The organism is Prochlorococcus marinus str. MIT 0917 (assembly GCF_027359575.1).
Classification (GTDB): domain Bacteria; phylum Cyanobacteriota; class Cyanobacteriia; order PCC-6307; family Cyanobiaceae; genus Prochlorococcus_B; species Prochlorococcus_B marinus_D.
Genome location: NZ_CP114784.1, coordinates 1,180,637 through 1,238,307, shown reverse-complemented (window position 1 = coordinate 1,238,307; position 57,671 = coordinate 1,180,637). Strand labels below are relative to the sequence as shown.

At 34.3% G+C, this 57,671-nt stretch carries 46 protein-coding genes and 1 tRNA gene (2 of these 47 running past the window's edge); 21 read left to right on the top strand and 26 right to left on the bottom strand.

What is annotated here, in order from left to right:
* The 6 genes from O5637_RS07100 to rpmI all read right to left on the bottom strand — a co-directional run.
* Positions 1-596 carry the beginning of an NAD-dependent epimerase/dehydratase family protein gene (locus O5637_RS07100; RefSeq protein ID WP_269603739.1) on the bottom strand. The gene continues 598 nt to the left of window position 1, outside the view, so 596 of the gene's 1,194 nt are visible here — the first part of the coding sequence; its start codon is at positions 594-596; its stop codon lies off the left edge, out of view.
* Between the two features lie 55 nt (positions 597-651).
* Positions 652-819, bottom strand: a complete 168-nt coding sequence (locus O5637_RS07095; protein ID WP_269603738.1) for a high light inducible protein — start codon at positions 817-819, stop codon at positions 652-654.
* Positions 820-868: 49 nt separating this feature from the next.
* Entirely contained in the window at positions 869-1,675 is an 807-nt protein-coding gene (locus O5637_RS07090; RefSeq protein WP_269603736.1) for a thiazole synthase, read from the bottom strand.
* Between the two features lie 28 nt (positions 1,676-1,703).
* Positions 1,704-2,261 carry a tetratricopeptide repeat protein gene (locus O5637_RS07085; protein ID WP_269603734.1) on the bottom strand — a complete coding sequence of 186 codons (558 nt, stop codon included), beginning with the start codon at positions 2,259-2,261 and terminating at the stop codon, positions 1,704-1,706.
* 149 nt (positions 2,262-2,410) lie between these two features.
* The gene (gene rplT, locus O5637_RS07080) at positions 2,411-2,758 is read right to left on the bottom strand and encodes a 50S ribosomal protein L20 (protein ID WP_269603732.1); all 348 of its coding nucleotides are present in this window, start codon (positions 2,756-2,758) and stop codon (positions 2,411-2,413) included.
* 52 nt (positions 2,759-2,810) lie between these two features.
* Entirely contained in the window at positions 2,811-3,008 is a 198-nt protein-coding gene (rpmI, locus tag O5637_RS07075; RefSeq protein WP_038654742.1) for a 50S ribosomal protein L35, read from the bottom strand.
* 93 nt (positions 3,009-3,101) lie between these two features.
* Between rpmI and O5637_RS07070 the strand changes: the two genes are divergently transcribed.
* The gene (locus O5637_RS07070; protein ID WP_269603729.1) at positions 3,102-4,655 is read left to right on the top strand and encodes a SpoIID/LytB domain-containing protein; all 1,554 of its coding nucleotides are present in this window, start codon (positions 3,102-3,104) and stop codon (positions 4,653-4,655) included.
* Between the two features lie 45 nt (positions 4,656-4,700).
* Positions 4,701-6,017, top strand: a complete 1,317-nt coding sequence (locus O5637_RS07065) for a glycosyltransferase (protein WP_269603727.1) — start codon at positions 4,701-4,703, stop codon at positions 6,015-6,017.
* Between the two features lie 14 nt (positions 6,018-6,031).
* Here O5637_RS07065 and O5637_RS07060 read toward each other — a convergent pair whose 3' ends face one another.
* From O5637_RS07060 to tig, 4 genes are all read right to left on the bottom strand, one after another.
* Positions 6,032-7,729, bottom strand: a complete 1,698-nt coding sequence (locus O5637_RS07060; protein WP_269603725.1) for a DNA polymerase III subunit gamma/tau — start codon at positions 7,727-7,729, stop codon at positions 6,032-6,034.
* Positions 7,730-7,882: 153 nt separating this feature from the next.
* Complete coding sequence (clpX, locus tag O5637_RS07055) at positions 7,883-9,238, bottom strand: ATP-dependent protease ATP-binding subunit ClpX (RefSeq protein WP_269603723.1); 1,356 nt, start codon at positions 9,236-9,238, stop codon at positions 7,883-7,885.
* A 105-nt stretch (positions 9,239-9,343) separates the two neighbouring features.
* Entirely contained in the window at positions 9,344-10,000 is a 657-nt protein-coding gene (clpP, locus tag O5637_RS07050) for an ATP-dependent Clp endopeptidase proteolytic subunit ClpP (protein ID WP_269603721.1), read from the bottom strand.
* Positions 10,001-10,043: 43 nt separating this feature from the next.
* The gene (gene tig / locus O5637_RS07045; protein ID WP_269603719.1) at positions 10,044-11,462 is read right to left on the bottom strand and encodes a trigger factor; all 1,419 of its coding nucleotides are present in this window, start codon (positions 11,460-11,462) and stop codon (positions 10,044-10,046) included.
* A 153-nt stretch (positions 11,463-11,615) separates the two neighbouring features.
* On the opposite strand from tig, the gene O5637_RS07040 reads away from it, so the two are divergent.
* The 3 genes from O5637_RS07040 (at position 11,616) to O5637_RS07030 (ending at position 15,580) form a co-directional block, all read left to right on the top strand.
* On the top strand, positions 11,616-12,650 hold the full coding sequence (locus O5637_RS07040) for an aspartate-semialdehyde dehydrogenase (protein WP_269603718.1): 1,035 nt from the start codon (positions 11,616-11,618) through the stop codon (positions 12,648-12,650).
* Positions 12,647-13,555, top strand: coding sequence for a 4-hydroxy-tetrahydrodipicolinate synthase (gene dapA / locus O5637_RS07035; RefSeq protein ID WP_269603716.1), 909 nt, complete (start codon positions 12,647-12,649; stop codon positions 13,553-13,555). The genes O5637_RS07040 and dapA overlap by 4 nt, the downstream gene beginning before the upstream one ends.
* Positions 13,556-13,627: 72 nt before the next feature.
* Positions 13,628-15,580, top strand: coding sequence for a ribonuclease J (locus O5637_RS07030; RefSeq protein WP_269603715.1), 1,953 nt, complete (start codon positions 13,628-13,630; stop codon positions 15,578-15,580).
* A gap of 20 nt (positions 15,581-15,600) precedes the next feature.
* On the opposite strand, the gene tilS is transcribed toward O5637_RS07030, so the two are convergent.
* Positions 15,601-16,602, bottom strand: coding sequence for a tRNA lysidine(34) synthetase TilS (gene tilS / locus O5637_RS07025; RefSeq protein ID WP_269606946.1), 1,002 nt, complete (start codon positions 16,600-16,602; stop codon positions 15,601-15,603).
* 109 nt (positions 16,603-16,711) lie between these two features.
* On the opposite strand from tilS, the gene O5637_RS07020 reads away from it, so the two are divergent.
* Together O5637_RS07020 and uvrB are read left to right on the top strand one after the other, a co-directional pair.
* Entirely contained in the window at positions 16,712-17,491 is a 780-nt protein-coding gene (locus O5637_RS07020; protein ID WP_269603714.1) for a DUF561 domain-containing protein, read from the top strand.
* An 89-nt stretch (positions 17,492-17,580) separates the two neighbouring features.
* Complete coding sequence (gene uvrB, locus O5637_RS07015) at positions 17,581-19,617, top strand: excinuclease ABC subunit UvrB (RefSeq protein ID WP_269603712.1); 2,037 nt, start codon at positions 17,581-17,583, stop codon at positions 19,615-19,617.
* Between the two features lie 7 nt (positions 19,618-19,624).
* Here the strand turns inward: uvrB and O5637_RS07010 are convergent, their stop codons facing one another.
* Together O5637_RS07010 and holA are read right to left on the bottom strand one after the other, a co-directional pair.
* Positions 19,625-21,391, bottom strand: a complete 1,767-nt coding sequence (locus tag O5637_RS07010) for an aspartate kinase (RefSeq protein WP_269603710.1) — start codon at positions 21,389-21,391, stop codon at positions 19,625-19,627.
* A gap of 27 nt (positions 21,392-21,418) precedes the next feature.
* The gene (gene holA / locus O5637_RS07005) at positions 21,419-22,447 is read right to left on the bottom strand and encodes a DNA polymerase III subunit delta (RefSeq protein ID WP_269603708.1); all 1,029 of its coding nucleotides are present in this window, start codon (positions 22,445-22,447) and stop codon (positions 21,419-21,421) included.
* A gap of 59 nt (positions 22,448-22,506) precedes the next feature.
* Between holA and O5637_RS07000 the strand changes: the two genes are divergently transcribed.
* On the top strand, positions 22,507-23,139 hold the full coding sequence (locus O5637_RS07000; protein WP_269603707.1) for a precorrin-8X methylmutase: 633 nt from the start codon (positions 22,507-22,509) through the stop codon (positions 23,137-23,139).
* Positions 23,140-23,155: 16 nt separating this feature from the next.
* On the opposite strand, the gene mutS is transcribed toward O5637_RS07000, so the two are convergent.
* Positions 23,156-25,939, bottom strand: a complete 2,784-nt coding sequence (mutS, locus tag O5637_RS06995) for a DNA mismatch repair protein MutS (protein ID WP_269603706.1) — start codon at positions 25,937-25,939, stop codon at positions 23,156-23,158.
* A 115-nt stretch (positions 25,940-26,054) separates the two neighbouring features.
* Here mutS and psbZ point away from each other — a divergent pair, with 115 nt between their 5' ends.
* The 3 genes from psbZ (at position 26,055) to O5637_RS06980 (ending at position 27,037) form a co-directional block, all read left to right on the top strand.
* The gene (gene psbZ / locus O5637_RS06990) at positions 26,055-26,303 is read left to right on the top strand and encodes a photosystem II reaction center protein PsbZ (RefSeq protein ID WP_269603704.1); all 249 of its coding nucleotides are present in this window, start codon (positions 26,055-26,057) and stop codon (positions 26,301-26,303) included.
* Positions 26,304-26,406: 103 nt separating this feature from the next.
* The gene (gene ribH / locus O5637_RS06985; RefSeq protein ID WP_269603702.1) at positions 26,407-26,883 is read left to right on the top strand and encodes a 6,7-dimethyl-8-ribityllumazine synthase; all 477 of its coding nucleotides are present in this window, start codon (positions 26,407-26,409) and stop codon (positions 26,881-26,883) included.
* 82 nt (positions 26,884-26,965) lie between these two features.
* A tRNA-Gly gene (locus O5637_RS06980) sits at positions 26,966-27,037 on the top strand.
* A 67-nt stretch (positions 27,038-27,104) separates the two neighbouring features.
* Here the strand turns inward: O5637_RS06980 and O5637_RS06975 are convergent.
* Positions 27,105-27,560 carry a GNAT family N-acetyltransferase gene (locus O5637_RS06975; protein WP_269603700.1) on the bottom strand — a complete coding sequence of 152 codons (456 nt, stop codon included), beginning with the start codon at positions 27,558-27,560 and terminating at the stop codon, positions 27,105-27,107.
* A gap of 163 nt (positions 27,561-27,723) precedes the next feature.
* Here O5637_RS06975 and O5637_RS06970 point away from each other — a divergent pair, with 163 nt between their 5' ends.
* Together O5637_RS06970 and O5637_RS06965 are read left to right on the top strand one after the other, a co-directional pair.
* Positions 27,724-28,890 (top strand): class I SAM-dependent methyltransferase, encoded by a 1,167-nt coding sequence (locus O5637_RS06970; RefSeq protein ID WP_269603698.1) that lies wholly within the window; start codon positions 27,724-27,726, stop codon positions 28,888-28,890.
* On the top strand, positions 28,887-32,513 hold the full coding sequence (locus O5637_RS06965; protein WP_269603696.1) for a glycosyltransferase: 3,627 nt from the start codon (positions 28,887-28,889) through the stop codon (positions 32,511-32,513). The genes O5637_RS06970 and O5637_RS06965 overlap by 4 nt, the downstream gene beginning before the upstream one ends.
* On the opposite strand, the gene O5637_RS06960 is transcribed toward O5637_RS06965, so the two are convergent.
* A complete protein-coding gene (locus tag O5637_RS06960; RefSeq protein ID WP_269603694.1) occupies positions 32,503-33,459 on the bottom strand; it encodes a GDP-mannose 4,6-dehydratase in 957 nt (318 codons plus the stop codon). The genes O5637_RS06965 and O5637_RS06960 overlap by 11 nt on opposite strands.
* A 588-nt stretch (positions 33,460-34,047) precedes the next feature.
* Between O5637_RS06960 and O5637_RS06955 the strand changes: the two genes are divergently transcribed.
* On the top strand, positions 34,048-38,148 hold the full coding sequence (locus O5637_RS06955; protein ID WP_269603693.1) for a DUF4214 domain-containing protein: 4,101 nt from the start codon (positions 34,048-34,050) through the stop codon (positions 38,146-38,148).
* Between the two features lie 377 nt (positions 38,149-38,525).
* Here the strand turns inward: O5637_RS06955 and O5637_RS06950 are convergent, their stop codons facing one another.
* The 6 genes from O5637_RS06950 to gmd form a co-directional block, all read right to left on the bottom strand.
* Positions 38,526-39,674: an HlyD family secretion protein gene (locus tag O5637_RS06950; RefSeq protein ID WP_269603691.1), complete on the bottom strand. Its 1,149-nt coding sequence runs from the start codon at positions 39,672-39,674 to the stop codon at positions 38,526-38,528.
* Complete coding sequence (locus O5637_RS06945) at positions 39,667-42,618, bottom strand: peptidase domain-containing ABC transporter (protein WP_269603690.1); 2,952 nt, start codon at positions 42,616-42,618, stop codon at positions 39,667-39,669. Before O5637_RS06945 ends, O5637_RS06950 begins: the two co-directional genes overlap by 8 nt.
* Positions 42,615-43,358 (bottom strand): peptidylprolyl isomerase, encoded by a 744-nt coding sequence (locus O5637_RS06940; RefSeq protein ID WP_269603689.1) that lies wholly within the window; start codon positions 43,356-43,358, stop codon positions 42,615-42,617. The genes O5637_RS06945 and O5637_RS06940 overlap by 4 nt, the downstream gene beginning before the upstream one ends.
* A gap of 88 nt (positions 43,359-43,446) precedes the next feature.
* Complete coding sequence (locus O5637_RS06935; protein ID WP_269603687.1) at positions 43,447-43,632, bottom strand: DUF6447 family protein; 186 nt, start codon at positions 43,630-43,632, stop codon at positions 43,447-43,449.
* A 72-nt stretch (positions 43,633-43,704) separates the two neighbouring features.
* On the bottom strand, positions 43,705-44,883 hold the full coding sequence (locus tag O5637_RS06930) for a DUF4214 domain-containing protein (RefSeq protein ID WP_269603685.1): 1,179 nt from the start codon (positions 44,881-44,883) through the stop codon (positions 43,705-43,707).
* Positions 44,884-44,941: 58 nt separating this feature from the next.
* Positions 44,942-45,997 (bottom strand): GDP-mannose 4,6-dehydratase, encoded by a 1,056-nt coding sequence (gene gmd, locus O5637_RS06925; RefSeq protein ID WP_269603684.1) that lies wholly within the window; start codon positions 45,995-45,997, stop codon positions 44,942-44,944.
* Between the two features lie 222 nt (positions 45,998-46,219).
* Here gmd and secA point away from each other — a divergent pair, with 222 nt between their 5' ends.
* From secA to O5637_RS06910, 3 genes are read left to right on the top strand one after another with little or no spacing between them, the layout of a single operon-like run.
* Positions 46,220-49,054 (top strand): preprotein translocase subunit SecA, encoded by a 2,835-nt coding sequence (secA, locus tag O5637_RS06920; protein ID WP_269603683.1) that lies wholly within the window; start codon positions 46,220-46,222, stop codon positions 49,052-49,054.
* A 23-nt stretch (positions 49,055-49,077) separates the two neighbouring features.
* The gene (locus O5637_RS06915; protein WP_269603682.1) at positions 49,078-50,454 is read left to right on the top strand and encodes an ATP-binding cassette domain-containing protein; all 1,377 of its coding nucleotides are present in this window, start codon (positions 49,078-49,080) and stop codon (positions 50,452-50,454) included.
* Positions 50,423-51,220 (top strand): ABC transporter permease, encoded by a 798-nt coding sequence (locus O5637_RS06910; RefSeq protein WP_269603681.1) that lies wholly within the window; start codon positions 50,423-50,425, stop codon positions 51,218-51,220. The genes O5637_RS06915 and O5637_RS06910 overlap by 32 nt, the downstream gene beginning before the upstream one ends.
* A gap of 36 nt (positions 51,221-51,256) precedes the next feature.
* Here O5637_RS06910 and cysE read toward each other — a convergent pair whose 3' ends face one another.
* The 4 genes from cysE to miaA all read right to left on the bottom strand — a co-directional run bounded on the left by cysE (position 51,257) and on the right by miaA (position 54,669).
* The gene (gene cysE, locus O5637_RS06905) at positions 51,257-51,997 is read right to left on the bottom strand and encodes a serine O-acetyltransferase (protein ID WP_269603680.1); all 741 of its coding nucleotides are present in this window, start codon (positions 51,995-51,997) and stop codon (positions 51,257-51,259) included.
* A 22-nt stretch (positions 51,998-52,019) separates the two neighbouring features.
* The gene (locus O5637_RS06900; protein WP_269603679.1) at positions 52,020-53,009 is read right to left on the bottom strand and encodes a GntR family transcriptional regulator; all 990 of its coding nucleotides are present in this window, start codon (positions 53,007-53,009) and stop codon (positions 52,020-52,022) included.
* A gap of 92 nt (positions 53,010-53,101) precedes the next feature.
* Complete coding sequence (infC, locus tag O5637_RS06895) at positions 53,102-53,710, bottom strand: translation initiation factor IF-3 (protein ID WP_269603678.1); 609 nt, start codon at positions 53,708-53,710, stop codon at positions 53,102-53,104.
* A gap of 59 nt (positions 53,711-53,769) precedes the next feature.
* Complete coding sequence (gene miaA, locus O5637_RS06890; RefSeq protein ID WP_269603676.1) at positions 53,770-54,669, bottom strand: tRNA (adenosine(37)-N6)-dimethylallyltransferase MiaA; 900 nt, start codon at positions 54,667-54,669, stop codon at positions 53,770-53,772.
* Positions 54,670-54,841: 172 nt separating this feature from the next.
* On the opposite strand from miaA, the gene gyrB reads away from it, so the two are divergent.
* The 4 genes in view from gyrB to O5637_RS06870 are tightly spaced (at most 4 nt apart) and all read left to right on the top strand, a layout consistent with a single transcriptional unit that may run on beyond the window.
* Positions 54,842-56,809 (top strand): DNA topoisomerase (ATP-hydrolyzing) subunit B, encoded by a 1,968-nt coding sequence (gene gyrB / locus O5637_RS06885; RefSeq protein ID WP_269603674.1) that lies wholly within the window; start codon positions 54,842-54,844, stop codon positions 56,807-56,809.
* Positions 56,809-57,147, top strand: a complete 339-nt coding sequence (locus O5637_RS06880; protein WP_269603673.1) for a hypothetical protein — start codon at positions 56,809-56,811, stop codon at positions 57,145-57,147. The genes gyrB and O5637_RS06880 overlap by 1 nt, the downstream gene beginning before the upstream one ends.
* A 4-nt stretch (positions 57,148-57,151) precedes the next feature.
* Positions 57,152-57,523: a fluoride efflux transporter FluC gene (locus O5637_RS06875; RefSeq protein WP_269603672.1), complete on the top strand. Its 372-nt coding sequence runs from the start codon at positions 57,152-57,154 to the stop codon at positions 57,521-57,523.
* A gap of 3 nt (positions 57,524-57,526) precedes the next feature.
* Positions 57,527-57,671, top strand: the 5' portion of a protein-coding gene (locus O5637_RS06870; RefSeq protein WP_269603670.1) for a fluoride efflux transporter FluC. The gene runs 197 nt beyond the window's last position; 145 of the gene's 342 nt are visible here — the first part of the coding sequence; its start codon is at positions 57,527-57,529; the stop codon falls past the right edge of the window.

Below are 57,671 nucleotides of genomic sequence, written 5' to 3'. Positions count from 1 at the left end.
AATTGATCAAGCGTTTTTGTCATGTGATAAACGCTTCCAGGACTGGCTGGATGAAGGATTTCTTCTTCAAAGCGACTGCCATCTGGTTGGGGTACTTCGACTTTTAAGTAACCTTCAGGAATGGTTGCGCCTCTATGGGACCCATAGCCATAAACACCCATTGTCCCAAGGTGAACAATGTGAACATCTAATTGAGATTCAACAATTGCGGCTAGGAGATTATGGGTGCCATTGACATTGTTATCAACTGTATATCTCTTGGTTGCGCTACTTTTCATTGAGTATGGAGCAGCACGCTGTTCAGCAAAATGAATTATTGAATCAGGCTTTTCCTCTATCAAAAGATCTAAAAGCTTTTGATATTCAGAGGCAAGGTCCAAATGAATAAATTGAATAGGTTTTCCACCTATCTCAGACCAAGCTTTAATCCTTTCACCAATACTTGTAATTGGAGTTAAGGATTCAACTTCAAGGTCTATATCGATTTTTCGACGACTGAGATTATCCACGATGAAGACATCATGACCCTTGTCAGCAAGATTTACTGCACAAGGCCATCCGCAGAAGCCGTCACCACCAAGAACGAAAACTTTCATCTAAACTCCAAAAGACAGAGCAAATGCTCATTTTATTCAAGCTACTACAAGGGTTTCACTTGATTGTTAAAGAATATGAGATAAGCCCAATTACAAGGATAACTCCAGCAAGGGTAAAAAGCCAAGAACCTTTGTTGCCACTGCTTTCTTTTGTAAGTATTTCAATTCTTGGTTCGTCTGCAAAAACGTTAAGCCTGCCTTGACTTTCTTTAGTGACTGTCATGTTTTTTTGTTTATTAGCCTATTACGTTACTAATTTTTAACGAATTACTCTAATTATTTGAAATAACTCCATCTACTGGAGAGCTCGGATGGGCAAATGGGTTCTCTTGTAGTCTTCCGGATAAAAAAGCATCTCTACCAGCCTCAGTTGCCTTCGAGAAGGCTTGAGCCATCAAAATTGGGTTTTCAGCTAAAGCAATAGCACTATTTATTAGAACCCCATCAGCACCCATTTCTAATGCTTGAGCTGCTTCACTAGGAACTCCAATACCTGCATCAATAATTACTGGGATTTGAGATTCTTCTATAATTATGGCAATGTTTGCTTCATTTCTTATGCCTTGAGCAGATCCAATGGGGGAACCAAGAGGCATAACAGTTGCACATCCAATTTCTTCAAGTTGTTTCGCAATTAATGGATCAGAATTTATATATGGAAGAACAGTAAATCCTTCTTTAACGAGTTGCTCGGCTGCTTTTAAAGTTCCAATTGGGTCGGGTAATAAATATTTTTTGTCAGGAATAACCTCTAATTTGACAAAATTATTATTTTCTTGACCTGCTAACTTTGCCAATTCTCTTCCAAGTCTTGCGATTCGAATAGCTTCTTCAGCATTTGAGCATCCTGCAGTGTTCGGTAGCATCCATATATTTTTCCAGTCTATTGATTGCATTAATCCTTTATGTCCATGCTCAAGGCCTTGAATTCTTCTAACTGCCACAGTAACTATTTCACATTTTGTATTTACTAGGCTTTTTTGCATTACTTCTAGGGATGAGTATTTACCAGTTCCAACAAGAAGCCGACTTTTGAATTCTTTATTTCCAATTTTGAGAAATTGATTTGTTTTTTGCATAGGTAAAATATGATGAATTAAGAATGATTTAGAAGCCTTTTTTATTCAATAATTGATCTTTATCTTTTCCGATTATACGTTCAAGTCTTTTGATTTGCGAGATCGCAGTTTTGTTATTAGGATCTAGCTTTAAAACCTCTTGATAATTTTTGTAAGCTTCATCTTCTTTGAGTAAACGTTGATAAGCAAACCCAAGATTATTCAGTGCAACTGGATATTCAGATTTTGCTATTAATGCTTTTTTGTAATGAATCACTGCTGATTTAAAGTCATTTTGAGCAGCTAGTGCAAAGCCTAATGCATTTTCTATAAGTGCTTTAGCTTCTTCTGGTTCTCCATCAAGTTTCTTTAAGGCTTGTTTTAAAGTTGAGGTAGCTTGTGGATATAATCTTTTCTTTAATTGAACAGATGCTAATTCATACATTTTAGCTGAATCTTCTTTTGTATTTGAATCTTCTTTCTCTAATTTTATTAGCTTCATTTCATCTTTTCTTACTTTATATAGCTGTCTTCCTACTAAAATAGCAATAATTACTAAAAGCAAACACAGCCCTACTAAATAAGTTTGAGGAAGATTAACTATCATCGTCTAAAACTCAATTACTAATTTGTTGAGTGTATAGTAATTATTTATTATTAGCATATTCTTGATTTTTGGAATTTCTTCTGTATTCTTTTATCTTAATTAATCGTTCATTCATCTCTTTAAATAAGACAAACACTAATTATGCATAATTAATTTTTTGAATTAACTGCAATATTTGTGAATGTTTTAGGATCTGTAACTGCTAATTGAGCCAGCATTTTTCTGTTGATTCTTACGTCTGATTTTTTTAAGCTACCCATTAACTTGCTATAGCTTAATCCATTTAATCTTGCTGCTGCATTGATTCTTGCGATCCATAGTCTTCTGAAATCACGTTTTCTTCTTCTTCTGTCTCTGTAAGCGTTACACAGAGCTTTCATTACTCTTTGATTTGCAGTCCGGAAAAGAGTCCCATTGCCTCCTCTAAATCCTCTGGCTAGACGAAGGATTTTGTTTCTACGTTTTCTAGCAACATTACCTCTTTTAACACGTGCCATAATTAATAATCAGAAATCAATAAATTGAACCAATAAAAGTTCTTAAGGAGTCTTAAGCATAGGGAAGCATAAGGCTTACGTTTTCTGCATCACGTTCGTCTACGACTGCTTTTGTTTTAAGGTGCCTTTTTAATTTAGGGCTCTTATGGTCGAGTAAGTGATTGTGAAATGCACGACGTCTCATGAACTTGCCAGTGCCTGTTGCTTTGAACCGCTTTGCAGCAGCTTTGCGGGTCTTGAGCTTTGGCATTGAAAAAGCATAGTTAGACTATAAGAATACGTCCTGGAGTTCACTTAAGCCAACCTAAAATTATTAAATTCTTGCTGGAAGGAGATTTTTGTTGTGATTAAAAGTTATTTACAAGCTCAAAAGAGTTTTTTTGTTTGGGGTTTGCTGCTCTTGATTGGTGTGCATTATTCAAATGAAGAAAGTATTGCGAATCATCGCAAAGTTAAATTTTTTAAAACTCATCAAGAACCTCCTAAGACGCCTTTCATTAGTACGGAAAAAAATGTTCTGCTTGTTGGCATAAAGCCATACTTAGGAAAGGAAATCATTAATGATCAAAATTCGCCATCTTTGAAGCTTGTAAGTAACGGAAAAAACTTGATTCTGAAAGATGCTGAGGGAATCATTAGAAGGGCTAAAGAAATTAATATTGGTTGGCGAGCAAAACAATTATTAGATCCAAAAGTATTTGTTCGCCACAAAATTGGCCCTTTTGCAAGTTTCGAATCTGCTGAAAGATTGGCAGATGATTTAAAAGATCAAGGTATTGATTCAACTATTGCTCATCCGTTTGATTGGGAGGTTTGGGTGTCAGGCGCCAAAGATATTCCTCCATTCATCAAGTCGACTTATCAAAAAATAAAAGTTTCAAAGACTGTTTTACCTTATTTAGATGGAAATGATGGAAAGATTGCTCTCACAGGTCCTATCTCTTTACATGCCCCCGATGGCCTGCGCTGGGAGAAGGGAATATACTCGGGTCCATTTTCGATCCAGGCAGACGCATATGGCAGTTGGACTTTAGTTGAGCATGTTCCTATTGAAAGGTATTTAAACGGAGTAGTTCCTTACGAAATTGGCGCTAGTTCACCTGAAGCAGCACTTGCAGCTCAGGCCGTATTAGCTAGAACATGGGCTTTGGCTAATAGCCATAGATTCAAAGTTGATGGATACAATCTTTGCAGTGATACCCAATGTCAGGTTTATAAGGATCCATCTAATGCCAATCAAAAAATTAAAACTGCTATAAAAAAAACTGCTGGAAAAATTCTCACTTGGAATAAAAAGCCAATAAACACTGTTTATCACGCTACAAATGGTGGGGTAATGGCCTCGGTCGATGAAGCATGGTCAATCAATGAAGTTCCTTATTTAAAAATGCGTTTGGATGGCCCAAAACAGTGGTCCCGTCGGGTTGATTTACCTCTATCGAATGAAAAATATTTGAAATCTTTTTTATTTTCTAAGTCGGAGGCTTTTGGTTCTGATCATCCACTTTTTAGATGGGAAAGAACAATAGATTCCTCGCAGGTATCTAAACAGCTCAATCAGGCTAAAAAAGTTAGTAGTTCTTTCTATCCACATAAAATTCAGGTTGTAAGGAGAGGAAGTAGTGGGAGAGTCACTTTGTTGAAAATTGACGGAAAGACTGGCTCAGGAATTTTGCTTAAACTTGATGACATTCGACGTGTTCTTAGACAATTACCAAGCACATTATTTGTTGTTAAAGAAATTAAAGAAGGTAAATGGCTTTTTTCTGGTGGAGGTTTTGGCCATGGAGCAGGAATGTCTCAGTCTGGGGCTATAGAGTTAGCAAAAAATGGATGGACTACCAAACAAATTCTTTCTCATTATTATCCGAAAACTAAATATGGATTTTTGCCTTAGTGATGAAAGCCTCTTAGAGTCACTTGTTGATAAAAGGATTACTCCATGGCTTTAGCCAAAATCAGTGGAGAAAACCGACGCATTAAATCAATATTGTTTTTGATTTGTTGCGCTTTGGTAGGAATTTTTCCTCATTTAATTGACCCTAGCAAGAATTTATTACCTTCAATTACTTTGGCTGTCTTACTGGGTGGGTATGGTTTAAGAGTTGTTTTACAAGATCGTAGGGATAATTATCAATTACAAAAAGAGTATTTAATTAAGGATGCAAAATTTATTGAAACGCTTCCCAAAGTAGATGTATTGGTGGCAGCACTTGATGAAGAAAATGTAATAGAGAGACTGGTTTCAAGACTTTTATCAATTGAATACCCAGAGGAGAAGCTTTCTCTATGGATAATTGATGATGGAAGTCAAGATCGAACACCTGATTTATTACAAAAATTGAGTAGAAGTTTCTCAAGAATCAATGTTTTAAGTCGTCCATTGATGAGTGGTGGTGGTAAATCAGGAGCTCTGAATTCTGTATTGAATAAAACTGATGGAGAATGGTTATTTATTCTTGATGCGGACGCACAACTACAGAGCGATGTATTACTTAGAGCAATAGCTCTTGCTTTGCATGGGGGATGGTCTGCTGTGCAGTTAAGAAAATCAGTTGTTAATTGTGAGTTGAATCCAATTGCTTCATATCAAGCAATGGAGATGGCAATGGATGCTGTTATTCAAAGGGGCAGACTCGCTTGTGGTGGTGTTTCGGAGCTCAGAGGTAATGGTCAATTAATTAATAGAAAAGTACTTGAATCTTGTGGAGGCTTTAATGAACAAACTATCACTGACGATTTAGATTTAAGTTTTCGATTTTTATTAACCCGTTCGCCAATAGTAATAATGTGGGATCCACCTATTCAAGAGGAAGCAGTAGAATCATTGTCTGCTTTATTTCGACAAAGGAAAAGATGGGCTGAGGGTGGTTTGCAAAGGTTTTTCGATTACTGGCCCTTATTGATCTCGAAACGCTTATCCAACTTTAAGAAAATAGATTTATCTTGCTTTTTCTTGTTGCAATATGTTTTACCAGTTGTTGCATTTATAGATTTTATTGCATCACTTCTTTTATATGAGAGGCCACTATATTGGCCACTATCTATAGTTGCATTTGGTATTTCTAGTGTAGCTTTTTGGAAAGGATGTTCTCAAAATAGTGAAGGTCCAAGCTTACCATCGCCTAATTTTTTTAATATACTTGGAGCAACAATTTATCTTGCACATTGGTTTGTTGTTATTCCCTTTGTAGTCATCAAAATGTCATTATTTCGTAAGACTTTAATATGGGAAAAAACAGATCATATTGGTTCTTAATGCAGTAATCTTATTTATTCAAGATTTACAATTTTTCCATTAAAGAAGTCTGCGAATTGCTTAGCCTGTTGATCAATAGAATTTGCTTTTAAATTATTTTTTGATTCTATCTTATCCTCTTTAAAATTATTTTGATTTGGCTCTCTTCCAATTTTATATTTATTTTTTTCATCTATTTTCTGGGAAACTTTTTCATCTTTGCTAGAATCAGATAAGTTATCTTTTTGTTGTATTAAAAGAACTTTAGTTGATGATCCTCTCGCTTTATAAAAAGCATCTTCAATCAGATTTTTGCGACTTTGAATCATATTTATCCATTTTTCTGAAATGACTATTTCAGCAGAATCTGAGTTCAGATTTATTAATTTAGCTTGTTGTGAAAGCAGCATTTTTGTTGAAGGAAGCTCTAACATCGCTATGACTTTTTTCCAAATATCATCAAGATTTAAAGTTGGACTGGGTATTTGCTCATATTGAAAAGCTGTCTTTTTAATTAGTTCTTTATCTGTATGAGGGGCTATGCTTTTAGATATTTGATATTTATTGTTAGGCTCAGAATTATCTGTTGTTTTGGGTTTAACAAAGGATGCTTGTATTCTGTTATTTTCTTTTGAATCTTCATTTGAAAGCATTCCAAGCAAATGAATTTCCAACCATAGTTTTGGTTGATTGCTATTTCTGATATAGTTTTCTGACCCTTTTAATTTAGCCTGTAGGTAGAGTAGTTGATCAAGGTTGGTAGAAGTTGCTAATACTTTTAAGCTTTCACTATTCTCAGGAGAAATATTACATAAATCAGTCGGTTCACTTGTAACTTTTGTTACCACTAAGTCTCTTAATATAGATGCTATTCCTTGTAAAATTGCAATTGGTTCTTTCCCTTTATTTATCAGGCAATTGCAAATATTTAGAATAGAATTTGGATCTTTATTTATTAAAGACTTCGCTAATATAATTAATTCCTCTTCTGAGACAGCTCCTATCAAATTAATAATGTTTAATTTAGTTATTGGTGGAGGGAGTAAACTAACTTGATCAAGTAAACTTTCCGCATCTCTTAACCCTCCTTGGGAATGTTTTGCGATTAATTGTATTGCTTCTTTGTTGATTGATATTTCTTCGTTTTTAGCAATACTTAGTAAATGACTTTCTAAATCATGCAGAGCTATTCTTCTGAAATCAAAGCGCATGCATCTACTAAGAATTGTAGGTAAAACGCGTTGAGGATCTGTTGTAGCAAGAATAAATACGACTTGACGGGGGGGTTCTTCTAAGGTTTTTAGAAGTGCATTAAATGCTGCGGTTGAAAGCATATGGCATTCATCTATTACATAAACTTTCCAGCGAGCTTTTGCAGGAGCAAATCTAGATCTTTCTATTAATTCGCGAATATTTTCAACACCTGTATTCGAAGCTGCATCAATTTCAATTACATCCAATGCATTTCCAGAACTAATTCCCTTACAGAGTTCACATTCACCGCAGGGTACGGTTGTAGCTTTTTCACTTTTTGAGCAATTTAAAGATTTTGCGAAAATTCTTGCGCTTGATGTTTTACCTGTTCCTCGAGGTCCAGAAAATATATATGCAGGGGCAATTCGATCACTTATCAATGCCTGTTTTAATGTTGACTTAATTGGGTCTTGTCCAACAAGTTCGTCAAAGCTTGTTGGGCGATATTTATGATGTAATGGCTCATAAGTCGTTATCATTCGCAATTCAAAATATGAAACATTTATTCTTGATTTATTTGATCATATTCAAAATCTAAAATCATTCATCAAATATTTGACTAATTTAATTTTTGCAAATCTTTTATTTTTTTTAATTAACTTCAATAAATGCATCCAAACAGTTCATTTGCTCTAGGCAGATTCTTTCACGATTCTTTTTTCAGTTGATAAAAGAGGAACCACTTTCCCACCTGTGATTTCATCAACCATTTTTTTTGTTACATTGAAATTTTTAATCTTAGTTTGAGATGGAAGGCTATACATCAGATCTAGCATTATTTCTTCGACAATTCCTCGCAAAGCTCTAGCTCCAGTTTTTCTTTTATAAGCTTCTTGGGCAATTGCCTCAACAGCATCTTCGTCAAATGAGAGTTCTACATTATCCATACTTAATAAGGTTCTAAATTGTTTTACTAAGGCATCTCTTGGTTCCGTAAGGATAGACTCAAGTGCTTTGGCATTTAATGGCTCTAAGATTGCACTGACAGGCATTCTTCCAATAAATTCGGGAATTAGCCCATATTTCACGAGATCGTCAGGCTCAAGGTCATTAATTAAATCTGCGCCAATACGATCTCGACTGGATTTAGCTCTTGTCCTATTTTCATTTGGTATGAAACCAATTGAATTTTTCCCAAGTCTTTTTTGCACTACATTGTCTAAGCCAACAAATGCTCCGCCACATATAAAGAGAATTTGGCTTGTATCAATTTGAATAGAGTCACCATAAGGATGCTTTCTCCCTCCTTGTGGAGGCACGTTGGCAACAGTACCCTCGAGCATTTTTAGAAGTGCTTGCTGCACTCCTTCTCCAGAAACATCTCTAGTAATGGATGGGTTCTCACTTTTCCTAGCAATTTTGTCAATTTCATCTATATAAATAATTCCTCTTTGTGCTACATCCACATCCATATCTGCTTTCTGCAGCAGGCGTAAGAGAATATTTTCTACATCCTCCCCAACATATCCAGCTTCAGTAAGAGTTGTTGCATCAGCGACAGCAAATGGAACATCAAGCATTTCAGCTAGTGTTTGTGCAAGTAATGTCTTTCCGCATCCAGTTGGGCCAATTAATAAAATATTAGATTTTTGTAATTTTGTTGCTGTTAAATCAGTCTCTCCAGACCCATCACCCAGCCATGCAAGTCTCTTGTAGTGGTTATAGACAGCTACTGATAAGATTTTTTTTGCAGGTTCTTGCCCTACCACTTGATCATCTAAAAACTTTTTAATCTCAATGGGCTTGGGTATGGAAGCAAGTGTTGGAGCAGGTTTAGCTGTTGTTGTTGCAGCTTTAGTTTTATGGCTTTGCTCATTTCCACTTCTTTGATGAGTTGGATTATCAATAAGTTCTTCATCCAAAATTTCGTTGCATAAGTCGATACATTCATCGCATATGTAAACTCCTGGACCAGCAATGAGTTTCCTCACCTGATCTTGGGCCTTGCCACAAAAGGAGCATTTAAGATGGGCCTCAAATTTTGCCATCGAGCTCTAAAAAAATACAGGTTAGATAGACCGATAATTAATTTTATCCAGTCTCAATTAATAGGATCATTTAGGATTGATGTCTTGTCAGCTTTCCTTAATGATTCATATGGAGTTGAGATTGGAAACCACTTTGTCGATCAGGCCATATTCAACCGCTTCTTGAGGAGAAAGAAAGTGGTCTCGATCAGTGTCTTCTGAAATCTTTTCAATATTTTGTCCTGTGTGCTCTGCTAAAAGTGAATTAAGGGTCTCTTTTAAATAGAGAATTTCTTTGGCTTGGATTTCAATCTCCACTGCTTGACCTTGAGCTCCACCAAGAGGTTGATGAATCATTATTCTAGAATTGGGCAATGCAAGTCTTTTACCTTTTGCTCCTCCAGAGAGAAGAAAAGCTCCCATGCTGGCTGCAAGACCGTAGCAAATTGTTATGACATCCGGACTGACTTGCTGCATGGTGTCATAGATGGCTAGTCCTGAAGTGACTGATCCTCCTGGAGAGTTGATATACAACTGAATATCTTTTTCGGGATCATCAGCCTCTAAAAAAAGCATTTGAGCAACCAATGCATCAGCAACTTGATCATTTACATCAGTTCCTAGAAAAATGATTCTTTCACGAAGTAATCGAGAGTAAATATCAAATGCCCGATCCCCTTGACCTGATTGTTCAATTACCGTTGGTAGAACCGCCGGTCCTGAAAAGAGGAAGGAGTTATTCCACAAATTACTAATGGGGTGAGTTTGTCTTGCTTCAATCAACTTAAACTGTAGATAACTAGTACTTTTAATCTATGCGTAGAAACTAGGATTTGGGTGTTTTAGAACTTTTCTTTTCTTTATTTGTTTTTGTTGTTGTCTTTTTAGAACTTTTCTCTTTGCTTTGATCCTTGTTTTTTTCTGGGTCTTTTTCTAAAACAGTATTATTCTCTTCAAGCCAAACAAATAATTTTTCTTGCAACAAATCATCAGTAATAGCTTCTTTGAGACGACTTTCATCAATATTTTTTTCGTTTGAAAGCTTGATTTCCTCTTCTATAGATTTCAGTTTTGAATTGATTTCTTTTTGTGAAACTTCGATTTTCTCAGACTTAGCCAAAGCATTTAAAGCTAGTTTTTGACGCAGCTTTTTCTCTGCTTCTCCTTTTGAGGACTCCATTAGAGATTTTACAAGCTCTGGAGTAAACATTGATTTGACATCAATTCCCTGCTGAGCAAAATTTTGAGCTGTTTGTTCAACAATTACTCGTACTTCTTGTTCAATAAGAGTTTTGGGCAGCTCAACTTCAAGCTCTTTGACCAAGGCTTCAAGCAGTGAGTCCTGACGATTCTTTGCTTGTTTTCTTTCAGTATCTTCTTTTAGCCTCTTTTCAAGATCTGCTCGTAAGTCATTCATATTTTCTTTATCACTTGCTTGCTTCGCAAACTCGTCATTTAGCTCTGGTAACTCTTTGATTTTTAAATCTTCTAGACTGACTTTGAATTCAGCTTTTCTTCCTTTGGCATCTTCTTGATGATAATCCTTGGGAAATTGGCATTTTAATGTTTTTTTATCATTGATATTCATTCCAATCACACCCTCAATGAACCCAGGAATCATCCTGCCTTCTTCAAGTTCTATTTCTATTGAATCACCGCTTCCTCCTTTAATTTCGCTTCCATCATCTGAGAAACTTCCTTTAAAGCTTAACAGCGCAATATCGCCTTTTTTTGCGGCACGATCATTAACTGGGACCTTAGTTGCAAGTTGAGCTCTGGATTGCTCAATTAGTTCATCTACTTTTTTTGGATCAAAGATTAAATTCTCTACTTCAGCAGTTAGACCCGAAGATTTCTTTAAAGTTGGAATAGGAGCTATGTCAGTTTCAAGTTTTAATGTAAGCAATTTTTCAGGGTTAAAATTTTCTAAAATAGTTTCAAATCCATCTTCTAGTTCAGGCTCACATAAAGGTTCAATTCCCTCTTGATCTAAAGTTTCTGTCCATATTTTTTGCAATAGTGATTCTAATGCAGAGGCTTGTATCCTTTTGACCCCAAGTTGTTGAATAACTACTGCTTTTGGAACTTTACCTTTGCGAAAACCAGGAATTGAAATAGATCTGCTTAGTTTACTTAAAGCTTCGTCATAACTCTTTTTGCATCGATCTGCAGGAACTTCAACCGCTACAGCAATCCTGCTATTGGGTTTCGAACTGGTTGTTACTTTTAATTTTGCAGCACTCATTGAAACGGAATTCTCAAATTTGGTTAGCGTAAGAAAGCGTTAATTCACTTCCAAAGCTATTGTGGCCTAAAAAGTATCGAAAAATTTGTTATTTGTTGATTTTTCCAATAAGAAAAATTTTTTTGTTAAGCCTTTTTATTCTCTTTATTAAGTTTGAACCCACAGATTCTTCTTCCAAATAGACCTCTTACAGTTGCGATACTTGGTTCAAGTGGAGCTGTAGGTAAGGAATTATTGAGTTTGCTTGAAGAGAGATCTTTTCCTATAAAAAAATTAATTTTACTTGCTTCTCATCGTTCAGCAGGGGAGATGCAAAGTTTTTGTGGAACAGATTTAAAAGTGGAAGAGACAACTGAAGATAGTTTTGAAAATGTAGATTTAATTTTGGCTTCAGCTGGTAGTTCAATATCTCGAAAGTGGAAAGATAGAATCAAAAGCTCTGGAGCTTTGATGATTGACAACTCCAGTGCATTTAGAATGGACGATAATGTTCCTTTGGTTGTTCCCGAAGTCAATCCTGCTGATGTGAGTAAACACAAAGGTTTAATTTCTAATCCGAATTGCACGACAATTTTATTAGCGTTGGTTCTATCTCCATTGACTAGGAATATTCCTATTAAACGGGTAGTTGTATCAACCTATCAATCAGCTAGTGGTGCAGGTGCAATGGCAATGGAAGAACTAGGAAAATTAAGTCAAGAAGTTTTAAATGGAATAACTCCAGAAAGTAAAGTTCTTCCTTATTCCTTAGCATTTAATCTTTTTTTGCATAATTCACCTTTGCAATCGAATAATTATTGCGAGGAAGAGATGAAAATGGTTAATGAAACCAGAAAGATTCTTGGAGATCCCGAGCTTTCTTTGACCGCAACATGTGTAAGAGTTCCAGTTTTTAGAGCGCATTCCGAAGCGGTCAATATTGAATTTACAAAGCCTTTTTCAGTAAAAGAAGCTTATGAGATTTTGGAATCTGCACCAGGAGTTGAGATCCTTGAGGATTTGGAAAACAATCGTTTTCCGATGCCACAAGATGTAACCGGAAGAGACCCAATATCTGTTGGCCGTATAAGGCAGGATATAAGTAACCCCAATGCTTTGGAACTATGGTTGTGTGGAGATCAAATACGTAAGGGAGCCGCACTTAATGCAGTACAGATTGCTGAACTTTTATTGCCAAAAAACTCATGATTAAGTCAGCATTATTATCACCAGCCCCTTTCGGAAGGATGTTAACCGCAATGGTGACTCCATTTGATGAAGATGGGAAAGTTGATTATGGTCTTGCGGCTGATTTGGCAAATTATTTAGTAGATCAAGGTTCAGATGGAATCGTTGTATGTGGAACTACGGGGGAATCACCAACTTTAACTTGGCAAGAACAGCAAAAGATGCTGGAAACAGTAAGAAATTCCCTAGGATCTAGGGCTAAAGTTTTAGCTGGAACAGGAAGTAATTCGACTGCTGAGGCGATTGAGGCTACAAAGGAAGCAGCTAATTCAGGCGCTGATGGTGCGTTAGTTGTTGTTCCCTATTACAACAAGCCACCGCAAGAAGGATTAGAAATTCATTTTCGCGCTATTGCAAAAGCAGCCCCAAAGTTACCTTTGATGCTCTACAACATTCCTGGGCGGACAGGGTGTTCAATATCGCCTAGTATTGTAAGTAAGCTTATGGATTGCAGTAATGTAGTCAGTTTTAAAGCGGCAAGCGGAACTACCGAGGAAGTGACTCAATTAAGAAACTATTGTGGATCAGATCTAGCTGTGTATAGCGGTGATGATGCTTTGGTTTTGCCAATGCTTTCAGTAGGTGCAGTAGGCGTTGTTAGTGTCGCAAGTCATTTAGTTGGTCCTAATTTGAAGAAAATCATAGATAGTTTTTTAGAAGGTAAATATGCTGATGCACTTTATTTGCACGAGATTTTACAACCTCTTTTTAAATCCCTTTTTGCAACCACAAATCCCATTCCTGTGAAAGCGGCACTTCAACTAATCGGTTGGTCTGTTGGACCTCCTCGAAGTCCTTTAGTCTCTTTAAACAGCGAAATGAAAGCAGAACTCGTGAAGATACTCTCTTCTATGAGATTGATTTGATCGATTCAAGCGTTTCCGTTTGGATCAGACTTTCATTTGGGTAACAACCAAGTTTTTTGCATAAATTTTTCCATGACATCAAGTTCAATGAATTCTCAAGGTTCAAAAAATAATCAATCGAAATCTCCTTGCTTGAGGATTATTCCCTTAGGCGGCCTCGGAGAAATTGGAAAAAATACCTGCGTCTTTGAATATGGTGATGACATCATGATTCTTGATGCTGGTCTGGCTTTCCCAACAGACGGGATGCATGGAGTAAATGTTGTCATGCCAGACACTACTTATTTACGTGAAAATCAAAGTCGAATAAGGGGTTTGGTCGTAACTCATGGACATGAAGATCATATTGGTGGCATTTCTCATCATTTAAAGAACTTTAATATTCCCATTGTGTATGGTCCGCCACTGGCTATGTCTATGCTTAGGGGGAAAATGGAGGAAGCAGGAGTTGCTGATCGGACAACAATACAAGTATGTGGACCAAGAGAAGTTATCAAAGTTGGACAACATTTTTCAGTTGAATTTGTAAGAAATACACATTCAATTTCTGATAGTTACTCTTTCGCAGTAACAACTCCTGTAGGAGTAGTATTTTTTACTGGTGATTTTAAGTTTGACCATACTCCGCCTGATGGTCAGCCTTCAGACTTAGCCAGAATGGCTCACTATGGAGATAAAGGTGTTCTTTGCCTTCTATCTGATTCAACGAACTCTGAAGTCACAGGATTCACCCCTTCTGAATATTCTGTTTTTCCAAATTTAGATAGATACATTGCGACTGCAGAGGGCAGAGTTATGGTTACTACATTTGCCAGTTCAACTCATCGCGTAGCGATGCTTTTAGAGTTAGCGATGAAAAATGGTAGAAAAGTTGGCTTGCTAGGACGTTCAATGCTCAATGTGGTCGGGAAAGCAAGAGAGCTGGGATATATGCGTTTCCCTGATGATTTGTTTTTCCCAATTAAACAGATTAGAGATTTGCCTGACAGAGAGACTTTTTTATTGATGACAGGTAGTCAAGGAGAATCAATGGCTGCTTTGAGTCGTATCGCTAGAGGTGAGCATCAACATGTTCAGTTGAAAACAAGTGACACTGTCATTTTTTCTGCTAGTCCTATTCCTGGAAATACTATTTCTGTAATGCATACGATTGATAAATTAATAAAATTGGGTGCAAAAGTTATTTATGGCAAAGACAAAGGTATTCATGTTTCAGGCCATGGATGCCAAGAAGACCAAAAATGGATGCTTGGATTAACTAGACCTAAATACTTTATTCCTGTTCATGGGGAGTACCGAATGCAAGTTCTACATGGAAAAACTGCTGTATCGATGGGGGTTCATCCAGAGAATGTTTTGGTTATGGAAAATGGTGACGTTGCTGAATTAAGACCAGATTCTCTTGTGCAAGGGTCACCAGTTAAATCAGGAGTTGAATTATTAGATTCCTCTAGGACAGGGGTTGTAGATACTCGAGTCTTAAAAGAACGTCAGCAACTTGCTGATGATGGAGTTATTACTGTGCTTGCTCCAATTAGTACTGATGGCGTAATGGTTGCACCTCCAAGGGTCAATCTTCGTGGTGTTATAACAAATGTTGATGCTAAAACAATGCTCAATTGGACTGAAAGAGAGATTAATTGGGTCTTGGAAAATCGATGGAAACAGCTTGTTATGAAGACAGGAGCTAAGTCAGTTGAGGTCGATTGGATTGGATTGCAAAGAGAGGTTGAATCAGGCTTATCTCGTCGATTAAGAAGGGAGGTTCAAGCTGAACCATTAATCCTTTGTCTTGTTCAACCTGCTCCTGGTGGGACTCGTGCATATAAACCTCAACTTGATCAACAGCTAGAATCAAGACAAGTAGTTAAGAAAAATGCTGATAAAGGGCCAAATAAGGCAAACAATTCACCCGTAACAAATAAAGAGCCAAGTGCACCAGTGGAACAAAAAACAACTAGCGAAAGGAATTCAGGTGAAATGCCATCTGGAAGAACAAGACGACGCAGATCTGCGATTAGTTAGTAACTGAATATTTGTGTCTTTTAATTTGTTTTGTTTGATATATATATAGTTTTTTTATCCCATCTTATGAGGAATTCTCCATGAAGATGGATGGTTCCAGGTGGTTTTCTTTGAGATATTTTGGTATTTATTTCTTCGATTTGTAAAGCAGTTACACTTCTTACGCCTAATTGTTTTAACCAATTAGAAATAATTATTTTTCTAATAGAGTTTGTTAAACTTAATAGTTTTATTTTTGATAGAGAATTGATTTTTTCTCCTTGGCAAGATTCTATTGCCAGTTTTGCAAATAATTTTTGGTCTTCGTTATAACTTTCAAGTCTATTAGCAACAGAAGCTATTCTAGAGTCTGCTCCATTATAGATTGAATTTAGAATTGGTAAAATTTCTTTTCTTATTTTATTTCTTGTCAAATTAATATTTTCATTTGAAGGATCAATCCAAATTGGCAAATCAAAATCTTTACAAATTTGAAGAGTCTCTTGTCTATTAAAGATCAGGAGAGGTCTTGCCAAGTCTAAATAATTCTCTATAGTTCTTTGCTCTTTAAGAGTAGTAAGTCCAACCAGATCAGTTCCTCTCGCTAAGTTCATTATTACTGTTTCTGCTCGATCAGTAGCTGTATGAGCAGTTAATATTCTGGTAAACGGAGAATGTATATTCTTTGATGATAAAAACTTGGCTTTTATTATTAGATTTCTATATCTCCAATCTCTTGCCTTTTCTTCATTAGGTACTTCTTTTTTATCTGCTTTATTAGAGTGAAATGATATTTGCCTATTTAGGCACCAAAGTTTTAACTCTTCTTCTATTTCCCCGGATTTAGCATGCCATTGGTGATCTCCATGCCAGATTTCTATTTGCCATTTATATAGTCTTTTTAGATCAATAATTAATTTAAGAAGAGCCATCGAATCTTGGCCACCAGATATGGCTAAAAGAAGTGTGGAGTTAATGGGAAGCAGAGATTTATTTTGTTTCAGCCTTTTGTGTAAACGCGTATGCCATTTACTCCAAGACATGTCATTTTTAGAAGAATGTGACATTTGCTTTGGTTTCAGAGTTCTATTCGCATTTTTTTAGTTCTTTTGCTGAGTCAGTGTCACAATCAGGTTAATAGTTGATATTTTTATGACACGTTTACAGACATTGCCAGTTTCACTTCAAAAGAGTATTCAAAATAGATCTTTATTGAAAGTAATTTCTGGTTTAAGTAACTTTAATCAAGAATCAGTATTTCTAATTGCGAAAGCAGCAGGTCATGGGGGAGCCGACTTGTTGGACATTGCTTGTGAACCAAAATTAGTAGAGCTAGCTGTAGAGGCCTCTAGTATTCCTGTGTGTGTCAGTTCGGTGGAACCAATACTTTTCCCTGAAGCTGTGAAAGCAGGAGCATCAATGATTGAGATTGGGAATTTTGATTCTTTTTATCCAGATGGGCGTTTTTTCTCGGCTGATGAGGTGCTTTCATTAGCTGCTGAATCTCGACGTCTTTTACCTGAAGTGTTTTTGTCAGTGACAGTTCCGCATGTGTTGCCTTTAGATAGGCAAGCTCAATTAGCGTTAGACCTTGTCGATAGAGGGGTCGACTTAATTCAGACAGAAGGAGGCACAAGTTCTAAACCCATGAGCCCTGGGACTTTAGGTTTAATAGAAAAAGCATCACCTACTTTGGCTGCGACTTTCGTTATCGCATCTGCTTTAAAGGAGAGTAATTATGATGTGCCTGTGATATGTGCTTCTGGACTCTCTGAAGTCACTGTCCCCATGGCTTTATCAACGGGAGCTAATGGGGTTGGTATTGGTTCAGCAGTCAATAAATTAAATACTGAATTAGCTATGATTGCGACCGTCAATGGTCTTAGACAGGCTATAGATACCTTTAAATTTGTTACCACGGTTAATCTATGAATTTTATAAGGTAATTAAAATCTTTTTTTGATTACAATCTGAAGAATATGAAATTAATAAATTTGTTTGTTTTTTAATTAAATAAAAATATGCCTGAATATAAACTTAAAGCTCCTTACGTTCCGAAAGGTGACCAACCATCAGCTATTAAAGGGCTTGTTGGAGGTGTAAATGGCGGAGAAAAGTTTCAAACTTTATTAGGTGCAACTGGAACAGGAAAGACTTTTACTATAGCTAATTTGATAGCGCAAACTGGTAGACCTGCATTGGTTTTGGCTCATAACAAAACACTTGCAGCTCAATTATGTAATGAATTAAGGGAGTTTTTTCCTGATAATGCCGTTGAATATTTCATCTCTTATTATGATTATTATCAACCAGAAGCTTATGTTCCAGTAAGTGATACTTATATAGCAAAGACTTCATCAATTAATGAAGAAATAGATATGTTACGCCACTCTGCTACTAGATCTTTATTCGAACGAGATGATGTCATAGTTGTTGCGTCAATTAGTTGTATATATGGTTTGGGAATCCCAAGTGAATATTTAAAGGCTTCTGTAAAGTTTAAAGTTGGTCAAAGTATTGATTTAAGATCTTGTCTGAGATCATTAGTCTCTAATCAATATACACGTAATGATATCGAAATTAGTAGAGGTAGATTTAGAGTTAGAGGAGATGTATTAGAAATAGGCCCAGCATATGATGACAGACTTGTAAGACTTGAATTATTTGGAGATGAAATTGAAAGTATTAGCTATGTCGATCCTACTACTGGAGAAATATTAAATAAAATAGACTCAATTAACATATATCCAGCAAAACATTTTGTTACACCTAAAGATCGCCTAGAATCTGCAATTAAAGCAATAAGAAAAGAGTTAAAAGACAGATTAGAATTTCTTAATCAAGAGGGTAAATTACTTGAGGCTCAAAGGTTAGAACAACGAACAATTTATGATTTAGAAATGTTAAAAGAAGTTGGATACTGTAATGGAGTTGAAAATTATGCTCGTCATCTCTCCGGAAGAGAACCTGGCTCAGCGCCAGAATGCCTAATTGATTATTTTCCTAAAGACTGGTTATTACTTATCGATGAAAGTCATGTTACTTGTCCTCAATTAAGAGCTATGTACAATGGTGATCAAGCTAGAAAAAAAGTGCTAATAGATCATGGCTTTAGACTACCAAGTGCAGCTGATAATCGTCCTTTAAAGGATACAGAATTTTGGAATAAAGCAAAACAAACTGTTTTTATAAGTGCTACTCCTGGTGATTGGGAATTGTCCCAATCACCAGGAAATATAGTTGAGCAAGTTATAAGACCTACAGGGGTCCTAGACCCGTTAGTTGAAGTTCGTCCTACAGATGGTCAAGTTGACGATTTACTTTTCGAAATTAGAAAAAGAGCATCTAAAAAACAAAGAATACTTGTCACAACTCTCACTAAAAGAATGGCTGAAGATCTTACAGATTATTTATCTGAAAATAAAATAAGAGTTCGCTATTTACATTCAGAGATTCATTCAATCGAGCGAATTGAAATTATTCAAGATTTACGACTGGGAGAATATGATGTTTTAGTCGGAGTTAATCTTCTGAGAGAAGGTTTAGATTTACCTGAAGTCTCGCTTGTAGTAATACTAGATGCAGATAAAGAAGGATTTTTAAGAGCACAAAGATCTTTAATACAAACAATTGGTCGAGCAGCAAGACATGTTGAAGGTTTAGCTTTGTTATATGCGGATAAAATGACCGACTCTATGGCAAAGGCTATTAGTGAGACTGAAAGACGTCGTGAAATTCAAAATACTTATAACATTGAGAACGGCATTACTCCTAAGCCAGCAGGTAAGAAAGCAAGTAATTCAATTCTTTCTTTCTTAGAGCTTTCCAGAAGATTAAATCAAGATGGAACCACCGATGATTTTGTTGATATTGCTGATAAGTTGATAGATCATAGTTCTAAGGAATCTGATAACGGCATGTCTTTAGAATCTTTGCCTGAATTAATTGAAAAATTGGAATCAAAAATGAAAATAACAGCTAAAGAGCTAGATTTTGAAAAAGCTGCAATTCTAAGAGATCGTATAAAAAAATTAAGGCACAGGTTAGTTGGTAAATGAGATATTGTTAGCTTTCATTCTTTCCTAATTTAAAACAAGAATGAATTTCATTTAATGCTTTTTCACCATATTTTTCTGAGATAATACAAGTTGTTCTTATTTCACTAGTAGCGATCATTTCGATATTAATTTTTTGATTTGCTAGTGCTCTAAATATTTTACCTGCTGTTCCTTTTGTAAAAGGCATTCCAGATCCTACTGCACTAATTCGAACAATGGATACTCCTTCTTCGAGTGTTGATCCTTTCCAGTGTGAAATCAATTCTTGTAATGCATATTTGGCAAGACTTCTATCATTTTTTTTTAAAGTGAAACTAATATCTTTTGTTTTATACTTTTGCTTTCTTTCTGACTGAACTATTGTGTCTAAACTGATGTTTTTCTCAGCCAATGTGGAACATATAGTGGAAGCAGTACCTGGTTTATCTGGAACATTTTTTACGCAAATTTGGATTTGATCTTTATCTAAAGCTATGCCTCTTACTTCTGGCTCGTTGTTGTTTTCAACAGAAGGATTGAGAGAAATTTGTTGATCAGTGAGCTTGAAAACTTCTCCTACATTACGTAATGCTTTTTTCCCTAGTTGTGCATCAATAACACAACTTACTTTGACTTCACTAGTTGCTATAAGTCTGATATTAATACCAGAATCAGATAGAGTTTGAAATAGAGATGATGCTATTCCAGGTCTCCCCATTATCCCAGCTCCATAAATACTTAGTTTGCTCAGACCCTTTTGGGAAGATATTTCACCTCCAAGAGTATTAATAAGTTTTTCACATTGATTTAGTGCATTATTTAGTTCAGTTTCTGTAACACTAAAAGTAATATCGTTAGAGTTTATTTGGTGTGTTGCTTGAATAATTAGATCGACATTGACTCCACCTTTTGATAAGGATTCAAAAAGCTCAGCAGCAATTCCAGGCCTATCTGGAATATTAGATAAAGCTACGATTGCTTGATTTTCAACAAGTTCTAACCCATCGACAGGACTGCGATGTTCTATCCCACCTTTAGAAAAAATATGATTCTTTTTACTAGTTAAAGTGGTTCCATCAAGGTTGTCCCAACTTGACCTAACTACTAGATTTACGCCGAAATTTCTTGCTATTTCAACTGCTCGAGGATGCAAAACAGCAGCTCCAAGGCTAGCCAGTTCTAACATTTCATCACAACTAATACTTTTCATTAATTTTGCATTTTTCACTATTCTTGGATCAGTTGTTAAAACACCAGGAACATCGGTATATATTTCACATTTATCAGCCTCAAGAGATGCTGCTAAAGCGACTGCAGAAGTATCTGATCCTCCTCTTCCTAAAGTTGTGATTTCAGCAATTCCTCCTATGCCAAGACTGGTTCCTTGGAATCCAGCAATAACTATGGTTTTTCCTTGTCCTAAGAGATTGTTTATTCGTTCTGTCCTGATCTCGAGTATCCTTGCTCGTCCATGAGCTGATTCTGTGATAATTCCAGCTTGAGTCCCAGTTAAGGATATTGCTGGCGTGCCCAATTCGTTCAGGGCCATCGTTAATAATGATATAGAAACTTGTTCCCCAGTTGATAGGAGCATATCCATTTCTCTATTGGGAGGATCAAGAGTTATTTCTGACGCTAGATGTGTTAACTCATCAGTTTGATGTCCCATTGCAGAAACAACAATAACCAGATCATTACCTTTTTCTTTACTGGATTTGATTTTTTGCGCGACAGCTTTTATTCGCTCAATGCTTCCTAGAGAGGTGCCGCCAAATTTTTGAACCAGCAATGTCATTGAACTATCGTTAACTTGTTAATTATTTCAGTTATTAGTCAAAATTTTACTTTCTGTTAGCAGATTATCTTTAAAAGAATCGATTGGATTGGTTCCTGATTTTATTGAGGCTTCGATTTTTAAAAGTTTTTTCATTAATTCAAGCAAAATTTCCAAAGATTTACCTTGAATTTGTTTGCGAATTACATAAATACGTTTTGGATTAGAAATCCCAGAAAGTTTGGCGATCTCTTTGACATCCTGATTCCCCTGTGAATCCAATAGATGTACCCAAAGCCATCCTCTTGATTGACCAGTCAGCGTTGTAATTATCCTTAAAGCTGGTTCTCCATTTCTAAGTAAGGATTGAATTTTGTGTAGGGCTACAATTCTCTGTCCTTTCAGTAGGCAATCGGCAATTTCAAGGGCATTAGTAGAATTATTTTGAATTATTTTTTTGACTAGTTCTTTTGAGATTTCTCGTTGTCCATTTGTGTTTGATTTTTTAGTAATTGCCTCTGATAATAATGAGAGTTTTTGAAGTTCTGTATTAATTAAAGAGCTATCATTACCTATACTTTCTACTATTAAATCAATTGTATCATTATTCATTTTTAGATTTAATTTAGATAAAATAGTTTTGACTAATTTTCGTTGTCCATTGATATCCCATGGTAGTGGAAGAAGAAAACTTTCTTCCTTTGATAAAATATTTGATTGTATACTTTTCTCTATTAATTTTGTTGTCTTAAGTCTTTTATCTGGCTTATTTGAATTATTTAAAATTAGATGTGTATTATCAGGAATTAATTTAATTGCTTGTTCAAGTTTTTTAGCCAACTCCATAGAACATCCATTGCAAAAGGGGCTTCTTCTAACCAGTACAACTCTGCCTCCGCTTCCTAAAGGAGCACTTTGAACCTCTTCAAGTGCTCTGAAATTTTGCCTTGGGTCATTTCCATCTATTTGACTATAGTTAAAACTTTTCCATGATGGATCAATAACTGTTTGAATTATTTCTTCTATTTCCCTGTTACAGGCTTCATAATCATCCCCCCATATTAAATGTATTGGCATGACTTAGATATATGTTATTAAAAAGATTCTGATCTTAAATTAGTCCAAGAAATTTAACAGTGAAAACACCAGAACATCCGATTTTTCTCGAAAGTATTACATATATAAGATCTAAACTAGGCATTACAGGACTTGATCAGATAGAGGAATCAATTTTAGAACGCATTATTCATTCCAGTGGTGACTTTAGCCTGCAGTCATGCATTAGGTTTAGTCCTAGAGCTTGTATGTATGCGATTAATGCATTGAAAAGTGGCGCCAAGATTTTGACCGATACTTATATGGCAGAGGCGGCAATCTCTCCAATGGCTAAAAGGACGATAAATTCAGATATTCAATGCATTTTGGGTATGGCTCCAAGGTCAATTGATTCAACTTTAACTACTAGAAGCGCAATTGGCATGAGAAATATTTGGTTAGATTTTGTTGAGAAAGAGAATTTTTCAAATGCTCCATTAGTTGTAATTGGGAGTTCGCCAACAGCTTTAATTTCTTTATTAGATCTTGTTGAGTCTGGTTATGCAAAACCAAGTTTAATTATTGGAATGCCAGTAGGATTTATAGGTGTTGCTGAGAGTAAAAGTCGATTATTGGATAGTGAATGTCCATATATTGTTTTGGAGGGTTCTAAAGGAGGAGCATCTGTAGCAGCAGCTGCTACCAATGCCTTGTTGAGAGCTGCCGAGAATTGAATTCCAAAAATAATTTTTATTTGCAGATTTTCATTGGTTGGGTGATTTTAATATTTTTTGAGCTATTTTTCTCAAGATTATTTAAAATTTGTTTTGCATAATTGACTACTTCTTTGGGCACTCCAGCAAGGCGAGCAGCTTCAATTCCATAACTTTTATTTGCCCCTCCTCTTTCAACTTTGTGCAGAAATGAAAGTGAATTATTGTTATATTCAACAAGAACTTGGTAATTGTCTACATTCTCAAGATATTCAGAAATTTGATTCAATTCGTGATAGTGAGTTGCAAAGATTGAACGACTTTTTATTTTTTTTGCTAGAAATTCGCTCACTGACCAGGCAATGGATAAGCCATCAAAGGTTGAAGTTCCACGTCCAATTTCATCTAATAAAACTAATGATTTTTTAGTGGCCTGATTTAGAATGTATGCTGTTTCAATCATTTCAACCATAAAAGTTGATTGACCTGCTGCAAGATCATCTACTGCTCCAACACGTGTAAAAAGTTGATCTGCAATTCCTAAAGTGCAAGATTTAGCCGGAATCCAACTGCCAATTTGAGCCATAATTTGTAATAGACCTACTTGTCTTAAGTAACAACTTTTGCCACTTGCATTTGGCCCTGAAAGTATTATTAGATCAGTCTCAGAGCCAAGTTCTATATTGTTGGGAACGAAAACTTTTTCAACTAGAATTTGCTCAACTACAGGATGACGACCATCTTTAATAGATAATATTCTTGACTCATTTTCATCTTGGCTATCAACTATTGTGGGTTGACTGTAGTCATTTGTAGCTGCTAATTCTGCCAGACCAGCTAGAACATCTAAGCAAGCAATTGCTTTTGCGGCTTTCCTAATGATTTGTGATTTCTTTCCAACAAGAATTCTAATTTTACAAAATAGTTCATATTCAAGTTGTGATATTCGTGCCCTTATATTAAAGATTTTACCTTCTCTTTCTTTTAAGTCTGGTGTGATAAAACGTTCTTCATTAGTTAATGTTTGTCTTCTGATCCAGTGATCTGGAACATTGATAGATTTCGCTTTGCTTACTGCTAAAAAATATCCAAAAGATCGGTGATATTGAAGCTTTAAATTATTGATGTTGCTGTTTTTTCTTTCTTCTTTTTCTTGAGATTTTAACCATGAATTATGATCATCAAGTTGATTTCTAAGTCCATCTAGAATGGGATCTACACCATCATAAATAAGACCACCTTCTGTAAGAATAAGGGGAGGATTAGATATGATTTCATTATTTATTTTTGCAGCAAGTTCTATTAAGTCTTTATCTAAATTGATAATAGATTCGAAATATTTCGTTTCTTCAAATACTGGGTCATTAATAAGATACTTTTTAAGTATAGGTAAACGTTTAATACCTTCAGCTATAGCAACTAAATCACGTGCTCCTGCTTGTTGGGCTCCCGCCCTTCCTGAGAGACGTTCTAAATCACCCATGGGTCTCAATATTTTTCTAATTTTTTTTCGTAAAGTCGATGATTTAACCATTAATCCAATTATTTTTTGCCTATGTTGTATTGAATCAAAATCTGTTAAAGGCTCTTCTAACCATCGCCTAATACATCTACCACCCATTGCTGTTAATGTTTTATCAATTGCCCAAAGTAATGAGCCATGGAATTTTCCATTCTTTTGAGTTGATGTAATTTCTAAATTCCTTCTTGTTTGATTATCTATAATAAGTCCAGCGTGATTATTTTTTATTTGAGGAAAATCAATACATATATTAGTCTTTATTCCATTTTTACAGTTATCATTAATATTTGGATGAGTTTTATTTAAATAGTCTATCAATCCTCCAACTGTTCTAATTGATAGAGAATCTTGATGAATACCTAATCCATTAATATCATTTAGCTTGTAATGGTTTTCAATGGTTTTCTTTGCTTCTACTTTAGAAAATGATGTTTGATTAAATTCCGTTATTTCTAGAAATCCCTCATGCCGGTTTAGGTTTGAGATTGATTTTTTTTCTGATATAACTTCAGCTGCTTTTAGTTTGATTAATTCATGACGTAAATTATTTATTTGTTTACCTTCTTGAACTAGAAATTCACCTGTGCTGACATCTAACTTTGCTAAAGACCAGTGAATACATTCTGGGTCAGAGTTGAAATCCAGTAGAACCGCAGCCAGCCAATTATTTTGTTTGGCAAGTAGCATTCCCTCCTCTAGAATTGTTCCAGGGGTTATTAATCTAGTAATACCTCTTTTTATTAATTTGTTACCTTTTGAGGGAGCTGCTTCAAGTTGATCACAAATGGCAATTGATAAACCTTTTTTAATTAGTTCTGTGCAATAGCGATCAGATGCATGGTGAGGTATCCCAGCCATCGGGACTTTTCCAATTTTTTTACCACCATCTTTACTGGTGAGTGTGATTTCTAGTAGCTGGGAAAGTGTTATTGCATCTTCAAAAAAACATTCGAAGAAATCTCCGAGCCTATAAAGCAGAACTCGTTCAGGATTCTCTATTTTTAATTCGACATAATGTCTTAGTGCGGGAGTGAGATTATCAATGTTTGGCAAGTTGTGATGGAACCATTTGGGTTCTACAAGTTCCGTATCAGAAAAATCATCTAGATCAATGGTTTGATTTTCATTTGTAGAAGGCTTTTTTGTACGCGGTCTTGCTGAGGCGTCCTCTTTCAGTTGTTTGTTTGAAGGATATTCTTTATGTGCCTGTGAAGTATTGAGTTGTTCAGATTCATTGATAACGCTTTGATCATTTTCCGCAAATAGACTGCCTTGTATAGGGTTGTGGCTGGCAGCCATTTGTTTCTCACGGTTCAGTCAACGCATATTAGAAGAATTAATTTTTTTTGCATGTGAAGGCTCGCTACAAATATGAAGAGGAATACGTTAAAAAAACACTTACATGGGAGAATTATTGAATATTGAGAAATTTTCTTCAGCTTCAACTATGCTGGCTATTAATTCAATCGTTGCGAACGCACTTTTATTTTCTTCATTGCTTTTGGTAATTGGTGTTCCTGTTTTTTACATGACCCAAACCAATCCTGAGGACAATAGAAATCCAAACATTAAAAAGATCGAGATCTTGGCAGGAGTTTGGTTCCATTTGGTATTACTTCAAGCCTTAGTTGGCGAGTACATAACTCATCAAATGAGCGTGTAAGAAATTATTGAATGAGAATTCTAACTGTGGAAAGATTATAAATCTAATGTTTTAAATTTACTCGAAAGACGTTACTGTAAGTAAGTATTGAATGCCTTAACACATGGCGGTTATAGAAGGTACCTTTGAAGAATCATCATCTTTAAAAGTAGGTATTGTAATAGCTAGATTTAATGATCTAATTACTGCAAAGCTATTAAGTGGGTGTATGGATTGTCTTTCTAGGCATGGAATTGATGTCACTGAGTCAAGTAATCAGATTGATATAGCTTGGGTTCCAGGTGCTTTTGAGTTGCCAATTGTTTCACAAGAACTTGCTCGCAAAGGTAAATATGATGTTTTAATTACTTTGGGAGCAGTTATTCGTGGTGATACTCCTCATTTTGATGTTGTTGTGGCTGAGGCAAGCAAGGGAATTGCTTCTGTTTCCAGAGAAACAGGATTGCCTATCATATTTGGAGTGTTAACAACAGATACTATGCAGCAAGCATTAGAAAGGGCAGGAATTAAGAATAATCTAGGGTGGAGTTACGCATTGCAAGCGTTAGAGATGGGCTCCTTAATGAAGGCTGTGAGTTAATTTATTTTGTCAATTAACACAAAAAATTGACCATAACCCCTTTGCTGAGGCATGCTTGTTAAGGGATAAATTTTATTTACCTGCGGATGTAGCTCAGTGGTAGAGCATCTCCTTGCCAAGGAGAATGTCGAGAGTTCGAATCTCTTCATCCGCTTTTAAAATTCTTGAGAATTGTTATTTAGATTGATTAATTATTAACCATGTAAATAATTTACTTACGTTTATTTTTTTAATGACAAAAGTTTGATTTTCTCTGCATTTCTGAATCCGATGTTATTATAAAATTGTTCACAATAAGTTGTCATTAGATACACGATTTCAACATTCTTTACTCGTGAATTGCTTAAAATAGAATTTACTATTTTCTTTCCTAGGCCACAATTCTGATATTTTTTATCTACGACTACATCCCATAAAACAGCTCTAAAAGTTTCATCACTTGTTGCTCTTCCGAATCCTATAATTTCTTTTTTTTGCCAAAGGGTCACAACAACATCACTTTTAGATAGCATTTGTTTAATGCTATTTTTACTTCTCTTCTTTGCCCAGGATGTATTTTCATTAAATAGATTTTGAAGCTTTTCAATACCTTTTAAAGGCGTAAAGCATGGCCCTATTCCGAGAATTCTTAGTCCAGGAGCTCCTCTTGCATGTTTGACTAGTATCGGATCATTCATATAGTAAAATTATAAACAAGATTGAGTTTCTTAATTTAAATTGCTATGTTTTATACTTTACATTTGATTAACTCTGAAATGAAGTTTCAAATAAAATTTTCATAAAATAGATTTATTATTTTAAATATAATCAAATTAAATTCTTATGAAGTCTGATTTATATTTGGAATTTGAAAATCAATTCCGTGGAGGCTCGGAGGCAATTGATTCTCACTTTTCTTGTTATGATTCTTTGATTGAACTGATAATAGATAAAAATGAAACACCTAAAATTATTGATATTGGTTGTGGAAGAGGAGAGTGGTTAAAAAGATGGGAAAACAAATTTACAGAAAGTTATGGGATAGAACTAGATTTAAAAATGATAGAACTATGTAGAGATTCTGGTTTAAATGTAATAGAAGGCGATGCAATTTTATCCTTGTCTAAAGTTTCAGATAACTCTATTTCTGTTATTACTATATTCCATATGATTGAGCATATGGAATATACGAAATTATTTGATTTAATTAATGAGTGTTATCGTGTATTGTCTGATAATGGAGTTTTAATAATCGAAACCCCAAGTATTGATAATTTATTAGTATCTTCGAAATTGTTTTATACAGATCCTACTCATATTACTCATATTAATCCAGATACTTTGCTATTTTTTATAGGCAAATTTGGTTTTAATAAAGCTAATTACTACTATATACATCCAGGACCTTTAAAGAATGCTAATCCATTAAAGATCACTCGTATACTGAATGGAGTTGCTCAAGACATATTATTTGTAGCTACTAAAAGTCAGTTATCTTCAGATTTTATTTTTAATAGTAATTCTTCATGGGAGAATGATTTGGATATAGGAATGTCTACTTTAGATGCAGCGATAGATTATGATTTAAAATTAGAAGTATCATATAAGAATTCACAAAATTTAATTCATACTTTGAACGAAGAGATTATTTTGCTTCAATCTCAATTAAAGCATTTAATATACATCACTAATATTCTAAGAAAAATATTTCGACCTGTTTTAAAGGTACTTCGATTGTTTAGCCGAGTTTTATTATATACATGTAATAAGATTTTTTCATTCTTGGCAAAATTTGAGTTTATTAGAAGATATTTATTATCTTATAAATTTTTAAATATTATAAAATTTTTCCTGAGTCTATTTTTAGGAGATTCAGCTAATATTAAAGTAGATCAAATAAAAAATAAATTTAATAAAATATATAAAATAGATATTGAATCTAAAAGATTCAATAATAAATTAGAATCTCATTTTAGTAATTCTACAAAGTCTAAAAAATATTTAAACATACTAAAAGGCGAGAAATGAAAATAGCAATAGATCTGCAAGGAATTCAAAGCAAGGGAAGCAGATCAAGGGGTATTGGTAGGTATTCATTGGAAATTGTTAGGAATATAATTTACAATTCAAAAAATCATGATATTTATCTAGTTTCTAATCCCGCTCTTCAAGATCTTAGGTTTGAGTTCGAGAGGGAATTAGAGGTTAATAATGTTATTTATTTAGAGTGGTATGCACCATGTCCATTAAATTACATCTCCAAAAATATAACATATGATTTAGCGAAAATATTGAGATCTTATTTCTTTAGTTGCTTGCAAGCAGATATAATTTTACTTACAAGTTATATGGAAGGCTTCTCTGATAATTGTTCAACAGACTTTGATCATGACTTAATTTCTACACCTATAATTTCAATATTTTATGATTTAATTCCATTGATGAATCCTACTTTATATTTTCAAGATAATCCAGATTTTAAAAGATTTTATAAAAGTAAAATTAATAATTTAAATAATTTTGATGGACTATTAGCAATTTCAGAGTCATCTAGGAATGAAGCTATAAATAATTTAGAATTTGATTCAAAGAATGTATATAATATATCTGCAGCATGTGATAAGTCTCTTTTTAATAAAGATACTAATATTAAGTTAGACATATCAAATAAAGTAAATTACCTTGAAAAATTTTTGTTATATACAGGAGCAAGTGACCCCAGAAAAAATTTAAAAGGTTTACTTGAAGCATATAGTCTTCTACCAGATGATCTTAAAAAGTACAAATTAGTTCTTGCGGGAAAGTTATTTAAATCTGAGAAAGAATTAATTCATAAATGGATAAATCTATTTAAAATAAACTCGCAGAATGTGGAGATCTTAGGATATGTAACTGATACAGAGTTGGTTTATTTATATAGGAATTGTTCATTATACATATTCCCTTCTTTTCATGAGGGCTTTGGATTGCCTATTTTAGAGGCTATGTCTTGCGGTGCTCCAGTAATTGCATCTAAGTCTACAAGTATTCCTGAAATTATATCTATTAATGATGCAATGTTTGATCCCAATAATGTCTTAAGTATAAAGCGATTAATTCAGAAAGCTTTGACAGATGAGAATTTCATGGATAAATTAATAAATAATTCTCAATTACAAAAGGATAAGTTTTCTTGGAAGAAATCAGCAGAGAAGGCTGTGAAAGCTTGTGAAGATATTATTAGTAGAAGAAGTAAAAAAAATGATTTAATTTCTTGGCAAAATAGATCTGATTTATCTAATAGATATCTTATCAATCTTTTTATAAAGATTAAATCCTTTAAATCTAATATTAACCAGAAAAATTCCAAATTATTAATTCAGATAGCTTCATGTATTGATCTTATGAATATCCAAATAGATAATTTACTTTGTGTTAATACCTCTAGCCAAAAAGTCGAATCTTGGAAGATAGAGGGACCTTTTGACTCCAACTATAGTTTAGCTATTTTAAATAGATCTTTTGCTCTTGCGCTAAATAAATTTGTAGATAATGTTTCCATTAATGTTACTGAGGGCCTAGGAGATTATGAAGTTGATATTGATTTTATGAAAAAAGATTTGAATATATTTTCTTTGTTTACAAAGTCAAATAAAAATAAATCCTTTAAAAGTGATGTTGTTAGCCGTAATATGTTTCCTCCTCGCGTAAGTGATTTAAATTCTAGATACAAGCTAATTCATGCCTATGGCTGGGAGGAGGGGGTATTCCCATCTGAATGGGTTTCTCAATTTAATTCCTATCTCCAAGGAATAACTGTTATGTCTTCACAAGTTAAGAAGATAATGATAGATAATGGAGTTTCTATTCCGATTGAAGTTTGTGGTTTAGGTTTAGATCACTTGGATAGTATTATTCCATCAAAAGATTTTTATATTGATTCTAAAGAATTTAAGTTTTTACATATATCATCTTGTTTCCCAAGGAAAGGCTTGGATTTATTACTAGAAGCATATTCTAATTCTTTTACTTCTAATGATAACGTTTCACTTATTATTAAAACTTTCGATAATAAACATAATGATGTTGATTTATTATTAAATAAACTTAAAACCATTAACCCATCTTTCCCTGACGTTATTCTCTTAAAGAATAATATTAGTGATGAAGATTTAAAATCATTATATTTACAGTCAAATGTTTTAGTCTCCCCAAGTAGAGGAGAAGGATTTGGATTGCCAATCGCAGAAGCTATGCTTTTAGGCTTACCGGTCATCACAACTGGATGGGGAGGCCAAACTGATTTCTGTACAAATGATAATTCTTGGCTTATTGATTATTCATTTGTCCAAGCAAAATCTCATTTTGATTTAGATAATTCATATTGGGCGGAACCTTCTGTAAGTCATCTTTCAAGTACACTCCTCAAGCTATATAAACAAGATGAATCTGAATTATTACTTAAAACAGAAAAAGCTAAAGAATTAGCTAGAACTTTTACATGGGAAAATGTTGCTCAGAAAAATTTGCAATTTGTCTATAATAGAGTAAATAATCATTTTCAAAAACCTGTTAAAATAGGTTGGGTGACCACATGGAATACAAGATGCGGTATTGCATCATATTCCAGGCATTTATTGGATCATTTTAATGATAAGGTAGTAGTTTTTAATCCTTTTGATGAGCACAAAGTATGTGAACTAGAGCATACTATTTTACCTTCTTGGTACCTTGAAGCTGATGATAATAATAGTTTAGAAGAACTTTTGAGTAATGTATTAAAATATAAAATTACGACTCTAATTATACAATTTAACTTTTCATTTTTTCAGTATAGCTCTTTTAAGGAATTTATCTTTAAACTGAAAAATAATAATATTAATATAATAATATTTATACATTCCACCATAGATCCATTACACGATCAATCTAAGAAACTTCTTAATTTATTTGATGCTTTTAAATTGTGTGATCGATTATTAGTTCATACTATTGATGATTTAAATCGGATGAAAAATATTAATTTAATTAATAATGTTTGTTTATTTCCTCATGGCATTTTAGATTATAAATCTAAATTCATTCAACCTATAAAAGAAGATAAAGTTCTGATTGCTAGCTATGGATTTTGTCTTCCAAATAAAGGTTTTAAAGAATTAGTTCATGCTATTAACTTGTTAAAACAATATCCACTAAATATAGAGGTTAATATTTTCTCAGCTATTTACAATGATAATTACATTAGCGTTTACGAGGAACTTCAGGATTTAGTTGTAAAGTTGAATCTTCAGGAAATTATTAAAATATATCCAGAATATAAAACAGATGATGAAACTTTAAAGTCTCTTGCCTGTCATGATATTATAGCGTTTCCCTATCAGTCATCAACTGAATCTTCAAGCGCTGCTGTAAGACATGGTCTAGCTACTTTAAAGCCAGTAATTGTTACACCTCTACCCATTTTTAATGATGTCTCAAATTTAGTTTCTTATTTTAGTGATATTACACCCAAAGCAATATCAGAAGGTTTGTATCAATTAATTCAAAACTTAAACATCCCAGTTGATTCAAAAAAAGATACTTTAATCAAGAATAGAAGTTTTCGAAAATTGAGCTTTCGTTTGTATTCTATGATTTCAAGTCTTGAAGAAAACAGATCTTTTAATGTTTAAATTTATAATCGATTAATTTATTAATACATTCTCTTAATGATACTTTTGCTTTCCAGTTTAAATCTTCTTCTAGTGGTTTTGGGTTTCCAAAGCTTGTTTTTATATCCGTATCACGGTACAGATCTTTATTATAGGTGACATGATCTTCCCAATTCATATTTAATTTGTTAAAGACAATTTGAATAAATTCTTTTAATTTGGTCGATTTGCCAGTGCATATTACGTGATCTTTAAGTGAATCAGCTCTTGCAATAATTTGCATTGCTTCAACATATTCTTCTGCCCAGCCCCAATCTCTTGATATGTCAAGATTTCCTAGCTTTAATACATGAGTTTTTGTTTTAAAGCATTTTATTGCTCCTGAAATTATTTTTTGAGTTACAAAATTTTCTTTTCTTAGTGTCGATTCATGATTAAATAAAACTCCAGTCACACATTTTAAATTATATGTAGTTCTATAGAATTTTACTAATTGGTAGCTGGTTTGTTTCCCAATTGAATATGGATTATTAGGCTTATGGATATGATTTATGTCAGCTGCTGTTTTGGTTTCACCAAACATTTCACTACTTCCTGCAAAAAAAATTCTCCCATCAAATTGCAATTTTCTAGAGGCTTCAAGTATATTTATCGTTCCATTTATTATGCTTTCAGCAGTAATTATAGGTTCTTTGAAGGATACTCCAACTGATGATTGTGCGGCTAAGTTATAAATTTCATCAGGTTGATATTTTGCGATTAAATTTTGAACCAAATTAAAATTTTTGATATCTCCTTTTGCTGTCTCTATGTCTTTATCTATGCCAAGTAATGAATGGTTAGTGGAGGTATCTTGACCTTGTCTTGAGACACCTATAACTTTGTAATTTTTGTCTAAAAGAGATTTAGAAATTAATGAACCATCTTGTCCATTGCATCCAAATATTAGACTTGTTTTTGAAGTCAAAAAACTTTCCAACTTTTAACCATTTTCTGTAAATTCCTTTAAAAATACAACTTTGCTTAAAAGGTTGTATTGCTAATCATGCTTTACTCCTGCTCATAAATAAAAATTAAATGCTCAGGCTGCATTTCTTCCTTCTTATACGTCTTTTTTTTATAAAATACATCTTTTCATTATTGGTGTGCACTTTATATTCTGGTTATCACAGGTATATTTTTTATACATGCTCAAGCCTCTTTTACGCCCACCAATTCTTTACGGTTTCTAAAAAACAATATTTTAATTTATTCCAGAAAACCATTTAAAATCCCTTTTGTACCAGTGTTTCTTGTCAGTGTCTGATTCTCTTCAGATTGGATTTTTATGAGTTTTTAAAATCTCTTGCTATTTAATTTTAATCTCGATAGATGCTCGTAAAATGTTTGGATTTCAATGTTTTGTCACCGATTTTGATTTGCTTCATGGGTAATAAGCCCTATAATTCAAGGGATTCTGTTTCGTTCGGGTGTATATTGCCGGACCAAACACGAGATTCGCATTAATTTGCGAATACCTCTAACCAAAAAGACACTTTTCTTCTCCCCTTTTAAAATGGCCAACGCGACTAGCACACAACTTCAAGAGCTCTACGTTGCTTACTTCGGTCGAGCTGCGGATCCCACTGGTCTCGACTACTGGACGGAAAAGGGGATTAGTACGGCAACATTCGCTGCTGATATGTATGTGCAAGCAGAATTTAAAGACGCTTATGGATCTCTAAGTACAGAATCTCAGGTAAACCAGATTTACAAGAACCTTTTTGACAGAGAAGCTGATGTAGCAGGTTTAACTTATTGGACACAGCAGATTAACTTAGGAAATCTTAAATTAGCTGAAATTGCTAATGACTTGATTTGGGCGGCTCAAAACAATGCTGGTAGTGCTGATGATAAAACTGCTTTAGCTAATAGAACTAACGCTGCAGTCGCTTACACAGCAAAGGTTAAAGAAACAGTTGGTGGAATACTTGCTTATCAAGCAGAGTCAACTAGTCCATGGGTTTCTGGAGATAACATCAAGGAAGCTGTTAGCTATATGTCTGGCATAGACAAGAGTACTGCTTCTACTGCTGCAGGCATTGCTGCCAGTGTCGCTAAAATCGTAGCTACAGGAGTTCCTACTGCTTCTACAACTTTCAAACTTACATCTAATATTGACAATAAGACTGGTGGAGCTGGAAGAGATATTTTCCAAGGAACAGACTCAACTCTCCAAGCTAATGATGTACTTGTAGGTGGTGATGGTGTAGATACTCTTGAGTATGTAGATTCATCTACTACTGGTACTGCAATGCCAGGTGTTTCCTTATCTGATATTGAAAAGATCTCAGTAAGAAACTTAAGTGGTAATGCTGCTACAGCTGCTTCAACTGAGACTGCAGCAGTTGAATTCAAAACTCTTGCGGGTTATGAAAAACTTACACTTGCAGGATTGACATTTACTGCTGGTTCACAAGGAGCTACTCCAACTCAGTTGGCAACGGCTTTCAGTGGAGGAGTTTCTATTGCATCAAATGCAGGTGGTGCAGTTGGTGCAGTACTTTCTGGAACAATCTCCGGCTATACCGCTGCTTCTGGTGGAACAGTCACATCTACAAAATTTACAGCTGATTCAACTGGAAATAAGACTGACTTAGCTGCAACTGGTACTGGTTCTTCGGCTACTGAGCAAGTAACAGTATTAACCTTCGCTACCAATGCGGCTAACGCTGACAACAGAGTAACGCTTGATTTAGACGGTACGACTGTTTCATCTGCAGCTGCAGGTAATGCCAATGTAACTGGTCTGAAGAATATGGTCAGTTCCATAACTGATCAGATGAACTCAGTTGCTGGAAGTAAAGTTGCATACCTTGATTCAAGTGAATTAGTAGTGGTTGTCAGGGGTAAGACAGTTGGTAGCTTCGTGATGGCAGGTACAACTCCTGCAACTACGATGAGCGCCAAGCTTGCTTCTACTAAGTCGACTCATACTCTTGGAACTGTTCCAGCATCTACAGCTAGTGATACATCAGCTGTTTATCTCAACGGTGAAGTACTTTCTACAGGAACACTTTCAGCTAACACCGAAGAAGCTGCAGGTGCAGCTCTGGTTACTTCAATTAACAACCATATTGGACGTACTGTCGCAAGTTTCGCTGCAGACACTGACATCATTACCGTTGATGGTGAAGGTCAAGCTATTCATTTATCTCGATTCTCTGTAGGTAATACCGTCACAAGTACCTCTGCAACTACAACTTCAAGTCTTGGCTCCTCAGTATCTGCAGCTCCAACAATTACTGTGACCCAAGGTTCCGCAGCAGTTACTGCAAACAGTACAACTACTAATACTCAAACTGTAGACACTTCACTTTGGACTGGAGTTGATGAATACAAGAACTTTGCAAGTACCAATCCTGTTAAGTTCACAGGAGTAGCTGAAAACGACAAGCTTGTTGTAGCAAGCGTTGCTGGTGGTACAGGAGCCACAACAGATATTCAATATGCGGCTGCCGTCGTTAAAGGAGCAGACACAGTAGGTACTCTTGAATTATCTAGCAGTTCTAATGCAGGAACAATCACCATTGGTGATTCCTCAGGTACTGGAATTGAGACCCTAAATATTACTGCTACAGGTACAAACAAAGTTTCTTCTATAGTTTCTAAAGCAGCTAAGACAGTTACTTTGGATGCATCTGGTGCAACAGATGTCACCATCTCTTCTGATGTAGCAAGTAAAGGTACTCTTACAATTACTGGTGCAGGTAAAGTTACTCTTAACACTCTTGATACAGCGTTTGATACTGTTGATGCTTCAGGTAGCACTGGTGGAGTCGTAGTTACAGACGTTGATGCAAGCGAAACTGTATACACATTGAGTTCTGGTGATGACAAGTTCACAACTGCAGCAGATGGTTTTGCTACTGCTGATAAGTTTGCAGTTGCAGCTGGTGATGGTACAGATACCCTCGTTGTCACTGCAGCAGCTGATTTAGATACTTCTGCTGAAGCTGATAGATACACAGGTTTTGAGACATTATCTGTTTCAGACTCTCAAGACGTGTCATTAATTGCTGGTATTACTGGTTTAGAGATGGCAGCTGACACCAGTGGAGTTCTATCAGGGGTCAATTCAACGGCTGCTGAAAACATTACAGTTACTGGAAGCCAGGCAACTGCATTTACAGTCACACTCACCAATGCAACAGGTTCTGCTGATGTGGTCACATTGGATCTTAAGAGTGCTACATCAACCACAAACGTTGATATAGCTGGTCTCAGTGTTGTTGGAGTAGAAACTCTTAATGTTAAGGGTTCAACTGGAACAGCTGCCACTGATAGTGATGTTGCTTTTGCTAGTGGCGGAGCTACTACATTAAAAGCTGTTAATTTCTCCGGTACTGCTGATATGACTATCAGTGGAGCCAATACAGCAAAGGCTATTACGTTCAATTCCACAACCACTGGTGACGTAACAGTTTCTGGAGCTTTCATTAAGGCTTCTACTCTTACCACTGGTGGAGGTAAAGACCTAGTAACTGTCTCCACGAATATGGGTTCTACCTATAACACTGGAGCTGGTGATGACACCATTACTGCAGCCTTCGCGAAATTAGTTGCAACTGGATCAGATGATCACGTAATCGATGCTGGTGCAGGTACTGACACAATTAGAATTAGTGATTCTGGTGCAGTAACTCTTATTGATAATCACTTCACTAACATCACTAACGCTGAGAAACTACTTACTGTTGGTACTGGCAATCTTTCAGTCACTACAGGAGCAGCAGTTAAGACTGCATACTCAGATTCGTTAACGTTCACTAGTGGAACTCTTGCTGATAACTCCACTATTACTTGGGCTGGTGGTCTTTATACCAAGGATCAAACTCTGACATTTAGTGGAGCATCACTTGTATTCGGAGCTGCAAGTGAAGACATCTCTATTACTACCGGAGCTGGCAACGACACTGTTAAAACTGGTACTGCTTCTAACCTTATTGGTATTGGTAGCGCAAATGCCGGTTCTACAATGACAATCAGCACTGGAGCTGGTAACGACACTATTGAATTTGGTTACGGTACTTTGGTTCAGCAAAGCAGTGGACGAATTGCCACTATCACAGGTGGTAAGGGAGTTGACAGTATCAAGAAAACTTCTGGAACTAACGGCGAAATTCATGACGTAAACGTTACTAGTTTCGTCTTTGCAGATGGAGATTCAGTAGTCGGCGCTTATGACACCATTACCGGCTATCAAGCTGCAGGTTCTGGTACTAATCATCACGGTGACATACTTGATGTCGGTACAGGAGCTACTGTTGGTACTTCGATAGGCTCTACCGATTTCGGTACTCTCAAGAGTCACTCACTTACTAATGGTGAAGTATCCTTCGATGACGTCTCTACTTATTCTGCAGCTGTAGTAATCAACAGCAGTAATCTATCTGATGCAACTGGTTACTTGAACGCTAACTTAGAAACAGACACCACAGTTACATTCGAGTACGACAGTACTGGCAATGGTTCAGCGGATTCTACCTTCGTTTATACCAACCTTGCTGCTACTGCATCATCAGCAGATACATTGATTCTCTTGAAATCTACTACTGGTGTTGGTCTATTTGCAGATACTAACTCTGTCACTGCAAATCAAATCATTATTGATTAATAGATAAAGTATTACTCTTTGTCTTTGAAACCCTCCCCTTGATAAGGGGAGGGTTTTTTATGATTTCTTATATTCGTAATTACAATTTTATATTGATACTTTTTATTTTTGTCTTTTCTCACGATTAAGTATTCTATTTCTATTTAATTTTTTATTTCTCTACAGCATTGATAATTAAGATTTAAAATCTTTTATTTTATAGCTAATTTAATTATTCCTTTTTAGTTCTATTTCACTTATCGATAATCAGAAATATATTGTTTTTTTTAGTTCTTTTATTGTATTTACGTTCTCTAATTTTAGATTCTTTCAAACTAATAAGTCGAATATTCTTATTTTTAAAACATACTTATCTTTTTAAATGAGATACAATCTGATTAAAGAGATTTTAATGAATTAGCTTTATCAGTAAATTTGTTTAAAAATAATTGAAGGTAGGTTACTTTTCTGAGTTTTATATTAGCTGTTAAACTCATACCTGGTTTCAGGCTCAGCTTTTGTCCTGACTTTAATTCCAAATGTTGATCATAAAGCTCTACCTTCGCTGGGAACCTATACCCTTTATTTTCAGATGGTTTAGGCTCTAGGGCATCCGAGCCTATGCTAGTTAATACACCTTCAATTACTCCAAAGTCACTTGCTGGAAATGAATCTATACTTATTTCTGCCTTTTTCCCTTTCCTAACAAAGCCTATGGTTCTACTATCTATTTCTATTTTTGCTATCAAATTATCTTCAGGTACTATTTTTAGGAGTACTTCACTTGCTCTTGCTACATATCCTTCACCTTTAGGCTTTAGATCAAACACTTTTCCTTCTACTGGAGCTAATATCTCTTGATATTTGAGCCTTACTTGATTTATTTTTAATTGACTTTCCAGATCTTCAATTTTTTCCTTTTGCTGCATATATTGCAGCTCAGAGACAGCACCTTGTTCTACTAATACGCTAAGCCTATTGAGCACATCTTTGTTTATTTTAAGGTTATTCTTCAGTGATAAATTTTGTACTTTAGTAGCTTCAGTATCTAAACGTATTAATAGTTGTTCTTTTGATACGTAGTCTCCATCTTTTATCAAGATTTCTTCTACTACTCCTTCTAATGGCATTTGAACATCAACGACTCCTCTCTTTGGTATTAATTTTCCCCTGGCTATAACGATCTCATCTGTTTCTGCTATTGAAATCCATCCTATTGCAAATGCTGTACTGCCCATTAATACCCAAGTAATCGCACTTGCCCAAAATCTGGATTGTTTTAATACAACTTGATTTGTATCACTTCTAGCTGTTTGCTCAAGCTTGTCTTGTAATTTTTGTAGATAAATAGATGGGTTTGGAATTCTTAAATTTATTTTTTTCTTGACTGTGTTTTTTATGCTTGAAGTTAACTCTTTTCGATCAAGTGCTGAGAATCTTTCTTTTAATGAGGACATCCATATAGATTTTTTTTTGTGAAAATTGTTTAAATTTTCACTTATCTTATTTGTCCAATTAAAAGGTTGTTTGTTTTTTAAATTATTCATTTCCTGTAGACTCTTGCTGTCTGTAAAGGGCAAAATATCTTCCTCTTAGCTCCATTAGCTCCTTATGACTTCCTTTCTCAACTATAGAACCTTGATGAAGCATCACAATTAAATCTGCATTTTTTACTGTACTGAGTCGATGAGTAATAAAAAATACTGTAGAGTTTTGACATGAGCCTTTAAGCCCTTCACAAACTTTTCTTTCAGTTTGATAATCTAAAGCACTGGTTGCTTCATCCATTATTAATAATTTTGGATTACTTAGTAAGGTTCTTGCTATTGCAATTCTCTGTTTTTGACCTCCAGATAATCCAGCTCCTCGTTCCCCAATATTTGTACTGTACCCATCTTCAAGTCCCATAATAAAATCATGAGCATTGGCAATTTTTGAAACTTTTACAATTTCATCACTTGATGAATCAGGATCAGTTAATGAAATATTGTCAGTAATACTGCCAGCAAATAGCAGAGGTTCTTGAGGCACAATTCCAATTTGTCTTCTTAAAGAATATAACTCAACCTTGTTAATATCATATCCATCAATCATTAATTTACCTGAGTTTGGATTGTACAGTCTGGGTAAAAGTTTCATAAGTGTACTTTTTCCGCTTCCACTTTGTCCTACTACACCAACAAATTGTCCAGGTTTTATATTTAGATTGATTTTGTCAAGCACAAGTGGTTTTCCAATATCGAAAGCAAAAGAAACATCCTCAAATTCTACTTTACCCTCAATGCTTGGTAATGGAATCTTCCCTCTATCCAGCTCACTTGCTTCTTGCGGAGTATCAATAATATCGGATAATCTCTCGAATGAAACTCTTAATTCTTGAATGTTTTGCCAAATTGTACTTAGCCTTAAAAGTGGTTGAGTTACGTAACCAGATATTATTCTAAATGCTATAAGTTGCCCTAATGTTAGTTCACCTTTTAGTACTAATGTTGCTCCAACCCATAAAACTAAAAGCTGAGATAGCTGTTGCAGCACTTGACTTGTTTCACCTAAGGCAGTTCCTGTAAGGGTCTTTTGAAAAGTCTTAGAAATATATTTGCCATATAATTCTTGCCACTTCCATCGACTTACTCTTTCAACATTTTGTGCTTTTACTGTTTGTATTCCAGTTAACACTTCTACTAAATGACTTTGTGTTTTTGCATTTTCTTGTGCTATCTCTCTGATTTGTCTGCGGATCAATGGTGTACCTATAACGGTAATTAGTATTTGTATTGGTACTACAGCTAAGGCTAATAATGTTAATAACCAACTATAAATCACCATGACAATAATATATATTATTGAAAAAGCGGCATCTAATATTGTTGTTAATGCTTGTCCAGTTAAAAAGTTTCTAACTGTTTCTAGTTCTGCAATCCTGCTGCCAAGCTCTCCAACTGGTCGACGATCAAAATAATTTAGAGGTAATCGAAGTAAATGATCAATGACTTCTGATCCAAGTCTCGTATCGATTCTATTTGTTGTTTCAGTGAATAAGAATGTACGTAGACTACTTATGATCCCACCAAGTATTGTTACAACTACCAGTGCTACTCCTAAAATTTGAAGAGTGTCTAGGCTTCTTTGACTTATTACTTTATCAATAATTACTTGTATCATTAAAGGATTAACTAAGCCAAATAATTGAACAACAAAAGAGGCTAATAAAACTTGAATAAGTATAACTTTATATCTATTTATTGATGGTAATAACCATTGAAGTCCAAATTTTGCTTCTGGGGTTTGCTCATGTTTTTCAACTAAAAGTAACTCGATAAAATCTTTATCAAAACTCTCTAATAATTGATCCTTAGATAATCTAATTATGCCCTGGCTTGGCGATATGATCTCTAGGAAATTTGAATTACTTTCTTTTACAAATGCAAAACTTTCACCCCAACTAATTAAAGATGGATATGGGAGCCGAGTTCCGTTTTTAGCCTCAACTTTGGCTGTGGATGAATGTAAACCCATCATGGAGGTTATGCCTCCTAACAATTGGATTGTTGGCTTTTTACCTCTTTTAAAAGAGTCTCTAAGTATTTTTTCAATTGAATCAACTCTATATGGAAGATCTAATTCGGCTGCTAACATTTGAAGGCATGCCAGTGTCTCTCTCATCACACCGGTAGCTTTAATGATTTTTAATTTTTTGGTAGGAGAATATTGACCTGTTTTCTCACTACTTTGATATAGCGTTCCTATACCTTCTTGAATATCTAGATTTTCAAGATCATAGGAATCTATGTCTTTATCTTGATTCTTACCTGAAATATTAGATTCATATATCTGGTTATAAACTGATTTTGGGAAAGTATAAATTCTTGCTGGAAGCGGACCTCTAGTATTGATTTTCTGCCTGTTTATAACGTTTGATCCAATTTCTAAATCAATAACATTTGCACTTGCAAGAAAACCTATATATTCTTGATCTAATGATATTTTATTATCATTATTAATTATTTTTAGACTTGCACTATTGAATAATAAATCAAAAATTTGCTTAATATTTAAATGACTTTTTGCTAAATCACGGTAGAGCTGAAGTGTTATATCAAATACTTCCCCAACTTGAATAGATGTATTGCAAAATTTTCTAAAATACTCTTCTTCCTTGTATAACTTTAATATTAGATTATCTGATAAAGCCAGTGTTACAACATCACTACTTGCTGAAAAAGATTCACATCCCTCAGCTCTTAATATAGAAGATAGACCAATAAAGTTATCTGTACCTAATTTACATATGGTTATTGCTTTTTGACTAGTACCATGTATAAACCTTACCTCTCCACTTATGATAATTTGTATTTTATTTGGTATCAGTTGTTTATTACAAATTGGATAACCTAGAGGATATTTTAAGTACTCTGCCTCACGTTCTATGAGTTTTAAATTTTGATCACTAATCTCACTAAATGCTTTTATTGATCTAAAATTAATATTCATTTTGCTACACCTTTGTTTTTTATTTCATTTTTTAGTAAAAAATTATCTGAAATGTTGCTTACTTCTGCTTCTATCCATTTGTCGAATAACTCCAATACCATTTTTTCTTTCATAAAACTATCAAATTGAGCTGAATCGTAAGATTCGACTCTTACTACTAAATGTGATCCTTGAATCTCTATAGGTGGTTGCGTTACCCCTGGTTTACTATTGGTTAATAAGGTCACAAGTCTTGGATGTGCTTGCTTCAAAGGAATTGGACCAATTATACCGCGAGTTCTATTCTCTAAACCTTCTGAGTAAAGTGTAGCTAAATCTCCAAAATCACTTTCTCCTTCTATAATCCTTAAGTAAAACTCCTTTGCTTTAAAAATATCTTTTACTCTTATTAAGCTATATACAACTATATCTAACTCTTCCTTCCTCTCAATAAATCTTGACTCAGCCTTGTGACTGAAGTTTGTTATGCAATATTTCGTTAATCTAAATTCTTTATTTGCTCTTTCTTGTAAATCACTTTCAGTCAATTTATTAGTTGTTATCCATTTCTCTAAGGCTTTTGAATCGGTTATACCTAGTTTTTTTATAAAACGTTGAAGTGCATTTTCCTCCTCTTCCTTGCTAAGAGCGATCTTTGACAGCAATTCTTTAATTAATTCTCCTTTAATAAGAGGTTTAATTAATTTATTTTCTTGCAATACTGTTATGCATTCTTCAGGGAAGAGATCTATTGATTTCATTAAGAACCTATAAATTTAACAGAATGATTGATAATTAAAAGTTTGCTTAATAGATTTTTTGTTTTGTATTTTTTTATTTTGCAATATCTTATTCCTCAATCTCAGATTTAAGTGCTGAGGTATAAGCAGCATATGCAGTTTTATATACTGCTATTTGACCCTCTAGTTTTTTTATTTCACCTTGAACAAATTGTATACTTGCTAGCTGTTCTTTAGCTTGATTACTTAAGTCATCAAGATTGTATTCTTTATCATCTATAGTAATGGTTGGCATTTTGAAATTGTTATAATTAATCAATATACATTAACACAAGAAAAGTGTCCAAATAGTTTCCTAGAAATGCAATCAAATAATGTTTGTTTCATTTAAGAAAACTGACTTGTTTTCTGAGGACTCAGAAAACCCAATAAGTAAATCACTTCTATCCTCCAATCCTGTCTCGATTTGATTGTACCAATATTCAAAACCCTCTATATCAGGCGTTCTATTTAGAACATTGCTGTAAAGATTTGTAATATAGTCATGATTGCTGGAATCGGTTCCATATGTATTCTTGAATTCTTCTGATATTAAAAATGAATTAGCTGTTTGTTTGTACGTGTTTTCACCAGAAACATTTTTTTCTATCCAATATTGTAAACCACTATTATCTGGAAATCTAGAAAAAGCCGCATTATAAAGTCTATATATTTTACCCGAAATATCATCTTCTGATTTAATTAGGTTAAATACGCCAACAATATCTGTTTCAACATTAATTGATTTATCAGTAAATTTTAGAGTATTAATTTCCGTGATATTTTCATATCCTATATCCGTTTTAATAAAATAATTTTTATTTTTAGACTGTTTGAATTTATAATTAGAACTATTATCTTTATAGTCTATAAATCCTAGATCATCTTCTCTACCCCACATTTTTATTAGTGCATTTAAGTCAACTTCTGAGAACCATGTGTTCCAATCATTAGCCCCTTTGTTATATGACATTATAGTATCCCATGAATCCCATAGAGGATTAGTTGGATCATTAAATGGATGCCCTAATCCAAGTGAGTGTCCAATTTCATGCAATATAGTATTAAGATTAGCTTTTTGATTATTTTGAGTAGTTGAAGGATTATCTTTCCAAAGTATTTCCCACCAGTACCCTGCATTAGATTTTTGTTGAATTACTTGACCTATGACATTTTCCTTGAATCCTGAAGAGTAGTTTACATGGTAAATATCAAGCATAGATCCATTATTTGTAGACATTGGAGCGAAATCAATATCAATAATTTCATCAATTTTATTCAATGATTCTTCTATGAAATTCTTATACTGTTGACTATGGCCTAAGTTAAAAGTAGTAATTTTATCTGTAATTATTGTATTACTACTTCCTGATATATTATATAGTGAAAGATCATTCCATCCATATGTATTATCAATATAATAAGTTATTATTTCTTTATTTGATAACGTTATTTCTGTATGAGATTTAAATTCATTATTTATAACGGCACTGTAAATTAGATCCATTTAATTAATTATAAGTTCTGATGTTTTAATATTTCATTCATTATAGATATTCTTAAAGCTAAGAAGATAATTCTTGTAAAGTTAATTTTCGATCATGATTAATCATTTCTCTGATCAAATCTTTGATTGTTGTTTTAGCTTTCCATGAAAGTTTCGATTGTGCCTTTTGGGCATCTCCTAGAAGATTATGTACTTCGCATGGTCTGAAGTATTTAGGATTTATTTTGATAACTATTTTACCATTATCCTTTCTTTTCCCAACTTCATTGAGGCCTTCACCTTCCCATATAATTCCTCCCCAATTCAATTCTTCAGCTGACATCTCAATGAATTTTCTAACAGAAGTCATTTGACCTGTCGCGATAACATAGTCTTCTGGAATATCTTGTTGAAGCATTCTCCATTGCATCTCAACATAATCTTTGGCATGACCCCAATCACGTAAAGCATCAATATTGCCCATTGATAAATAGTCTTGAGTTCCAGCATCAATTCGGCACAGCCCTAGAGTGATTTTTCTAGTTACAAAATCCTCTCCTCGTCTTGGTGATTCATGATTAAATAAAATGCCGTTGCATGCAAAAATTCCATATGATTCTCGATAGTTAATAGTTATCCAATAGGCGTATAACTTTGCAACTCCGTATGGGCTTCTAGGGTAAAATGGAGTGTTTTCTGATTGGGGACTTTCTCTTACAAGACCGTAAAGTTCAGAAGTGCTTGCTTGGTAAATCTTTGTTTTCTTTGTTAGGCCTAATATTCTAATAGATTCTAAAATCCTTAGTGGTCCAAGTGCATTGGTTTGAGCGCTATATTCAGGTAAATCAAAACTAACTTTTACGTGACTTTGTGCTGCTAGATTATATATTTCATCAGGTTTGATTTCACCGATAATTCTCAGAATATTTGTGCTTTGACTAATGTCACCGTAATGAAAATGCAAGTTATTTTTGCTTTGATCATTGATTAAATGTTTAAGTAAATTTGTATTGACTTGACTGGATCGTCTTATGAGACCATGTACTTCGTAACCTTTACTCAAAAGTAATTCAGCAAGGTAGCTACCATCCTGCCCTGTAATTCCTGTGATCAGTGCGATTTTGCTTTGAGGCACTATTTTTCATTGTGTTTAATACAAGATCTTACTTCATTGGCGATTTGTCAAAAAAATATTATCCTTTACTGATTAATTATTTTAAAATGAGTAGACTTAAATGTTTATAAATTGTGCTTGTAAATATAAATAATATTATTTTTATATTAATTTCATTTGATTCTTTACTATTGCTTGTTGAGTTAACAATATAATATAATTTTCTAACCAATATAAACATATATGTTTGCGAAATTATTAGGTGACCCAAATACAAGAAAAATTAAACGATATGCTCCTCTCGTCTCAGATATAAATTTGTTTGAAGAAGAATTGGTTCTTTTGAGTGATGACGATCTGAGAGCACGTACAAGTGATTTTAAGATCAAGCTGAAAAAAGTTTCATCATTTAAAGAACAGCTTTCTTTGCTGGATCATCTGCTCCCAGAAGCATTTGCGATTGTGAGAGAGGCTTCTAAAAGAGTATTGGGAATGAGACATTTTGATGTTCAACTTATTGGAGGGATGGTACTTCATGAAGGACAAATTGCCGAGATGAAAACAGGAGAGGGTAAGACATTGGTTGCAACATTGCCAAGCTATCTAAATGCCTTGACTGGCAGGGGGGTCCATGTGGTTACTGTTAATGATTATTTAGCTAAAAGAGATGCTGAATGGATGGGACAAATTCATAGATTTCTTGGTCTTAGTGTTGGATTGGTCCAGCAGGATATGAATCCACAACAAAGAAGAGAAAATTACAATTGTGACATAACATACGCTACTAATTCTGAATTGGGTTTCGATTATCTAAGAGATAATATGGCTGCTGATAAATCAGAAATAGTCCATAGAGATTTTCAGTTTTGTGTTATTGATGAAGTTGATTCGATTTTGATAGATGAAGCAAGAACACCTCTAATTATTTCTGGACAAGTAGAAAGATCTCAGGAAAAATATCAAAAAGCTGCTGAAGTAGTAAATAACTTATTAAGAGCAAAAGAATTAAGTAAAGAGGGAATTGATCCAGAGGGAGACTACGAAGTAGATGAAAAACAAAGGAGTTGTATATTGACAGATGAAGGATTTGCTAAGACTGAAAAGTTTTTACAAGTGCAAGATTTGTACGATCCAAAAGATCCATGGGCTCACTACGTTACCAATGCTTTAAAGGCAAAAGAGCTTTTTATTAAAGATGTTAATTACATAGTTAGAAATAAAGAAGCTGTAATTGTTGATGAATTTACTGGCAGAGTTATGCCTGGTAGAAGGTGGAGTGATGGACAGCATCAAGCTATTGAAGCAAAAGAAAATCTACCAATACAACCAGAAACTCAAACACTGGCTTCAATTACATATCAAAATTTCTTTCTTTTATATCCCAGACTTTCAGGAATGACCGGAACTGCAAAAACTGAGGAAGTTGAATTTGAAAAAACTTATAAATTAGAGACTACAGTTGTTCCAACTAATAGGAAGATTTCCAGAGCAGATTGGGTTGACCAAGTTTTTAAAACTGAATCTGCTAAATGGAGAGCAGTTGCAAAAGAAACTGCTGATATTCATCAAAAAGGCAGACCTGTACTTGTTGGAACTACAAGTGTTGAAAAGAGTGAGTTGTTAAGTACTCTTTTGTCAGAGCAGCAAATACCTCACAACTTATTAAATGCAAAACCTGAAAACGTTGAGAGAGAAGCTGAAATAGTCGCACAAGCAGGGAGAGAGGGCGCTGTAACTATTGCGACTAATATGGCTGGAAGGGGAACGGATATTATCCTGGGTGGAAATAGCGATTACATGGCTCGATTGAAAATAAAGGAAATTCTTAGTCATCGTTTAGTCAAGCCAGAAGAAGATCATAAGCCACCTATTCCTCTACAAAGAAAGACTAATTCAGAGGGATTTTTGGAAGCTGCAAATTCGAGTACTTTTAGTTCAAAAAAAATTCAATCTGAATCTTTAAAAAATATCTATCCTGCTTTGTTGACTGAAGACACAGATAAAAAACTAGCTTCTTTGTCTGCCAAATTGGTTAAAGAATGGGGAGATAGAGCTTTAAGTTCCATTGAGCTAGATGATTACATTGCTACTGCGGCTGAAAAAACGCCTACTAAGGATAAAAATATTGAGGAATTAAGAAGTGCAATACAAATAATCAAAACAGAGTATGAGGAGGTTTTGTCGAGTGAAGAGGAAAGAGTAAGAGAGGCAGGTGGCCTTCATGTGATTGGAACTGAGCGTCATGAGTCTAGGAGAGTGGACAATCAGTTAAGAGGTAGATCTGGTAGGCAAGGAGATTTAGGAAGTACTCGTTTCTTTTTATCGTTAGAAGACAACCTTCTTCGTATTTTTGGAGGGGATAGAGTTGCAGGCCTTATGAATGCTTTTAGGGTAGAGGAAGATATGCCTATTGAGTCGGGTATGCTTACTCGTTCTTTAGAAGGTGCTCAAAAAAAAGTTGAAACTTATTATTATGATATTAGAAAACAAATATTTGAATACGATGAAGTAATGAATAATCAGAGAAAAGCTGTTTACTCAGAAAGAAGAAGGGTATTAGATGGTAGAGAGTTGAAACTTCAAGTTATAGGTTATGGACAAAGAACTATGGAGGAAATAGTTGAAGCATATGTTAACGAAGATTTACCACCTGAAGAGTGGGACTTAACTAATTTAGTTTCTAAAGTGAAAGAATTTATATATTTATTGGATGATCTTAAACCTGAAGATTTACTTGGACTAAATAAAAGTGAATTAAAAGATTTTTTGAAAGAGCAGCTTAGAAATGCTTACGATATGAAGGAAGCTCAATTAGAACAAACTCATCCAGGAATAATGAGACAAGCTGAAAGATTCTTTATTCTTCAGCAATTAGATACCCTTTGGAGAGAGCATTTGCAGGCTATGGATTCACTAAGAGAATCAGTTGGATTAAGAGGATATGGACAAAAAGATCCTTTAATTGAATACAAAAATGAGGGCTACGATATGTTTTTAGATATGATGATAAACATGAGAAGAAATGTAATTTATTCCATGTTTATGTTTCAACCTACTCAAAAGAAAATAGAAGAATAATTTCAACCATTTAATTGACTGAAATGATTAATATTGATTCCAATGAATTGCAAAAATTATACATAGCATATTTTGGAAGACCTGGAGATCCATCTGGAATAAATTATTGGCTTTCACGAGTTAATGAATCAATTACTATTAGAGAAATATCTCATGAATTATCTAGACAGGATGAATATAAACAATCTATTTCTCAAGATAAATCTATTGATTTTAAAATTAATAAATTATATTTAAACTTATTTAATAGAAAAGCAGATTTTGAAGGTTTGAATTATTGGATGGATAGGATTAATGTTGAAGACTATCAAATTGCAGATGTAGTATTTGAACTTTTGTATTCAACTAATAAGTCTTACTCTATTAATTCTGAACAAGAATTAAATGATATAAATATTTTACAAAATAAGATTTCTGCTGCAGAATTATTTACTAAACAAATTAGTAAGAGCATTACTTTGATTAATTTATATAAGCCTGCTTCAATATCCCCTTGGCTGTCAGGTAATGCTTTCGCTAGAGTATCAAATTTTCTAAGTAATATAACTTTTCAGAAAGTCAACATTGAGCAGATAAGGGATGTTGTTTTCTCGTTATCCGATGATTCAATAAATATGCTTAATAATCCAGCTATAGAAATTAGAGATTTATCTATTTCTATACCTATTTATCATTTAGAAAACAGGTCTCTTACCAAGAGATTTACAAAGAAAGTTATTAACTTTACAGGTGGTGCCTTAGATCAATCTAAAAATAGAACTAATGTAATCGCACTAAATAATATAAATTTGACTATCATGAAAGGAGAAAGAGTAGGGCTAATTGGTCATAACGGTTCTGGTAAAAGTAGTTTTCTAAGATTGATATCAGGCATTTATTTACCTACAAAAGGAAATATCAATGTTTTAGTAGATGTTTATCCTATGCTCCAAAAGACCTTTTTAACTAGTTCAGAACTTTCTGGAATTGATGCATGTAAAGCACATTATTTACTTAAAAATCACAGTCTAAAAGGCTTCGAACCTTTCTTAAATGAAATAATAGAATTTTCAGGTCTAGGTTCCTATATTTCTTTGCCTATAAAAACTTATAGCGATGGAATGTCTGCAAGATTAATTTTTTCTATTCTTACCTCAAGTCCTCATGATTGTTTGGCTATAGACGAAGGGTTTGGAACAGGTGATGCTGACTTTTACGATAAAGCTGAAGAGAGAATGAAAGAATTTATGGAATCCGCAGCAACTTTATTTTTAGCGAGTCATTCTGAAGAACTTTTAAAGCAATTTTGTAATAGAGGCATTGTTTTTAGCCATGGATCAATTGCATATGACGGCCCTTTAGATGCTGCATTGAATTACTATCATACTCATGACTATTATCGTAAAAATGTTGTTGGGTAATTTTAAATTTGCTTTTAAAAGTAGGAAGGCATGGTGGTATACAGCTACCTCAAGATCAAGAGCAAGATTTGCTAGAACTACTCTTGGAAGCTTTTGGTTAGGTTTTTCTAATTTATTATCTATCGGGACTTTAGGGATTGTTTATGGTACTGTTTTTTCCGTAGAAGACTTTAGGTCTTATTTTATATATTTAGGATTTGGTCTACTCATTTGGAATACAATTAGTTCATCTATCTCGAATTCACCTAATCTGTTTGCATGTAATTCATCGAATATTAAGAATATGAATCTGAAGCCTATTTTTTATACTTTAGAAGAATGGGCTTTTCAGATACAAACTTTTATTCAATCTTTTGTATTAGTGTTTTTTGTATTTCTTTTTTTAAAAATTACATTAATAAGTAATTTATTAACTTATTCATGGATACCATTGTTAAATTTATTTATCTTCATATATTGGTTCCCGGTAATTGTTTGCTTGATTTGTGTTCGGTTCACAGATATTGCTCAATTAGTCCCTATAGTTCTCCAGTTAGTTTTTTTAACTTCCCCAATATTATATAGAAAAGAAAGTTTAGGTTCTTTAGATTGGATTACAAATTTAAACTTTATATATCAGATTTTAGATCCTCTTAGAATTAGTATAATTAGTGGATATATAAATTATCAGCATTCAATTTTAATTTTGGGCATTAATATAGTAGGTCTTTTTTGTACAATTAAATTGCTTGATTTTGAGAGTAAGAGATTACCCTTCTTGCTTTAAATAGAGGGTGAGAAAGATATAAATTTATTCAATTAACTATTTCACATCATCGCCAATAAATTCTATAATTTCCTTATCTCTTATGTTTTGTGATTCTCCAAAGATGATATCTTCATTCTTTTTATTATTTTGAATATTAACTACTAGATCTTGTAATCCTAAAATATCAGTTTCTAATTGATCAATTCTTTCCATAAGATTTCGTAAAACATTGGCTTCTGTATCTGGGAGTGCAGAATGTGCCAACGGATTTATTTTGACTCCACTTTGATGAACTATTCGGCCAGGAATGCCGACAACAGTACAATTTGATTCAACATTTTTTACTACCACTGAACCTGCACCAATTCTCGTATTGGTGCCTACGCGAATCCCTCCAAGCACTTTCGCTCCTGCACCCACTACGACATTGTCTTCTAGAGTTGGGTGTCTTTTTCCACTCCCTTTACCAGTACCGCCTAAAGTTACTCCTTGATATAGCAAGCATCTATCGCCTATTTCACTTGTTTCTCCAATTACCACGCCCATTCCATGATCTATAAATACACCTTTACCAATCCTGGCACCTGGATGAATTTCTACACCTGTTAAAAACCTAGTGAAGTGACTCATTAACCTTGGTATGAGAGGAAGTTTGATTTTCCATAACTTGTGACTAATTCTGTGTATTGATAAAGCTTGAAATCCTGGATAACAAAAGAGTATTTCCCAGACACCTCTCGCTGCGGGATCTCTTTCTTTAATGATTGCTATATCTGAACTGAGTGATCGAAACATTGATTTAAATGCAATGCAATGTTTACTCGAGAAGGCCAATCTCTTTACTTAACTCTTCAATTGTAGAGTCACTAAGGTATTTTTGTGCGCAATGAATTTGTGGCATTCTCATTAGTTGAGATCTATTTTGCCTAAGGGTATGTTCTATAACGGGTAGGCTAGGGCTATCACAAATTACGTGACTTGCCGCTCTTAATAAAGCTATTAAACGGCTACCTACATCGGGATTTGCAGTCATTAAAAGTAGTTCATTGCCACGCATGCTGTGTAAGATAACTTCTGCAGCTCTTAGAATGCCTGGGCTAATACTCACGATTCCTACACAACTACCTGAGCGAAGTTTTTTTAATATTGTTAGTTCTTTTTGAAAATCACTGAGATCTACAGCTACTGCTCTAACTTTATGAAGTTTGGCTAATTCTTCTAAAGGTTGTAAGAAATATCTGCTTGTGACTACGGTTCCTTTGCTTGAACTTTCTAAGACGCTTTCAAGTTCCTCCATGGGAACAACCTCCACTGGGACATCTAAATGAGGAGCCAATTCTTCAGCAATAAGTAATGATGCCCCAATATCTTCTCTCGGAGTACTAACGAGTAAGCGAGCTCCACATCTAAGTCTCCAATCAATTTCACGTGTAAATAATTCTCTCGTTTGCTGCAAGGTACATCCTGCATCTAAAAGTTGATCAATACTTTTACGAACCTCATGGTCTACATCCTGAATACCTTTTTTTCGTATTGAATGAGAGCTATCTCTTAAATCTTTTTGTTTTTGCTGATCTCGAACATAAATCCCTGATCCTGCAATAGCTTCAACGACCCCATCTGTTTCTAGCTGTCTATATACTTTACTTATAGTGTTCCGATGTAAACCTGTTTGCATTGCCAGTTGTCTAGTACTTGGCAATCTGTGCCCAGGAGGGTAATGCCTGGCTGCAATGGCAAAGCATATTTGATTATGTAATTGACTAGATGCAGGGATTTCACTTTCCTGTTGAATATGGAATCTCACGCGTTATGTATGACAGGTGTGAATGTGGCTAGATTAATAAATATAAGGGCTAGTGACAATTATTTGTTTGTCTAATGTCAAGTTTGTTTAAATTAACTGATTGTTCTCATCACTTTCTTTGGTTCAGTTTCATCTACTTCTTTCTTTAATAAAGGAGTTTTACGAGGAGTTAAAAACATAATCATATTTCTTCCCTCTCTTTTAGGAGATTGCTGAACTTCTGCTTTTTCTTCAAGATCTGTGGCCATCCTTTTCAACAGAGTTTCTGCTAGAGCAGTATGTTGGATTTCACGACCTCTAAAAATAACAGTACATTTGACTTTATCTCCAGCTTTTAAGAATCTCGTGGCCTGACTAATACGCACTAGATAATCATGTTGATCTATTTTGTACCTCATTTTTACTTCTTTTACTTCTGTTTGATGTGATTTTTTCTTAGCTTCTTTAGCTTTTTTTTCTTGCTCAAACTTAAATTTGCCGTAATTCATTATTCTGCACACCGGAGGAGTAGCTTTTTCGCTGACTAAAACAAGATCAAGTTCTCTTTCCTTAGCGACTTCAAGAGCTTCTTCTCGGCTAATGACACCAAGTTGGGTGCCATCTGAATCAACAACTCTTAAGTTTGCATAGCTGATTCTTTCATTAATGTTGGGGAGCTCTCTTTCAGGAGCGCGACGATCAAAACGGGGACGAGGTGGCATTCAGTGAATAATTATGTGGGAAGTACCTGTTGTATTAATTCTAATCATATATAAGAAAATCAACCTAGAACCTTATAGATAGAAGATAAAGCTTCGTGTAATGCACTTTCATCATTTAGCCACTTGGAATTATGTTTATTTCTAAACCAAGTTTTTTGCCTTTTGGCTAATTGGCAAGTTCGTTTAATTGTTATTTCTAAAGCCTCCTCATAATTAATATTTCCATTAATGATAGACCTTGCTTCACCATATCCAATTGTTTTAAGCAACTCTAAATTATTTCCGTATTTAATAATCAAATCTTCGGTTTCTTCTATTAATCCGTTCCTATACATTTCTTGAGTTCTAAATTGGATTCTTTCGATTAAATTGCCAGGGTTTAATCCAAGTTCCAAGACTCTCCACGGATTAGGAAGCAGGTTTTTTTGTTTAGAAAACATATTCCCAGTAGCATAAAAAACCTCCAGAGCACGAATTACTCTTAATGAGTCTTCTGGATGAATTTTATCTGCAGATACAGGATCGCAAAATTTTAATAGATTATGTCTTTCTTCTTTTTCGATTTTATAAAGCTGATCTCTTAAGAATTTTTGAGGTGGTACCGCTGGTGGAGTAAGCCCGCTGGTTAATGCTTGCAGATATAAGCCACTACCTCCTACAAGTATAGTTACCTTATTTTTTTTCAATTCTTTCTCTATTGATAATTTTGCTATTGATTGAAAATCATGGAGATTGATAGGGTTAGATGGCGCGCAAAGATCAATTAGAAAATGAGGTACTTGTTTTCGTTGCTCTGCAGTTGGCTTTGCCGTGCCAATGTTCATATCAATGTAAATTTGACGTGAATCGATATTATGAATATTAGAATTGATTTTTTTTGCAATATTAATTGCAAGTTCAGTTTTTCCGCTTGCGGTTGGCCCCATAATTGCTATTACAAGAGGTTTATTGGTTTGCATGATTGCCTTGCAGGGGTTTTATTAGAGGTAATTGCATAAAATTAATTTTTTTGATTAGGTTTTGAAATTTTTCCTAAGACTTTCTTTATTACCAATGTTAAATTGAAATTTCGGGAAAGGTTTCGGCTAATGCTCGTATCAAAGACAACATTGCCTGTTTGCTGTTATCCGAATGAGTAAAGATTCAAAAGTCCAAGCAGCTTACGGTGCTGAGCAGATCCAAGTACTAGAGGGCTTGGAGCCAGTAAGAAAGCGGCCTGGAATGTATATAGGATCAACCGGGTCTAAAGGGCTTCATCATCTTGTATATGAAGTTGTAGATAATGCTGTAGACGAGGCGCTCGCTGGGCATTGTGATCAAATTACAATTTTACTTTGTGAGGATGGATCAGCATCTATCTCGGATAATGGCCGTGGAATTCCAACTGACATACATCCTCGAACTGGCAAGAGTGCATTGGAAACAGTTTTAACTGTTTTGCATGCAGGTGGAAAATTTGGAAGCGGAGGTTATAAGGTTTCTGGAGGGTTGCATGGCGTTGGTATTTCGGTTGTAAATGCTTTAAGTGAATGGGTTGAAGTAACTGTACGTAGGCAGCAAAAAGTACATTTTCAGAGATTCGAAAGAGGCTCATCTATTGGTAGCTTAAAGTCTGAGAATCTTTCTAAATCAGATAAAAACCTTACTGGCACGACCGTTTGTTTTAAGCCCGATCATCAGATTTTTACGGATGGAATATCTTTTGAATATGGAATTTTATCTTCGAGACTTAGAGAACTAGCATATTTAAATGGTGGAGTACGAATCGTATTTCGTGACGAGAGAAAGAAGTTTTTAGATTCTGATCAACAACCTCATGAGGAAGTTTATTTTTATGAGGGCGGTATTAAAGAATATGTTGACTATATGACTAAGGAAAAAGATTCCTTACATCCAGAAATTATTTATGTTAATTCTGAAAAAGATGGAGTTCAGGTTGAAGCAGCAATGCAGTGGTGCATTGATGCCTATTCAGATAGCATTCTGGGATTTGCTAATAATATTCGAACAATTGATGGTGGAACTCATATTGAAGGACTAAAAACTGTATTAACTAGAACTTTAAATTCTTTTGCTAAAAAAAGAGGCAAAAGAAAAGATGGAGACTCGAACTTAGCAGGAGAAAATATTAGAGAGGGATTAACAGCTGTTTTATCAGTTAAAGTTCCAGATCCGGAATTTGAAGGTCAAACAAAAACTAAATTAGGAAATACTGAAGTACGCGGAATTGTCGATAGTTTGGTTGGTGAGTCTCTTAGTCAATATTTAGAATTCAATCCAGGTGTGATTGACTTGATCTTAGAGAAAGCAATTCAAGCTTTTAATGCTGCCGAGGCAGCCAGAAGAGCTAGGGAACTTGTTCGTAGAAAAAGTGTTTTAGAAAGCTCTACATTGCCGGGTAAATTGGCAGATTGCAGTTCTAGAGATCCATCGGAATCAGAAATATATATTGTTGAGGGCGATTCTGCTGGTGGTTCAGCTAAGCAAGGAAGAGATAGAAAATTTCAGGCAATTTTACCTTTGAGAGGAAAAATTTTAAATATTGAAAAAACTGATGATGCAAAAATATATAAAAATACTGAGATTCAATCTTTAATAACAGCGCTAGGTTTAGGTATCAAAGGAGAAGATTTTCAAGTTCAGAATTTAAGGTATCACAGAGTAGTAATCATGACTGATGCTGATGTTGATGGTGCACACATTAGAACTTTGCTTTTGACTTTTTTCTATAGGTATCAAAAAGCCCTTGTAGAGGGTGGATATATTTATATTGCTTGTCCTCCTCTATACAAGGTTGAAAGAGGAAAGAATCATACTTATTGCTATAACGAATCAGATTTGCAAAAAACTCTTTCAAGTTTTGGCGAAAAGGCTAATTATACAATTCAAAGATTTAAAGGATTAGGAGAAATGATGCCAAAACAATTATGGGAAACAACTATGGACCCTACAACAAGAATGATGAAAAGGGTTGAGATAGAAGATGCTCTTGAAGCTGATAGGATATTTACAATTTTAATGGGAGATAAAGTTGCACCAAGAAGAGAGTTCATTGAAACTCATAGTGTTGAAATGGATCTTGCTGCTTTAGATATTTGATGAATTTAATTGGTACTTTTATACTTTGGATTTGGCTTTTAGGTATTGCTTTGGTAGTCCCAACTACATTGCCTGCTGGAGGTGCTCAAAAATCAAATATTCAGCATAGAGAAAAAAATATTAGATCGCCCCTAATTGCATTGAAAGAATTCAATTTGCTTTCTTCAGCTTCTAACAATGCATCTATTTTAACTAGTGTTAAAGCAGGAACTCCTGTAAATATAATGAAGGTTTGGAATAGTAATGATAATGGAAAGTGGTTATTAGTAAATGTTATTAGTCAGGATTTTTATCAATTTTTTTATATAAAAGGATGGGTAAATATTAGCAAAACCTAATTAATTGCAGGATATCTTATTAGTCTCTTTAGGAGCAGTATTGGGAGCAAATTTAAGATTTATAATTTATAAAAAACTTAAAACATGTAAATCAATTAAGTATTTTAGGATTCTAATCATTAATACTTTTTCTTCTTTTTTCCTTGGTTTATTCATTTCTTTAATGCCTCAGATTAGCTCTTTGAATTATTCTTATACATTAGTACTTTTTATATTAATTGGATTCTTAGGTAGCTTAAGCACTTTTTCTACATTTGTTTATGAATTATTTGAGATGTTTCGACAATTATATTTTTTTAGAGCATTAAAATTATTGATGATTTCTTTGTCACTAGGAATAATTGCTTTAGCATTAGGACTATTTTTAGGTAATTAATAAATGAAATATTTATTTAGCAATAATTTTTTTTTGATTGCGATTGGAGCAGTCCCAGCTGCTATATTTCGATGGCAAATTGATCAAATTTGGATAGTAAATATTATTGGTTGTTTTTTATTAGGTTTTGTCAATGCAATGCCTATCT

Coding starts and splice junctions, on each gene's coding strand:
- O5637_RS06935 (WP_269603687.1), bottom strand. CDS start 43,632: ATGCCAACCATTACTATAGATGATAAAGAATACAATCTTGATGACTTA.
- O5637_RS06950 (WP_269603691.1), bottom strand. CDS start 39,674: ATGAATAATTTAAAAAACAAACAACCTTTTAATTGGACAAATAAGATA.
- rpmI (WP_038654742.1), bottom strand. CDS start 3,008: ATGCCAAAGCTCAAGACCCGCAAAGCTGCTGCAAAGCGGTTCAAAGCA.
- O5637_RS06955 (WP_269603693.1), top strand. CDS start 34,048: ATGGCCAACGCGACTAGCACACAACTTCAAGAGCTCTACGTTGCTTAC.
- O5637_RS07065 (WP_269603727.1), top strand. CDS start 4,701: ATGGCTTTAGCCAAAATCAGTGGAGAAAACCGACGCATTAAATCAATA.
- dapA (WP_269603716.1), top strand. CDS start 12,647: ATGATTAAGTCAGCATTATTATCACCAGCCCCTTTCGGAAGGATGTTA.
- O5637_RS07095 (WP_269603738.1), bottom strand. CDS start 819: ATGACAGTCACTAAAGAAAGTCAAGGCAGGCTTAACGTTTTTGCAGAC.
- holA (WP_269603708.1), bottom strand. CDS start 22,447: ATGCCAATACATTTAATATGGGGGGATGATTATGAAGCCTGTAACAGG.
- miaA (WP_269603676.1), bottom strand. CDS start 54,669: ATGCAAACCAATAAACCTCTTGTAATAGCAATTATGGGGCCAACCGCA.
- O5637_RS06945 (WP_269603690.1), bottom strand. CDS start 42,618: ATGAATATTAATTTTAGATCAATAAAAGCATTTAGTGAGATTAGTGAT.
- O5637_RS06975 (WP_269603700.1), bottom strand. CDS start 27,560: ATGAATGATCCGATACTAGTCAAACATGCAAGAGGAGCTCCTGGACTA.
- O5637_RS07085 (WP_269603734.1), bottom strand. CDS start 2,261: ATGATAGTTAATCTTCCTCAAACTTATTTAGTAGGGCTGTGTTTGCTT.
- O5637_RS07090 (WP_269603736.1), bottom strand. CDS start 1,675: ATGCAAAAAACAAATCAATTTCTCAAAATTGGAAATAAAGAATTCAAA.
- O5637_RS06930 (WP_269603685.1), bottom strand. CDS start 44,883: ATGGATCTAATTTACAGTGCCGTTATAAATAATGAATTTAAATCTCAT.
- O5637_RS07010 (WP_269603710.1), bottom strand. CDS start 21,391: ATGACATTGCTGGTTCAAAAATTTGGCGGCACCTCTCTAGGAAGCATT.
- mutS (WP_269603706.1), bottom strand. CDS start 25,939: ATGGCTGCCAGCCACAACCCTATACAAGGCAGTCTATTTGCGGAAAAT.
- O5637_RS06910 (WP_269603681.1), top strand. CDS start 50,423: ATGACTATTATCGTAAAAATGTTGTTGGGTAATTTTAAATTTGCTTTT.
- secA (WP_269603683.1), top strand. CDS start 46,220: ATGTTTGCGAAATTATTAGGTGACCCAAATACAAGAAAAATTAAACGA.
- infC (WP_269603678.1), bottom strand. CDS start 53,710: ATGCCACCTCGTCCCCGTTTTGATCGTCGCGCTCCTGAAAGAGAGCTC.
- tilS (WP_269606946.1), bottom strand. CDS start 16,602: ATGTCTTGGAGTAAATGGCATACGCGTTTACACAAAAGGCTGAAACAA.
- ribH (WP_269603702.1), top strand. CDS start 26,407: ATGGCGGTTATAGAAGGTACCTTTGAAGAATCATCATCTTTAAAAGTA.
- uvrB (WP_269603712.1), top strand. CDS start 17,581: ATGCCTGAATATAAACTTAAAGCTCCTTACGTTCCGAAAGGTGACCAA.
- O5637_RS07020 (WP_269603714.1), top strand. CDS start 16,712: ATGACACGTTTACAGACATTGCCAGTTTCACTTCAAAAGAGTATTCAA.
- O5637_RS06915 (WP_269603682.1), top strand. CDS start 49,078: ATGATTAATATTGATTCCAATGAATTGCAAAAATTATACATAGCATAT.
- clpX (WP_269603723.1), bottom strand. CDS start 9,238: ATGGCAAAATTTGAGGCCCATCTTAAATGCTCCTTTTGTGGCAAGGCC.
- cysE (WP_269603680.1), bottom strand. CDS start 51,997: ATGTTTCGATCACTCAGTTCAGATATAGCAATCATTAAAGAAAGAGAT.
- O5637_RS06965 (WP_269603696.1), top strand. CDS start 28,887: ATGAAAATAGCAATAGATCTGCAAGGAATTCAAAGCAAGGGAAGCAGA.
- O5637_RS06880 (WP_269603673.1), top strand. CDS start 56,809: ATGAATTTAATTGGTACTTTTATACTTTGGATTTGGCTTTTAGGTATT.
- rplT (WP_269603732.1), bottom strand. CDS start 2,758: ATGGCACGTGTTAAAAGAGGTAATGTTGCTAGAAAACGTAGAAACAAA.
- O5637_RS06940 (WP_269603689.1), bottom strand. CDS start 43,358: ATGAAATCAATAGATCTCTTCCCTGAAGAATGCATAACAGTATTGCAA.
- O5637_RS07030 (WP_269603715.1), top strand. CDS start 13,628: ATGACATCAAGTTCAATGAATTCTCAAGGTTCAAAAAATAATCAATCG.
- tig (WP_269603719.1), bottom strand. CDS start 11,462: ATGAGTGCTGCAAAATTAAAAGTAACAACCAGTTCGAAACCCAATAGC.
- gyrB (WP_269603674.1), top strand. CDS start 54,842: ATGAGTAAAGATTCAAAAGTCCAAGCAGCTTACGGTGCTGAGCAGATC.
- O5637_RS07060 (WP_269603725.1), bottom strand. CDS start 7,729: ATGATAACGACTTATGAGCCATTACATCATAAATATCGCCCAACAAGC.